The sequence below is a fragment of the Parahaemophilus parainfluenzae genome (assembly GCF_001053575.1).
GTDB classification, from domain to species: Bacteria; Pseudomonadota; Gammaproteobacteria; order Enterobacterales; family Pasteurellaceae; genus Haemophilus_D; species Haemophilus_D parainfluenzae_S.
Window position 1 is genome coordinate 1 of the sequence record NZ_JVSL01000037.1, and the last position, 57671, is coordinate 57671.

At 40.3% G+C, this 57671-nt stretch carries 58 protein-coding genes, 4 tRNA genes, 1 pseudogene and 1 riboswitch (1 of these 64 running past the window's edge); of the genes and pseudogenes, 29 read left to right on the forward strand and 34 right to left on the reverse strand.

What is annotated here, in order from left to right:
* Positions 1–28: 28 nt before the first annotated feature.
* The 4 genes from tuf to rpsL all read right to left on the reverse strand — a co-directional run bounded on the left by tuf (position 29) and on the right by rpsL (position 4457).
* Complete coding sequence (tuf, locus tag AC979_RS07495; RefSeq protein ID WP_049365036.1) at positions 29–1213, reverse strand: elongation factor Tu; 1185 nt, start codon at positions 1211–1213, stop codon at positions 29–31.
* A 65-nt stretch (positions 1214–1278) separates the two neighbouring features.
* Complete coding sequence (gene fusA / locus AC979_RS07500; RefSeq protein WP_049365197.1) at positions 1279–3381, reverse strand: elongation factor G; 2103 nt, start codon at positions 3379–3381, stop codon at positions 1279–1281.
* A gap of 84 nt (positions 3382–3465) precedes the next feature.
* Positions 3466–3936, reverse strand: a complete 471-nt coding sequence (rpsG, locus tag AC979_RS07505; RefSeq protein ID WP_005699184.1) for a 30S ribosomal protein S7 — start codon at positions 3934–3936, stop codon at positions 3466–3468.
* A 146-nt stretch (positions 3937–4082) separates the two neighbouring features.
* Entirely contained in the window at positions 4083–4457 is a 375-nt protein-coding gene (rpsL, locus tag AC979_RS07510) for a 30S ribosomal protein S12 (protein WP_005543325.1), read from the reverse strand.
* A 258-nt stretch (positions 4458–4715) separates the two neighbouring features.
* Between rpsL and AC979_RS07515 the strand changes: the two genes are divergently transcribed.
* Complete coding sequence (locus AC979_RS07515; protein WP_049365196.1) at positions 4716–6101, forward strand: chloride channel protein; 1386 nt, start codon at positions 4716–4718, stop codon at positions 6099–6101.
* Positions 6102–6104: 3 nt separating this feature from the next.
* Positions 6105–7091 (forward strand): tRNA dihydrouridine(20/20a) synthase DusA, encoded by a 987-nt coding sequence (gene dusA, locus AC979_RS07520; protein ID WP_049373662.1) that lies wholly within the window; start codon positions 6105–6107, stop codon positions 7089–7091.
* A 70-nt stretch (positions 7092–7161) separates the two neighbouring features.
* On the opposite strand, the gene ribB is transcribed toward dusA, so the two are convergent.
* Entirely contained in the window at positions 7162–7809 is a 648-nt protein-coding gene (ribB, locus tag AC979_RS07525) for a 3,4-dihydroxy-2-butanone-4-phosphate synthase (protein ID WP_049373664.1), read from the reverse strand.
* An 88-nt stretch (positions 7810–7897) separates the two neighbouring features.
* Positions 7898–8073: riboswitch (FMN riboswitch) on the reverse strand.
* 127 nt (positions 8074–8200) lie between these two features.
* On the opposite strand from ribB, the gene nadR reads away from it, so the two are divergent.
* Both nadR and AC979_RS07535 read left to right on the forward strand, forming a co-directional pair.
* Positions 8201–9310 carry a multifunctional transcriptional regulator/nicotinamide-nucleotide adenylyltransferase/ribosylnicotinamide kinase NadR gene (nadR, locus tag AC979_RS07530; RefSeq protein WP_080971328.1) on the forward strand — a complete coding sequence of 370 codons (1110 nt, stop codon included), beginning with the start codon at positions 8201–8203 and terminating at the stop codon, positions 9308–9310.
* Between the two features lies 1 nt (position 9311).
* The gene (locus AC979_RS07535) at positions 9312–9992 is read left to right on the forward strand and encodes a metallophosphoesterase family protein (protein WP_049373665.1); all 681 of its coding nucleotides are present in this window, start codon (positions 9312–9314) and stop codon (positions 9990–9992) included.
* A 53-nt stretch (positions 9993–10045) separates the two neighbouring features.
* Here AC979_RS07535 and AC979_RS07540 read toward each other — a convergent pair.
* From AC979_RS07540 to waaA, 8 genes are all read right to left on the reverse strand, one after another.
* Positions 10046–10122, reverse strand: a tRNA-Arg gene (locus tag AC979_RS07540).
* Positions 10123–10175: 53 nt separating this feature from the next.
* Positions 10176–10252 (reverse strand) — tRNA-Arg (locus tag AC979_RS07545).
* Between the two features lie 53 nt (positions 10253–10305).
* A tRNA-Arg gene (locus AC979_RS07550) sits at positions 10306–10382 on the reverse strand.
* Positions 10383–10406: 24 nt separating this feature from the next.
* Positions 10407–10500: transfer RNA gene (locus AC979_RS07555), tRNA-Ser, on the reverse strand.
* A 154-nt stretch (positions 10501–10654) separates the two neighbouring features.
* Positions 10655–12667, reverse strand: a complete 2013-nt coding sequence (gene rep / locus AC979_RS07560) for a DNA helicase Rep (protein ID WP_049373667.1) — start codon at positions 12665–12667, stop codon at positions 10655–10657.
* 13 nt (positions 12668–12680) lie between these two features.
* On the reverse strand, positions 12681–12893 hold the full coding sequence (locus AC979_RS07565; protein ID WP_005694824.1) for a lipoprotein: 213 nt from the start codon (positions 12891–12893) through the stop codon (positions 12681–12683).
* Positions 12890–13366 carry a pantetheine-phosphate adenylyltransferase gene (gene coaD / locus AC979_RS07570; protein ID WP_014064370.1) on the reverse strand — a complete coding sequence of 159 codons (477 nt, stop codon included), beginning with the start codon at positions 13364–13366 and terminating at the stop codon, positions 12890–12892. Before coaD ends, AC979_RS07565 begins: the two co-directional genes overlap by 4 nt.
* Positions 13363–14658, reverse strand: coding sequence for a lipid IV(A) 3-deoxy-D-manno-octulosonic acid transferase (gene waaA, locus AC979_RS07575; RefSeq protein ID WP_049373669.1), 1296 nt, complete (start codon positions 14656–14658; stop codon positions 13363–13365). Before waaA ends, coaD begins: the two co-directional genes overlap by 4 nt.
* A gap of 61 nt (positions 14659–14719) precedes the next feature.
* Between waaA and AC979_RS07580 the strand changes: the two genes are divergently transcribed.
* Positions 14720–15478: a glycosyltransferase family 2 protein gene (locus tag AC979_RS07580; protein WP_049373671.1), complete on the forward strand. Its 759-nt coding sequence runs from the start codon at positions 14720–14722 to the stop codon at positions 15476–15478.
* A gap of 63 nt (positions 15479–15541) precedes the next feature.
* On the opposite strand, the gene tpiA is transcribed toward AC979_RS07580, so the two are convergent.
* Positions 15542–16309 carry a triose-phosphate isomerase gene (tpiA, locus tag AC979_RS07585; protein ID WP_049365182.1) on the reverse strand — a complete coding sequence of 256 codons (768 nt, stop codon included), beginning with the start codon at positions 16307–16309 and terminating at the stop codon, positions 15542–15544.
* Positions 16310–16508: 199 nt separating this feature from the next.
* On the opposite strand from tpiA, the gene AC979_RS07590 reads away from it, so the two are divergent.
* The gene (locus AC979_RS07590; RefSeq protein WP_049373673.1) at positions 16509–16943 is read left to right on the forward strand and encodes a hypothetical protein; all 435 of its coding nucleotides are present in this window, start codon (positions 16509–16511) and stop codon (positions 16941–16943) included.
* Positions 16943–17830 carry a tyrosine recombinase XerC gene (gene xerC, locus AC979_RS07595; protein ID WP_014064388.1) on the forward strand — a complete coding sequence of 296 codons (888 nt, stop codon included), beginning with the start codon at positions 16943–16945 and terminating at the stop codon, positions 17828–17830. The genes AC979_RS07590 and xerC overlap by 1 nt, the downstream gene beginning before the upstream one ends.
* 38 nt (positions 17831–17868) lie before the next feature.
* Here the strand turns inward: xerC and lptD are convergent, their stop codons facing one another.
* Genes lptD through AC979_RS07625 form a run of 6 tightly spaced genes read right to left on the reverse strand, consistent with a single transcriptional unit; the run spans position 17869 to position 24642 of the window.
* Entirely contained in the window at positions 17869–20211 is a 2343-nt protein-coding gene (gene lptD, locus AC979_RS07600) for an LPS assembly protein LptD (protein WP_049373675.1), read from the reverse strand.
* Between the two features lie 46 nt (positions 20212–20257).
* A complete protein-coding gene (locus AC979_RS07605) occupies positions 20258–20809 on the reverse strand; it encodes a DNA-3-methyladenine glycosylase I (protein WP_049373676.1) in 552 nt (183 codons plus the stop codon).
* Positions 20806–21621, reverse strand: coding sequence for a shikimate dehydrogenase (gene aroE, locus AC979_RS07610; protein WP_049373678.1), 816 nt, complete (start codon positions 21619–21621; stop codon positions 20806–20808). The genes AC979_RS07605 and aroE overlap by 4 nt, the downstream gene beginning before the upstream one ends.
* 3 nt (positions 21622–21624) lie before the next feature.
* Entirely contained in the window at positions 21625–22176 is a 552-nt protein-coding gene (locus AC979_RS07615) for a Sua5/YciO/YrdC/YwlC family protein (RefSeq protein ID WP_049373680.1), read from the reverse strand.
* Complete coding sequence (locus AC979_RS07620) at positions 22173–22715, reverse strand: DNA topoisomerase family protein (protein WP_049373682.1); 543 nt, start codon at positions 22713–22715, stop codon at positions 22173–22175. Before AC979_RS07620 ends, AC979_RS07615 begins: the two co-directional genes overlap by 4 nt.
* A 10-nt stretch (positions 22716–22725) precedes the next feature.
* A complete protein-coding gene (locus AC979_RS07625) occupies positions 22726–24642 on the reverse strand; it encodes an ABC transporter ATP-binding protein (RefSeq protein WP_049373684.1) in 1917 nt (638 codons plus the stop codon).
* Positions 24643–24781: 139 nt separating this feature from the next.
* Between AC979_RS07625 and AC979_RS07630 the strand changes: the two genes are divergently transcribed.
* A complete protein-coding gene (locus AC979_RS07630) occupies positions 24782–25819 on the forward strand; it encodes an LLM class flavin-dependent oxidoreductase (protein WP_049373686.1) in 1038 nt (345 codons plus the stop codon).
* Positions 25820–25872: 53 nt separating this feature from the next.
* Here the strand turns inward: AC979_RS07630 and glpE are convergent, their stop codons facing one another.
* Genes glpE through ilvY form a run of 3 tightly spaced genes read right to left on the reverse strand, consistent with a single transcriptional unit; the run spans position 25873 to position 27978 of the window.
* Positions 25873–26190: a thiosulfate sulfurtransferase GlpE gene (gene glpE / locus AC979_RS07635; RefSeq protein WP_049373687.1), complete on the reverse strand. Its 318-nt coding sequence runs from the start codon at positions 26188–26190 to the stop codon at positions 25873–25875.
* Positions 26180–27067 carry an EamA family transporter RarD gene (rarD, locus tag AC979_RS07640; RefSeq protein ID WP_049373689.1) on the reverse strand — a complete coding sequence of 296 codons (888 nt, stop codon included), beginning with the start codon at positions 27065–27067 and terminating at the stop codon, positions 26180–26182. Before rarD ends, glpE begins: the two co-directional genes overlap by 11 nt.
* A gap of 32 nt (positions 27068–27099) precedes the next feature.
* Positions 27100–27978 (reverse strand): HTH-type transcriptional activator IlvY, encoded by an 879-nt coding sequence (gene ilvY, locus AC979_RS07645; RefSeq protein ID WP_049373795.1) that lies wholly within the window; start codon positions 27976–27978, stop codon positions 27100–27102.
* 161 nt (positions 27979–28139) lie between these two features.
* Here ilvY and ilvC point away from each other — a divergent pair, with 161 nt between their 5' ends.
* From ilvC to AC979_RS07660, 3 genes and pseudogenes are all read left to right on the forward strand, one after another.
* Positions 28140–29621 carry a ketol-acid reductoisomerase gene (ilvC, locus tag AC979_RS07650; protein ID WP_049373691.1) on the forward strand — a complete coding sequence of 494 codons (1482 nt, stop codon included), beginning with the start codon at positions 28140–28142 and terminating at the stop codon, positions 29619–29621.
* A gap of 71 nt (positions 29622–29692) precedes the next feature.
* On the forward strand, positions 29693–32212 hold the full coding sequence (locus AC979_RS10585) for an autotransporter outer membrane beta-barrel domain-containing protein (protein ID WP_049373693.1): 2520 nt from the start codon (positions 29693–29695) through the stop codon (positions 32210–32212).
* 159 nt (positions 32213–32371) lie between these two features.
* Positions 32372–32953: pseudogene (locus AC979_RS07660) on the forward strand (rRNA large subunit pseudouridine synthase E); the annotation flags it as partial.
* A gap of 2 nt (positions 32954–32955) precedes the next feature.
* Here AC979_RS07660 and AC979_RS07665 read toward each other — a convergent pair.
* Together AC979_RS07665 and AC979_RS07670 are read right to left on the reverse strand one after the other, a co-directional pair.
* A complete protein-coding gene (locus AC979_RS07665) occupies positions 32956–33765 on the reverse strand; it encodes a hypothetical protein (RefSeq protein WP_049373696.1) in 810 nt (269 codons plus the stop codon).
* A gap of 64 nt (positions 33766–33829) precedes the next feature.
* A complete protein-coding gene (locus AC979_RS07670; protein ID WP_005699335.1) occupies positions 33830–34513 on the reverse strand; it encodes a 2,3-diphosphoglycerate-dependent phosphoglycerate mutase in 684 nt (227 codons plus the stop codon).
* Between the two features lie 186 nt (positions 34514–34699).
* Between AC979_RS07670 and envC the strand changes: the two genes are divergently transcribed.
* Entirely contained in the window at positions 34700–35932 is a 1233-nt protein-coding gene (envC, locus tag AC979_RS07675; RefSeq protein WP_049373699.1) for a murein hydrolase activator EnvC, read from the forward strand.
* The gene (locus AC979_RS07680) at positions 35932–36774 is read left to right on the forward strand and encodes a divergent polysaccharide deacetylase family protein (protein WP_049373701.1); all 843 of its coding nucleotides are present in this window, start codon (positions 35932–35934) and stop codon (positions 36772–36774) included. Before envC ends, AC979_RS07680 begins: the two co-directional genes overlap by 1 nt.
* 49 nt (positions 36775–36823) lie before the next feature.
* On the opposite strand, the gene AC979_RS07685 is transcribed toward AC979_RS07680, so the two are convergent.
* Both AC979_RS07685 and AC979_RS07690 read right to left on the reverse strand, forming a co-directional pair.
* Positions 36824–37453 (reverse strand): response regulator, encoded by a 630-nt coding sequence (locus AC979_RS07685; RefSeq protein ID WP_005694852.1) that lies wholly within the window; start codon positions 37451–37453, stop codon positions 36824–36826.
* A gap of 181 nt (positions 37454–37634) precedes the next feature.
* On the reverse strand, positions 37635–40139 hold the full coding sequence (locus AC979_RS07690) for a class I adenylate cyclase (protein ID WP_049373703.1): 2505 nt from the start codon (positions 40137–40139) through the stop codon (positions 37635–37637).
* A 136-nt stretch (positions 40140–40275) separates the two neighbouring features.
* On the opposite strand from AC979_RS07690, the gene hemC reads away from it, so the two are divergent.
* From hemC to AC979_RS07735, 9 genes are all read left to right on the forward strand, one after another.
* A complete protein-coding gene (gene hemC, locus AC979_RS07695; protein WP_049373705.1) occupies positions 40276–41208 on the forward strand; it encodes a hydroxymethylbilane synthase in 933 nt (310 codons plus the stop codon).
* Positions 41209–41217: 9 nt separating this feature from the next.
* Positions 41218–41979, forward strand: coding sequence for a uroporphyrinogen-III synthase (locus tag AC979_RS07700; RefSeq protein WP_049373706.1), 762 nt, complete (start codon positions 41218–41220; stop codon positions 41977–41979).
* A gap of 9 nt (positions 41980–41988) precedes the next feature.
* Complete coding sequence (locus AC979_RS07705; RefSeq protein ID WP_049373708.1) at positions 41989–43287, forward strand: uroporphyrinogen-III C-methyltransferase; 1299 nt, start codon at positions 41989–41991, stop codon at positions 43285–43287.
* Between the two features lie 9 nt (positions 43288–43296).
* Entirely contained in the window at positions 43297–44583 is a 1287-nt protein-coding gene (locus AC979_RS07710) for a heme biosynthesis protein HemY (RefSeq protein ID WP_049373709.1), read from the forward strand.
* A 173-nt stretch (positions 44584–44756) separates the two neighbouring features.
* Entirely contained in the window at positions 44757–45416 is a 660-nt protein-coding gene (locus tag AC979_RS07715) for an amino acid ABC transporter permease (protein WP_049373711.1), read from the forward strand.
* On the forward strand, positions 45406–46074 hold the full coding sequence (locus AC979_RS07720) for an amino acid ABC transporter permease (RefSeq protein WP_005699119.1): 669 nt from the start codon (positions 45406–45408) through the stop codon (positions 46072–46074). Before AC979_RS07715 ends, AC979_RS07720 begins: the two co-directional genes overlap by 11 nt.
* An 18-nt stretch (positions 46075–46092) precedes the next feature.
* The gene (locus AC979_RS07725; protein WP_049356852.1) at positions 46093–46857 is read left to right on the forward strand and encodes an amino acid ABC transporter ATP-binding protein; all 765 of its coding nucleotides are present in this window, start codon (positions 46093–46095) and stop codon (positions 46855–46857) included.
* A complete protein-coding gene (locus tag AC979_RS07730) occupies positions 46841–47698 on the forward strand; it encodes a cysteine ABC transporter substrate-binding protein (protein ID WP_014064400.1) in 858 nt (285 codons plus the stop codon). The genes AC979_RS07725 and AC979_RS07730 overlap by 17 nt, the downstream gene beginning before the upstream one ends.
* A 223-nt stretch (positions 47699–47921) precedes the next feature.
* Entirely contained in the window at positions 47922–49034 is a 1113-nt protein-coding gene (locus tag AC979_RS07735; RefSeq protein ID WP_049356856.1) for an ABC transporter substrate-binding protein, read from the forward strand.
* Between the two features lie 68 nt (positions 49035–49102).
* Here the strand turns inward: AC979_RS07735 and AC979_RS07740 are convergent, their stop codons facing one another.
* Positions 49103–49501 (reverse strand): pyrimidine dimer DNA glycosylase/endonuclease V, encoded by a 399-nt coding sequence (locus AC979_RS07740; protein ID WP_049373713.1) that lies wholly within the window; start codon positions 49499–49501, stop codon positions 49103–49105.
* A gap of 157 nt (positions 49502–49658) precedes the next feature.
* Here AC979_RS07740 and AC979_RS07745 point away from each other — a divergent pair, with 157 nt between their 5' ends.
* Both AC979_RS07745 and AC979_RS07750 read left to right on the forward strand, forming a co-directional pair.
* Positions 49659–50147 (forward strand): YbaK/prolyl-tRNA synthetase associated domain-containing protein, encoded by a 489-nt coding sequence (locus AC979_RS07745; RefSeq protein WP_049373715.1) that lies wholly within the window; start codon positions 49659–49661, stop codon positions 50145–50147.
* A 67-nt stretch (positions 50148–50214) separates the two neighbouring features.
* Complete coding sequence (locus tag AC979_RS07750; RefSeq protein ID WP_005699125.1) at positions 50215–50616, forward strand: hypothetical protein; 402 nt, start codon at positions 50215–50217, stop codon at positions 50614–50616.
* Here the strand turns inward: AC979_RS07750 and AC979_RS07755 are convergent.
* Genes AC979_RS07755 through fkpA form a run of 5 tightly spaced genes read right to left on the reverse strand, consistent with a single transcriptional unit; the run spans position 50611 to position 53090 of the window.
* The gene (locus tag AC979_RS07755; protein WP_049373718.1) at positions 50611–50898 is read right to left on the reverse strand and encodes a DsrH/TusB family sulfur relay protein; all 288 of its coding nucleotides are present in this window, start codon (positions 50896–50898) and stop codon (positions 50611–50613) included. The two genes, AC979_RS07750 and AC979_RS07755, sit on opposite strands and share 6 nt — an antisense overlap.
* Before the next feature lie 8 nt (positions 50899–50906).
* On the reverse strand, positions 50907–51266 hold the full coding sequence (tusC, locus tag AC979_RS07760; RefSeq protein ID WP_049373720.1) for a sulfurtransferase complex subunit TusC: 360 nt from the start codon (positions 51264–51266) through the stop codon (positions 50907–50909).
* Complete coding sequence (gene tusD, locus AC979_RS07765; RefSeq protein ID WP_049373722.1) at positions 51263–51643, reverse strand: sulfurtransferase complex subunit TusD; 381 nt, start codon at positions 51641–51643, stop codon at positions 51263–51265. Before tusD ends, tusC begins: the two co-directional genes overlap by 4 nt.
* Positions 51643–52308 carry a helix-turn-helix transcriptional regulator gene (locus AC979_RS07770; protein ID WP_080971329.1) on the reverse strand — a complete coding sequence of 222 codons (666 nt, stop codon included), beginning with the start codon at positions 52306–52308 and terminating at the stop codon, positions 51643–51645. The genes tusD and AC979_RS07770 overlap by 1 nt, the downstream gene beginning before the upstream one ends.
* Before the next feature lie 59 nt (positions 52309–52367).
* Complete coding sequence (gene fkpA / locus AC979_RS07775) at positions 52368–53090, reverse strand: FKBP-type peptidyl-prolyl cis-trans isomerase (protein ID WP_049373724.1); 723 nt, start codon at positions 53088–53090, stop codon at positions 52368–52370.
* A 94-nt stretch (positions 53091–53184) separates the two neighbouring features.
* Between fkpA and AC979_RS07780 the strand changes: the two genes are divergently transcribed.
* The 5 genes from AC979_RS07780 to AC979_RS07800 all read left to right on the forward strand — a co-directional run bounded on the left by AC979_RS07780 (position 53185) and on the right by AC979_RS07800 (position 57441).
* The gene (locus AC979_RS07780) at positions 53185–53406 is read left to right on the forward strand and encodes a SlyX family protein (RefSeq protein ID WP_005699194.1); all 222 of its coding nucleotides are present in this window, start codon (positions 53185–53187) and stop codon (positions 53404–53406) included.
* A 139-nt stretch (positions 53407–53545) separates the two neighbouring features.
* Positions 53546–54616 (forward strand): ABC transporter ATP-binding protein, encoded by a 1071-nt coding sequence (locus tag AC979_RS07785; protein WP_049373726.1) that lies wholly within the window; start codon positions 53546–53548, stop codon positions 54614–54616.
* A complete protein-coding gene (locus tag AC979_RS07790; protein ID WP_049373727.1) occupies positions 54613–55482 on the forward strand; it encodes an ABC transporter permease in 870 nt (289 codons plus the stop codon). Before AC979_RS07785 ends, AC979_RS07790 begins: the two co-directional genes overlap by 4 nt.
* The gene (locus AC979_RS07795; protein ID WP_049369977.1) at positions 55479–56330 is read left to right on the forward strand and encodes an ABC transporter permease; all 852 of its coding nucleotides are present in this window, start codon (positions 55479–55481) and stop codon (positions 56328–56330) included. The genes AC979_RS07790 and AC979_RS07795 overlap by 4 nt, the downstream gene beginning before the upstream one ends.
* 19 nt (positions 56331–56349) lie before the next feature.
* Positions 56350–57441 carry an extracellular solute-binding protein gene (locus AC979_RS07800; protein ID WP_049373729.1) on the forward strand — a complete coding sequence of 364 codons (1092 nt, stop codon included), beginning with the start codon at positions 56350–56352 and terminating at the stop codon, positions 57439–57441.
* 70 nt (positions 57442–57511) lie between these two features.
* On the opposite strand, the gene AC979_RS07805 is transcribed toward AC979_RS07800, so the two are convergent.
* Positions 57512–57671 carry the 3' end of an SLC13 family permease gene (locus tag AC979_RS07805; protein WP_049373730.1) on the reverse strand. 1226 nt of this gene lie beyond the right edge of the window, so only the last 160 of its 1386 coding nucleotides appear in the window; the start codon falls outside the window, past its right edge; it ends in the stop codon at positions 57512–57514.

Genomic DNA, 57671 nt, shown 5'->3' on the forward strand with positions numbered 1-57671 from the left:
ATCTAACTTGTTACAGTTAATACATCAATTATTTGATGATTTTCGCAACAACGCCTGCACCTACTGTACGGCCACCTTCACGGATTGCGAAACGTAAACCTTGGTCCATCGCGATTGGGTGGATTAAGCTTACTGTCATTTTGATGTTATCACCAGGCATTACCATTTCCACGCCTTCTGGTAACTCGATTGTACCAGTTACGTCAGTTGTACGGAAATAGAATTGTGGACGGTAACCTTTGAAGAATGGAGTGTGACGACCACCTTCATCTTTTGATAATACGTAAACTTCTGATTCGAAGTCAGTGTGTGGAGTGATTGAACCTGGTTTCGCTAATACTTGACCACGTTCGATTTCTTCACGTTTGGTACCACGTAATAATGCACCGATGTTTTCACCTGCACGACCTTCGTCAAGTAATTTACGGAACATTTCAACACCAGTTACTGTTGTTTTCGATGTTGGTTTGATACCAACGATTTCAACTTCATCACCAGTACGGATGATACCACGCTCAACACGACCTGTTACTACTGTACCACGACCTGAAATTGAGAACACGTCTTCGATTGGAAGAAGGAACGGTTGGTCAATTGCACGCTCTGGTTCAGGAATGTAAGTATCTAAGTGGTTTGCTAACTCAAGGATTTTTTCTTCCCATTCTGCAACACCGTTTAATGCTTGTAATGCAGAACCACGTACGATTGGAGTATCGTCACCTGGGAAATCATATTGAGAAAGAAGTTCACGAACTTCCATTTCTACTAATTCTAATAACTCTTCGTCATCTACCATGTCGCATTTGTTTAAGAATACGATGATGTAAGGTACACCTACTTGGCGACCTAATAAGATGTGTTCACGAGTTTGTGGCATTGGACCATCTGTCGCTGCTACTACTAAGATTGCACCGTCCATTTGCGCCGCACCGGTAATCATGTTTTTAACATAGTCCGCGTGTCCTGGGCAGTCAACGTGTGCGTAGTGACGAGTTGGAGTATCGTATTCAACGTGTGAGGTGTTGATGGTGATACCACGCGCTTTTTCTTCTGGCGCGTTATCGATTTGGTCGAATGCACGAGCTGCACCACCGTAGTGTTTTGCTAATACAGTTGTGATTGCTGCTGTTAAAGTTGTTTTACCGTGGTCAACGTGGCCGATTGTACCCACGTTTACGTGCGGTTTTGTACGTTCAAATTTTTCTTTAGACATTTGTTTAGTTTCCTAGAAAATGCTCTATAAGCCATTCGACTTATAGAGCGGATTGTTACAAAAAATTATTTTTTACGCGCTTCAATTACTGCAGCAGCAACACTTGTTGGCGCTTCAGCATATTTTAACGGTTCCATTGAGTATGATGCACGACCTTGAGTTTGTGAACGTAAGTCTGTTGCATAACCGAACATTTCAGAAAGTGGAACTTCTGCATCGATTTTAACAACGAATTCGTTCGCTTCTTGACCGTTAACCATAGCACGACGACGGCTTAAGTCACCGATTACATCACCCACATACTCAGGTGGAGTTTCTACTTCAACTTTCATGATTGGCTCAAGTAGAACTGGGTTTGCTTTAGCGAACGCTGCTTTAAATGCTAAAGAAGCCGCTAATTTAAACGCTAATTCTGATGAGTCAACATCATGGTATGAACCGAAGTGTAAACGTACACCAATATCTACTACCGGATAACCCGCTAATGGACCAGATTTAAGCTGTTCTTGGATACCTTTATCAACTGCAGGAATGTATTCACCAGGGATTACACCACCTTTGATTTCGTTTACAAATTCGTAACCAGGACCTTCTGGATCTAATGGGTATAAGTCAATAACAACATGACCATATTGACCGCGACCACCAGATTGTTTTGCGTGTTTACCTTCCACATCGTTAACACGAGTACGGATAGTTTCACGGTAAGATACTTGTGGTTTACCGATATTAGCTTCCACTTTGAACTCACGTTTCATACGGTCAACGATGATGTCTAAGTGTAACTCACCCATACCAGAAATAATGGTTTCACCAGATTCTTCATCAGTGTGAACACGGAATGAAGGGTCTTCTTGAGCTAAACGACCTAACGCAAGACCCATTTTTTCTTGGTCAGCTTTAGTTTTAGGTTCTACTGCTACAGAGATTACTGGCTCTGGGAATTCCATACGCTCAAGGATGATTGGTGCTTCGATTGCACATAATGTATCACCCGTAGTTACATCTTTTAAGCCGATTGCTGCAGCGATATCGCCCGCACGAACTTCTTTGATTTCTTCACGTTTATTAGCGTGCATCTGTACGATACGACCAAAACGTTCACGTTTTTGACGTACAGAGTTTAATACTGTATCACCAGAGTTAATTACACCTGAGTACACACGGAAGAAGGTTAAGTTACCTACGAATGGGTCAGTTGCAATTTTGAATGCTAATGAAGAGAACGGCTCATCATCACTTGCGTGACGTTCACCTTCAGTTTCATCTGGGTTGATACCTTTGATTGCTGGAATATCAGTTGGTGCTGGTAAGTATTCAACAACTGCATCAAGCATCGCTTGAACACCTTTGTTTTTGAATGCAGAACCACAAGTTACCAAGATGATTTCGTTTGCTAATACGCGTTGACGAAGACCTGCTTTGATTTCTTCTTCGCTTAAGTCTTCACCACCAAGATATTTTTCCATTAATTCTTCAGTTGCTTCAGCTGCTGCATCAACAAGGTTTTGACGCCATTCTTCGCACGCTGCTTGCATATCTGCTGGAATATCTTCATAAGTGAAGGTCATACCTTGGTCAGCTTCGTTCCAGTTGATCGCTTTCATTTTGATCAAATCAACAACACCAGTGAAACTTTCTTCTGCTCCGATTGGAAGTTGAAGAGGAACAGCATTCGCACCTAAACGAGTTTTAAGTTGTTCAACAACACGTAAGAAGTTAGCACCAGTACGGTCCATTTTGTTTACGAACGCAATACGTGGAACTTGATATTTGTTAGCTTGACGCCATACAGTTTCAGACTGAGGTTGAACACCACCAACTGCACAGTAAACCATTACCGCACCATCAAGAACACGCATAGAACGTTCTACTTCAACAGTAAAGTCTACGTGTCCCGGGGTATCGATAACGTTGATGCGGTGTTGTGGGAACTGTTGTGACATACCAGACCAGAATGCGGTAGTTGCCGCAGAGGTAATGGTAATACCACGCTCTTGTTCTTGTTCCATCCAGTCCATTGTTGCTGCACCATCGTGTACTTCACCAATTTTGTGACTTACACCAGTGTAGAATAAGATACGTTCAGTGGTAGTAGTTTTACCAGCATCAATGTGCGCACTAATACCGATATTACGATATCTTTCAATAGGGGTTGTACGAGCCATTATTATAACCTTGTTAAGTTTAATATCTGTTTATATAAGGGTAAGGCTTCATCGAGGATGAAGCCCTTAAATTTTAAAAGCGTATTACCAACGGAAGTGAGCAAATGCTTTATTAGCTTCAGCCATACGGTGAACGTCTTCACGTTTTTTCACAGCTGCGCCTTTGTTATCTGATGCATCAGATAATTCATTTGCAAGACGTAAAGCCATTGATTTATCACCGCGTTTACGTGCAGCTTCAACGATCCAACGCATACCTAATGCGTTACGACGAACTGGACGTACTTCAACTGGCACTTGGTAAGTAGAACCACCAACACGACGAGATTTAACCTCAACGGTTGGGCGAACGTTTTCAAGTGCAATTTCAAATGCTTCTAAAGGTTCTTTACCTGTGCGTTCTGCAAGTTTGTCTAACGCACCGTAAACGATGGTTTCAGCAACGGATTTTTTACCGTCTACCATTAATACATTAATAAATTTTGCAAGTAACTCTGAACCGAACTTCGGATCTGGAAGAATCTTGCGTGGTTCAACACTACGACGACGTGGCATTGCGAATTTCTCCGTATATTTAATCTTCAGGATATCCAAAACTCTATAAAAATTAACCGCACTTTAAAGTGAGCTAATATGATACTGGAGTTTCTGATTTAAATTTTTACTAATTTAGACGTTTGGCCTTACTTAACGGAGTTCCATTAAGCTTTAGGACGTTTAACGCCGTATTTAGAACGACCTTGTTTACGATCTTTAACGCCTGCACAGTCTAATGCGCCGCGTACAGTGTGGTAACGAACACCTGGTAAGTCTTTAACACGACCACCACGGATAAGCACAACACTGTGCTCTTGAAGGTTGTGACCTTCGCCGCCGATGTAAGAAGTTACTTCAAAGCCATTAGTTAAACGAATACGACATACTTTACGTAATGCTGAGTTCGGTTTTTTAGGTGTAGTTGTGTATACACGAGTGCACACACCACGTTTCTGCGGGCAAGCCTCTAATGCAGGAACGTTACTTTTTACAACCTTTTTCACACGCGGTTTGCGTACTAGCTGGTTGATAGTTGCCATTAAAAAAGCTCCAGTTTAAATGTTATTCATAATAGAATGTTTGTTACAAAATCTATCTCTCTATCCAATAGACAGAAGAAATAGACGCTGAATTTTAATGGTTTCACCTCGCATTGTCAATATTTAAACAGAAATAGGATCGCAAAGGATCGCTTGACAAAAAATCTAGGTGAAATAGACCGCACTTTGTCAAATCAATTGCCTGCCTGAAGCCAGGGTTTTATAATTCCAAACAGAATTATTTTGTTGGCAATCATTATGTTACGTTCATTCATTTTTCATTTACGTTATTTCTATCACAAAAAACTTCGACAAACGCATCGTATCTCTCATAAAACACTCGAATTTGTATGTTTACTGATTGGTGCAACGTTTGTTGCCCTCTTTTCCTTTGGATTTGCCAAGCTAGCCGATATCGGACTTGAATTTAATGCCTATTGGTCTGCTAAATACCCTCTCGCCGTTTGGATCGTTTTACCGCTTGGTCTTGCTTCTCTCACTTGGTTTACCGCCAAATACACGCCTTATGTCGGCGGCAGCGGTATTCCACAAGTGATTGCCTCCATTAATCTTCCTTACAATGGCTATAAAACGAAACTGGTTGAATTTCGCCAAACTATTTGGAAAATTCCGCTTACTTTCTTTGCAATGGTTATCGGTGCGTCTGTTGGACGAGAAGGCCCTTCTGTTCAAGTCGGTGCTGCTGTTATGCTGAGTTGGGGAAATTTCTGTCGTAAATATAACTTTGCTTTCCGCGGCTTAAGTACGAATGAACTCATCGCAACGGGTGCAGCAGGCGGTCTTGCTGCCGCATTTAACGCCCCTTTGGCTGGGGTAATTTTTGCCATTGAAGAATTGGGTCGAGGCGTGATGTTACGCTGGGAACGCCGCGTATTACTTGGGGTATTAGCAGCGGGTTTTATTTTGGTAGCGATTCAAGGCAATAGCCCTTACTTTCCAGCCTATAAAGGCGCAACAGCTATTCCTTATTTATATCTTTGGCTTGCCGTTTGTGGCGTAGTTTGTGGCGTACTGGGTGGTATATTTGGGCGACTCCTTGCAAAAGGATTAGCGGGACTCTCTCCACTCAAATGGCGTGATTGGATCCGCAAACACCCTATTTACATTGCTTTATTGCTCGGTTTAGTACTTGCCGCGATGGGCACTTACAGCGAAGGGCAAACTTATGGAACGGGTTACAATGTGGTCGCCAGAGCATTAGAAGGACAACTCGTTTCACCTGAAGTGGGGATACTAAAGCTCTTCGCAACAGTTACGACTTACTGGAATGGCATCGCGGGCGGAATTTTTACGCCATCTCTCACTACTGGCGCGGGTATCGGCACCATGTTATGGGAAATTAGCAACGGCATGGTTGATCAACGCTTCCTCGTCATTTTATGTATGGCAGCCTTTTTAGCCGGCGGCACACAATCCCCTGTGACAGCGAGTGTGGTTGTGATGGAAATGACAGGGGCTCAACCTGTGCTGATTTGGCTCTTGATTTCCAGTATCATTGCCTCCATAATTTCGCGCCAATTTAGTCCGAAACCTTTTTACCACTTTGCGGCTGGACGTTTCCGTCAACGAATGCAGGAACAACAAGCAGAAGATCTTCGCCGTAACGAGATTCAAGAGAAATAAAAAATGTCAGAAAACCAACCGCACTTTTATCATGGCCGCTTTTCCGTTGCGCCAATGCTAGATTGGACGACACGCCATTGTCGCTATTTTCATCGTCAATTTAGTAAAAATGCGTTGCTTTATACTGAAATGGTCACAGCTCCCGCCATTATTCATGCGAAATACGATCATTTAGATTTTGATTTGCAAGAAAACCCGGTTGCCTTACAACTTGGCGGAAGCGACCCCGCACAGCTAAAACATTGTGCAAAATTAGCCGAAGAAAGAGGCTATCATGAAATTAATCTGAATGTGGGCTGTCCTTCCGATCGCGTGCAAAATGGCATGTTTGGTGCGTGTTTGATGGCAAAAGCAGATTTAGTAGCTGAATGTATTGCTGAAATGCGAAATGTCGTGAATATTCCTGTCACTGTGAAAACACGTATTGGCATTGATGATTTGGATAGCTATGAATTTCTCTGCGACTTTATCGAAAAAGTCCATCATGCAGGCTGCCAAGAATTTATTGTTCATGCCCGAAAAGCCTGGCTTTCAGGATTAAGTCCAAAAGAGAATCGAGAAATTCCCCCTTTGGATTATGATCGTGTTTATCAATTGAAGAAAGACTTCCCACAATTAACCATTGCTATTAATGGCGGCATTAAAACCATCGAAGAAATGAAACATCATTTGCAATTTGTGGATGGGGTGATGGTTGGGCGTGAGGCTTATCAAAATCCATCGTTGCTAGGCTATGTTGATCAAATGCTTTTTAATGCTAATGCAGATATCGTCACACCAAGACAAGCGGTGGAAGCCATGTTCCCTTACATTGAAAAACAGCTGAGCCAAGGTGTTTATTTAAATCATATCGTTCGACATATGCTCGGCGCATTCCAAAACTGCAAAGGGGCAAGACAATGGCGACGCTATTTAAGTGAAAATGCCTTTAAGCAAGGCGCGGGAATCGAAGTGGTTGAAACAGCATTAAGCTTTGTGGAAACCAATTAAGCCTAAAATACAAAGTGCGATCAGAATTTAAGAGATTTTCTAACCGCACTTTTGTTTTCTGAGTATTTAATTAGCAATGATGTTTTTGGCGATACGCTACTAAATCTTCAATTGTTAATACTACATAACCAAATTTTTTCGCAAATTCGATAATTTCTGGTGCGCGAGCCATAGTGCCATCATCATTTGTGATTTCACAAATCACACCCGCTGGTTTAAAACCACTTAAACGCGCTAAATCAACGGACGCTTCAGTATGACCGCGACGCGTTAAAACACCACCTTCTGCCGCACGTAATGGGAAAACATGTCCTGGACGGTGAAGATCTGCCGGTTTCGCCTGATCTGCAATCGCCGCTTTGATTGTGGTGACACGATCTTGTGCCGATACACCTGTTGACACACCTTCTGCCGCTTCAATCGTCACGGTAAACGCGGTTTTATTCACGCTATTGTTATGCTCAACCATCGGTGGCAAATCAAGTTGTTTGCATTGTTCATCGGTGATACATAAGCACACAATACCACTGCCATAACGAATAAGTTTTGCCATTTGTTCTGGCGTAATGGTTTCTGCAGGGAAAATTAAATCGCCTTCATTTTCGCGATCTTCATCATCCAATACTAATACGCCATTACCTTTTTTGAATGCGTTCAATGCGTTAATCACCCGTTCTTCGCCGGTCGCACCAAATGCAGATAAAATTGACTGATTCATCGTAATTTCCTTTGTTGTTACGTTAAAATTAACCAGAATCAGGGCTGAGAAATGCAAATAAATAAGACGGAATTGGGAACCCAATCCGTTTTATTCTCTTTCATCCAGACTATACTGTCGGCTTTGGAATTTCACCAAATCTGCTAACCTTAAAAGTACAACGCGAAACAATCTTGTAAAAACTTAATCAAAATTGACCGCACTTTTAAGTGCTCGTGGGCTGTCACCACCGGTAGGGAATTTCACCCTGCCCTGAGAATGCAGGTCGTAGTATAACGCAAAACGTCGCGGTAAAAAATCATTCAATGAAAAATGTTTTTATTTGCACAAAGATTGCATAAAATAGGGCTATACTGCCACTATGCAATGGCGATTTAGCGAAGGATACATTATGTCGAACAAACACAATAAAAAAGTGGGTGTGATTTTTGGGAAATTCTACCCAGTTCATACCGGCCATATTAATATGATTTATGAAGCATTCAGTAAAGTGGATGAACTTCACGTAATTGTCTGTAGCGATACCGAACGTGATTTAAAGCTGTTTTATGATAGTAAAATGAAGCGTATGCCAACGGTACAAGATCGCCTTCGCTGGATGCAACAAATCTTTAAATATCAGAACGATCACATTTTTATTCATCATTTAGTTGAAGATGGCATTCCAAGTTATCCGAATGGTTGGCAAGCTTGGAGTGAGGTGGTAAAAAATCTATTTGAAGAAAAACAATTTACCCCGACGATGGTATTTAGTAGTGAGCCACAAGATAAAGCGCCATATGAAAAATACTTGGGTCTCGAAGTTTCTTTAGTGGATCCTGACCGCTCTTTCTTTAATGTATCCGCAACGAAAATTCGTACTACACCTTTCCAATATTGGAAGTTCATTCCGAAAGAAGTCCGTCCGTTCTTTGCAAAAACTATCGCCATTTTGGGTGGTGAAAGCAGCGGTAAAAGTGTGTTAGTTAGCAAACTGGCTGCCGTATTTAATACTACTTCTGCATGGGAATATGGTCGGGAATATGTCTTTGAAAAATTAGGTGGCGATGAGCAAGCCATGCAATATTCTGACTATCCACAAATGGCGCTAGGCCACCAACGCTATATTGATTATGCCGTGCGTCATGCTCATAAAGTGGCGATTATTGATACTGATTTCATTACCACGCAAGCTTTTTGTATTCAATACGAAGGTAAAGCTCATCCGTTCCTCGATTCCATGATCAAAGAATACCCATTTGATGTAACAATCTTATTGAAAAACAACACAAAATGGGTGGATGATGGCTTACGTAGTCTAGGCAGCCAAAAACAACGTCAACAATTCCAACAATTATTGAAGAAATTGTTAGATAAATACAAAGTGCCTTACATTGAAATTGAATCGCCAAGTTATTTAGATCGTTATAACCAAGTGAAATCTGTTGTAGAAAAAGTGTTAAATGATGAAGAACTTGAAGGTTTACAACACACAAAACGCATATTGACCACCGAGAAATAAAATGCTTTTATTCGCAGGCGATCCGCACGGAAGTTATGAACATCTTTATCCTTTCGTGCAAGAAAATGACAACGTTGCCCTGATTATTTTGGGTGACTTGCAGCTTTCTTCGCCTGATGAATTAGATAAACTCGCAAAATATTGTGATATTTGGTTTATTCACGGTAATCATGACAGCAAAACCGTCGCCGCATTTGATTCGATTTGGGGCACACATTGGAAATCGCGTAATTTGCATAATCGTGTTGTTGAAATCCAAGGTCAACGCATTGCCGGCTTAGGTGGCGTATTCCGAGGACAAATCTGGATGCCACCCAATAAACCGATGTATTTTGATCCCATCCACTATTGCCAATATAGTCCACAAGAAAAAATTTGGCGTGGCGGTGTACCATTGCGCCATCGCACATCTATTTTCCCTTCTGATATCGAAGCCATTGAAAATGAACAAGCCGATATTTTAATTTGCCATGAAGCGCCTAAACCTCATCCAATGGGATTTCGTGTGATTAATCAACTCGCAGAAAAATTAGGGGTAAGACACGTTTTCCATGGTCATCACCACGATAACGTCGAATATAAGACAAATTTCCATTATAAAATCACGAATGTCGGTTTTAGAAGTGTTACTGATGCACACGGAAATTATTTATTAAAAACTATTGATGATAGAGAAAAATAACTGAGTTAGTAGTTAATTGTTTTTGATAAAAAGAAAAGTTTGAAGAGAGAAGATGGCGCACCCGAAAGGATTCGAACCTTTGACCGCTCGGTTCGTAGCCGAGTACTCTATCCAGCTGAGCTACGGGTGCGTAGTGATGTTTTATTCTTCGTAACCATTTTAACTGATAGAGTCGATTTTAAATGGCGCACCCGAGAGGATTCGAACCTCTGACCGCTCGGTTCGTAGCCGAGTACTCTATCCAGCTGAGCTACGGGTGCGTAGTGATGTTTTATTCTTCGTAACCATTTTAACTGATAGAGTCGATTTTAAATGGCGCACCCGAGAGGATTCGAACCTCTGACCGCTCGGTTCGTAGCCGAGTACTCTATCCAGCTGAGCTACGGGTGCAGAATAAATAAAACTAACAACAAATGGCGGTGAGAGAGGGATTCGAACCCTCGATGGAGTTTTTGACCCCATACTCCCTTAGCAGGGGAGCGCCTTCAGCCTACTCGGCCATCTCACCACATTCGGTGTGTGGGCGGTATAATACGTTTTTTTGAAAATATGTCAAATCATTTTTTGAAAAAGCAATGTTGGTTGATTGATTTATCTACATTTTGCATAAATAAAGTGCGGTTGAAAAAACAAATGAATTTCTTACCGCACTTTAATCATCTCTAGCCTTTTAAAATTGCTCGCAGACGATCAAGCTGACTCGATGTTTGTTGCTGCTTCTGCTCTGCCGTTAATTTTGGCTTATCTTTTTCCCATTGCACATCATCTTGTGGCAACTCAGCCAAGAAACGACTCGGCTCTGGGCGAATTGACTCGCCAAACTGACGCCGTTCACGACAAAGAGAAAAAGTCAGCGTTTGTTGGGCTCGCGTAATGCCCACATAAGCTAGACGGCGTTCTTCTTCCACGTTATCTTCATCAATACTGGTTTGATGAGGCAAAATTCCCTCTTCCATACCGATTAAATACACATGAGGAAACTCTAAACCTTTAGAGGCATGCAGCGTCATCAATTGCACTTGATCGCTCTCGTCATCGTCTTCACCGCGTTCCATCATGTCGCGCAAGGTTAAACGGGTAACCACTTGATTTAAAGTCATCGGCTCATTCACCTCATCGCCTTTGAGCATATCCTCTACCCAGCTAAATAAGGTTGCCACGTTTTTACTTTGCATTTCGGCGGCTTTAGGGCTGGTGGCATACTCATACAAATATTCTTCGTAATGCAATGAGGAAAGTAAAGAACGCACAGCGGTTTCTGGATCGGAACGTAAACTTTGATCGTTTAACTCCACAATCCAACGACCAAATTTTTGCAAGGCATCATAGGCTTTCGGTGTAACAAGTTGCATCAGTTCAAACTCAAAAATCGCCTCAAATAAACTGATATGTTTTTCCTGTGCCAACTCGCCTAGTTTTTGCAATGTTGCGGTACCAATTTCCCGTTTCGGTGTATTCACAATACGCAAAAAGGCCGCATCATCGTCTTGGTTTACCACCAAACGCAAGTAGGCCATCATATCCTTAATTTCAGCGCGGGAGAAAAAAGACGTCCCGCCAGAAATTTTGTATGGAATACGGTTGTGCATCAGCACTTTTTCCAATAGACGGGATTGATGGTTACCGCGATATAAAATCGCATAATCCTTAAATTTGGTTTTACGGCTAAAACGATGAGCAATTAATTCTGCCACAATCCGTTCTGCTTCATGCTCTTCATTTTTCGCCTCAATGACTTGCAGTTTTTCACCTTCGCCCAAGTTGGAAAACAGTTTTTTATCGAACACGTGCTCGTTGTTATCAATCAAAATGTTCGCACAATGCAAAATACGATGAGTGGAGCGGTAATTTTGTTCTAATTTAATGACTTGCAAACGCGGAAAATCATCACGCAAGCGCACCATATTTTGGGGGCGAGCACCTCGCCAAGAATAAATGGATTGATCGTCATCCCCCACCACCGTAAAGCAAGCTCGCTCGCCTACCAGTAATTTAATCAGTTCATATTGGCTAGTATTGGTATCTTGATATTCATCCACCAACAAATAGCGGATTTTCTCCTGCCATTTTGACCGCACTTCTTCGTTCTGTTTGAAGAGTAAGGTCGGCAACATAATCAAATCATCAAAATCTAACGCATTATAAGCACGGATTTGCGTTGCATAACGCTCATAACATTTTGCAAAGGTTTGATATTTGGCATCTTTCGCTAAGGCATAAGCCTGTTTTGGCGAAACCAAATCATTCTTCCAATTAGAAATAACGGAAATTAATTCACGCAGTAAGTCTTTATCTTCCTGCAGTACATCTGCCGTCAGTTCTTTTAGTAAGGCAAGTTGATCGTGCTCATCAAACAAGGTCATATTCGATTTAAAGCCTAAGGCTTTATATTCCCGTTTGATAATGTCGAAACCTAAGGTATGGAAAGTAGAAACAATCAATCCTTTGGATTTTTCTTTACCAATGGAATGGGCTACACGCTCTTTCATTTCACGAGCAGCTTTGTTGGTAAAGGTCACGGCGGCGATCTGTTTAGGTAAATAACCGCAATGTTCAATCAAATGAGCAATCTTATTGATGATCACGCGAGTCTTGCCCGAGCCTGCGCCTGCTAGTACCAAGCAAGGCCCGCTGACATATTCGACAGCCTGTTGTTGTTGAGGATTGAGTTTCATATCTTAATGCAAATTAATTTGACCACGCATAAGGCAACAATGCGGTATCTAATAAAAATGACAGTGGCAAATCTAAAATAGGTAAGCCCCATTTTTGTGCCATCTCTAAATCATAAGCCGCACCCGCGTAAGGTGTGTATTTTTCCGATGGATCGATTAATTTCACCACCGTACCACAACCAGTTAACGCTAAAAGTGCGGTTAAAATCAGAAGTGTTTTTTTCATTCACGACGTGCTTTTAAGGCTAAATAGACGGCTTCCGGCACCAGTTCTTTCACATCGCCATGATGCAAATAAATTTCTCGTACAATCGTGGAAGACACAAACGCCCATTTTTCTGTTGGAGGGAAGAACAAACTATCCACACCATCAGTTAATAAACGGTTTAATGCAGCCAGTTGTAATTCATATTCGAAATCTGTTGTTGTACGCACACCACGAATAATGGCAGTAATTTTTTTCGCTTTAATTTCATTCGCGAGTAAATCAGAGAAGCCAAATACTTCCACATTGGGTAAATGAGCAACCGATTGACGCACGAGCTCAACGCGTTCTTCTAATGAGAACAATGGCTTTTTGCTCGGACTATTCGCAACCGCGACAAAAACTTTCGGGAAAATGACCGCACTTCGCGCAATGATATCTAAATGCCCGTTGGTAATCGGGTCAAACGTGCCTGGGTAAATTACGCTTGTCATTTATGGTTCTCCGAAATATTGGTTAAATAAGGATGAAGCAAATCTAAAAGACGCTGTAATGCGCCACGATTTTCAATTAATACCTCGTAGCCTGCATTGCCTAAACGTTGACGCGCCCCTTTCGAATTCAATAACTTATCAATAATCTCTGCCAATGCTTTTTCTGTTGAGTTGATTTGCAATACACCTTGCACCTCTAACAGCGAGGTAAAAACTTCAGGGAAATTAAATGTATGCTTTCCACTCACAACGGGTAATTTAAACGCTAGAGGCTCAAGCGGATTATGTCCCCCATGTTTGACCAAACTTCCACCAACAAACGCAATATCTGAAATACCATACATCAACATCAACTCGCCCATGGTATCCCCCAGAATTACTTGGGTATTTTCTGAAGGAATCTCCCCCGTTGAACGACGAATAAAGTTAAAGTTGGCTTTTTCAATTAAATCTGCCACCGGATTAAAACGTTCAGGATGACGAGGTACAAGCAATAGCAGCAAGTTTGGATGTTTTTTCAGTAACAAATGATGTGCTTGTAAAATGAGTTCTTCTTCCCCTTCATGGGTACTCGCCGCAATCCAAATCTGACGATCTTTCGCCCAGCTCTCATGAAGTGTTGCAATGTCTTTGAGTAACTCATCACTAACCACAAGATCATATTTAATATTACCGGTTAATTGCAGACGATCTTTCTCATAACCTAACTCTAAATAACGTTTTCCACTGATACTATCTTGTGGCGCAATCAAGCTGATTTGAGAAAGCATATACTGCAAGTGTTGTTTGACTTTGCCATAGCGTCTGGCTGAACGTGCAGAAAGGCGTGCATTCGCTACAATGAAAGGAATATTTCGACGAGCCAAACAATCAATCAAATTTGGCCAAAGTTCCGTTTCAATGACAATGAATACTTTAGGTTGAATAAAATCAATAAAACGATTGATGACACAAGGTAAATCGTAAGGCAAATAACAATGCGTCACAGTTTCCCCGAACGCAGCTTTTACGCGTTCAGAGCCTGTTGGCGTGACCGTTGTAAACGTAATCGGTAAATTCGGGCATTCCTTCTGAATACGTTTTACTAGTGTCGTAGCAGCAATCACTTCACCGACTGATGCCGCATGAATGACGATCCCATCTTGTGCAGGCTTAACAAGATTCGCATAAATACCATATCGCTCGCCTAAACGCTTACGATAATTCGGAGCCTTGAGACTTCGTAGTAACATGAATAACAGTACAAAAGGCTGAATCAGATACATCAGGCAGGTATAAAAAAAACGCCACATAAAATAAATTCGGTTATACTTACAAAAACTTCGGCTAGTATAGCAAAAAAAGGATCAAAATATGCCAACAATTAGCGTTGCCATGATTGTCAAAAATGAAGCGGCAGATCTTGCTCAATGTCTTGACACTGTAAAAGATTGGGTAGATGAAATCATTATTGTCGATTCGGGCAGTACTGATAACACTCAAGAAATTGCGGAACAATATGGTGCAAAATTTTATTCGCATCCTGATTGGCCAGGTTTTGGCAAACAACGCCAACGTGTACAACAATATGTCACCAGTGATTATGTTTTGTGGCTAGATGCCGATGAACGTGTCACACCAAAACTGCGTGAATCTATTCAACAAGCGGTTCAACAAGATGCTCCAAATACGGTTTATGATATTCCTCGTGTGAGTGAAGTGTTTGGGCGCGAAATTCGCCATTCTGGTTGGTATCCTGATTATGTGGTGCGTTTATATCGCACAAATTATGCGGGATATAACGATTCTCTGGTACATGAAAAAGTAGTTTATCCTGAAGACACGAAAGTACAGAAATTAACTGGCGATCTGGAGCATTTCACTTATAAAAGCATTCATCACTATTTGGTGAAATCCGCGGGCTACGCCAAAGCTTGGGCAGATCAACGCCAAGCCAAAGGCAAAAAGGCAACATTATGGCAAGGTGTCAGTCATGCCATCGGGTGCTTTGTCAAAATGTACATTTTAAAAGCCGGTTTCTTAGATGGAAAACAAGGTTTTCTGCTTGCGGTACTTTCGGCCCACTCCACCTTTGTGAAATATGCTGATTTGTGGGAACGCAATCAACATTAATCAAAAACAAAAAGTGCGGTTAAAATTAACCGCACTTTTTTTATCTCTTTTAGAACAAGAAAACTAGTTTTTCGCTGCTGCCGCTGCTTTCACGATTACTGCAAACGCAGGCGCTTTAAGTGAAGCACCGCCCACTAACGCACCATCGATATCTGGTTGAGTGAATAATTCTGCTGCGTTAGCATCATTTACTGAACCACCGTATTGAATGATCACTTGATCTGCTACAGCTTGTGATTTTGCTGCGATGTGGCCACGGATAAATGCGTGAACAGCTTGTGCTTGTGCTGGAGTTGCTGATTTACCCGTGCCGATTGCCCAAATTGGTTCATAAGCAATCACAGCACCATTAAATGCTTCTACACCTAATGCATTGATGACTGCATCAATTTGACGCGCACATACTTCTTCAGTTTTACCTGCTTCGTTTTCAGCTTCAGTTTCACCGATACATAACACTGGCACTAAACCTGCTTCTTTTAATGCACCAAATTTTTTCGCTACGAATTCGTCGCTTTCTTTATGGTAAGTACGACGCTCAGAGTGACCGATAATGATGTATTTTGCACCAAAATCTTTTAACATTTCAGTTGAAATATCACCGGTGAAAGCACCTTTAACATTCACATCAACGTTTTGTGCACCTAAAGCAATTTGGCTGCCTGCAAGTGCCGCTTCAGCTGTACCCAAGTACATAACAGGTGGGGCAATAGCCACATCACAACCTGTTACACCTTGTAATTCTGCTTTTAATCCTTCGATTAATTCTTTGGTAAAGGCTTTGGAACCGTTTAATTTCCAGTTACCCATCACTAAAGGACGACGTGCCATTTTTGTTTCTCCATATTGAATAAATAAAAAGTGTGTTTACTATACCAAACTTTAGGCAGATTTCTTTGTGCAAAATCACATTTTGAAAATTTTTTTGGGGAAATGATGATTATTTTGTGCTAAAAAGCTACAATCTACTGTACGGAACCGATAAAAAATAACCAATTTTATAAATAAACGGAAAATAGGTCTGGTAACAATGAAAATTTTCAAAGCCGAACAATGGAATATAGAAGTGCTTGCTCCACTCTTTGAAGCCTATCGACTTGCCAACGGAATGAGTGAAAATCCTGACCGCACTTTAACCTTTCTAACAAATCGTATGCGTTTTAATGAAAGCATGTTTTTTATTGCTGTAAACGAAAATGTACAAGCGATTGGCTTTGTTCAACTTTATCCTCGCTTATCCTCTTTACAATTACAACGCTATTGGCAATTAACCGATATTTTTGTCAAAGAAGATAAACATCAAGCCGAGATTTATGCAGCCCTTATTTCTAAAGCGAAAGAGTTTGTCCGTTATACACAATCTAATCGTTTAGTAGCGGAATTAAGCCAAGCTCAACAGAGTATTTTAGAACGCGAAGGATTTAAGCTAAACACGAAAAAAAGTTTGTTTGAATTAACTCTCTAATGCATACACTCCTCAATCAATATTGGGATTACTTGCGAATTGAACGCCAAGTAAGCCCACATACACTCACCAATTATCAACATCAACTGGATGCGATTTTAGCGATTCTAGCAGAAAAAGGCATTCAACACTGGCAGCAAGTGAATCCAAGTGTGGTTCGTCTTATTTTGGCGGAAAGTCGAAAGCAAGGTTTAAAAGAAAAGAGCTTGGCATTACGCTTATCTGCTCTTCGTCAGTTTTTCAGCTATCTTGTACAACAAGGGCAAATGAAAGTGAATCCGGCAACAGGTATTTCAGCACCGAAACAAGGCAAGCATTTGCCGAAAAATATTGATGCTGAACAGGTCCAAAAATTGCTTTCAAATGACAGCAAAGATCCGATTGATTTGCGTGATCGTGCGATGATGGAATTGATGTATAGCTCAGGGCTTCGCTTATCTGAATTACAAGGCTTAAACCTTAATAGCATTAACACGCGTGTACGTGAGGTCAGAGTGATTGGTAAAGGAAACAAAGAACGTATTGTGCCTTTTGGACGCTATGCTTCTCATGCAATTCAGCAATGGTTAAAAGTACGCCCTTTATTTAATCCAAAGGATGACGCCCTTTTTGTTAGCCAACAGGGAAATCGCCTTACTCATCGCTCTATTCAAAAACGAATGGAAACCTGGGGCATTCGACAAGGATTAAACAGTCATCTCAATCCGCATAAACTGCGTCACTCTTTTGCCACTCACATGCTGGAAGCGAGCTCAGATTTGCGGGCTGTTCAAGAGCTTTTAGGGCACAGTAATTTATCCACCACACAAATTTATACGCATTTAAATTTCCAGCATCTTGCTGAAGTGTATGATCAAGCCCATCCTCGAGCAAAACGAAAAAAATAAACAAAAAGGCTACCTTTCGGTAGCCTTTATTCATCTCACTATAAGCTAAACGCCTGAATATAAGGAAGTTTTCCTTTCTTCAGCATGTCTTCAATACCGCTTTGATGGTCATTTTCACCTAATCCACGTAATTCAAAGGTGACACCAACACTGTTGTCATAAACCACTTGATCGTTACGTTGATTTTGGCGACTCGTCACATAACGTCTTGCACCAACGCCTAAAGACCAACAGCACGAGTTATATTGCACGCCCACATATTGCTCAACCGGTTTTTTCAACGCAATATCTTGATAATATTTTCCCACAAACGCCCAATTATCTGAGACTTCCCATGCAGCTACAACACCAATCTGTTTAATATCTTGTTGGTAACGGTTAGCAGAAGCCCCCAAGTTTTGGTTGATATACTCTTTACTTGCGTAACGATAATTTAACTGAATCAGATTATTCTTCATTGGGTTAAATTCTAAACTGCTATTCGCCAATGAGGCTTTATCTAGCAACGTATCGTATTGGTAGCTACCGCGCCAATTCCATTTATCGCTAATTTTCCAGTTAGACTCCAAGGCCCAAGAAGAAGAGGATTTTGGCGTACGATTATTTGGATTATCGTCAATTTTTGATGCCGTTAAATAATAAATTTGTCCTGCAGAGAAGTTAAAACGTTCATCAGAATTCTTATCATAAAAACGAGTTGTTCCACCAAGCGTTATTTGATTAGCTGATGAAATACGATCTAAACCACTATAACGACGATCACGGAATAATGAATAATAATCTTGTTGGACTAACGCAGAATCATAACCAAAGCCAAGATAATCATTCACTCGTTTTGAACCGATATTACTTTGATCTTTGTATGGTCGATACAAATATTGAACATGAGGTTCAAGCGTTTGTGTATAACCATCAAATAAAGTTTTATTGCTTGCTAAAACCGTTTGTAAATCTACTTTTAATTGTGGCAATACACGATTTACTGATTTTTGCACTTCTTCCGCTGCAGAAGAAGTTCCTTTTTTCTGGTTATAATGCGTTGCATAAAGTTTAGTCTCAATATTCAAGCTACCATATTTATTTGACATTGCTGTTGCCAAGCTTGGTTCAATATGAAAACGCCATGCTTTTGGCATCAAAGCACTATCATTATCAAAGCGTACTGCTTGCGAAAATAATTTAAAATCGATCCAACCATTCGCCAAATCATTTTTGTAATAATTGAAGTCGATTTGTGGCATCGCTCGGTAAGGCCCGATATCGACTTCATCAAAAATCTGGAACTGACGTGCGGAAATCGCGAAGTTGTAATTAGGTTTATAGTAAGCAATACGTGCGTATTGATTTGCATAACCATCAGTACTGTCACCATAATCTGAATCAAAATCGGTGAAATAACGTTTATCACTTACCTTAGTGTAATCAACATTTAAACGCCAGTTTTCAAGAAAAGAGGAATTATGGTTCCAATAGAACAAATGACGCTTACGATTATCACTGGTATATTCATCATAACGATCACGTCCTAAATATTCGCCAGCAAGTCTACCTTCACCAACGGGTGTTAAATAACGGAATTCACCATTTAATTGCCAACCACGACGAGACATATATTTTGGTGCAAATGTGGCATCATAATTTGGTGCAATGTTCCAATAAACCGGCTGTTTATACCAATAACCATCACGGCTAGAATGACCAACGGTTGGCATTAATAAACCTGAACGGCGACGATCACCAATCGGTAATTGTAGATAAGGAGTATAGAATACTGGCACACCTAATACTTTAAAACGTGCATGCCAAAATTCAGCATATTCTTCTTTTATGTGCTGACGGATCTCAGAGGCATCCACCGCCCAGGCATTATCATCTGGCAAACAAGAGGTAAATGTCGCGTTTTTCATTACGCGATAATTATCACCTAACTCAATTTCTTGTGCTTTACCGCGACCTTGACGTCCTACAAGTTGGTAGTCTGCATCGGTAACATTACCGTTTTTGCTATCTAAATTAAAACTCGCATCATTACCTAATAGATTAATTTGATTATCTTTGTAATCAAATCCGCCTCGCAAATAAGCCCAGCGTTGAGTTTGATTGCCCTCACCTGTTTGCTTGACTTCAACTGAATTCCCTACCAAATGGCGGTTTCCTTGTTTCAAATCCACATTGCCTTGATAAATCGCCTGAGTTGGCTGATTAATCTCTGCTTTATCTGCTTCAATATAAACTGGTAAGTTATTGACATCACCTTTCACGACTTCCCCAGTAAAGTGAGGTACACCGAGTAAGCATTGAGAATGCAGATCGGCCAAACTTTGTTGACTATAAAGTGCGGTCAGAATTGAGATTGAAATTAAGGTATATTTTCTATTCATAATTCAGTTCTTATTCAGATGAAATTAGGGAGATTATACTGGAATATCACTTACAACAACAGCCATTTATATGGTCGTTAACTAACCCCATAGATTGCATAAAGGCATAACATGTTGTTTCCCCAACAAAGACAAAACCACGTTTTTTCAATGCTTTTGACAGTGCTTTTGAGATTTCAGTTCTAGCGGGGACCACAGAAATATCGGGGACATCATTAATAATCGGTTGATGATTCACAAACGACCACACAAAATCACTGAAATTTTCACCGCACTTTTCCATGACTAAATAGGCTTTGGCATTTTTCACAATGGCTTCCAGCTTTGCCCGATGGTGAATAAGCCCGGTATTTTCCATGCAACGATCAATATCTTGTTCGGTCATTTTCGCAATTTTGGCTGGGTCAAATTGATGGAATGCTGCTCGATAGGCTGCACGTTTTTTCAATACGGTAATCCAGGAAAGCCCCGCTTGTTGCCCTTCTAAACAGATCTTTTCAAACAGCTTTTGACTATCAAATTGTGGCTTGCCCCATTCCTTATCGTGGTAGTCGATATAAATCGGAAGTTCGCCCGCCCAAGGGCATCTTGTACTCATGCCATATCCTTTTTGAGTTGTTCATAGATTGCGACAAAATCGGGCATCACCCCACGCCATAAATAAAATGAATGGGCGGCTTGCGCCACCAACATACCAAAACCATCGCTGACATTATTCAGACCTAAGGATTTACAGTAGGCAATAAAAGGCGTGTCACCACCTTTGGCATATTGCATGTCATAGCAAGCTCGGGCTAATGATAAGATTGAGGCATCAACGGCGGCGGTATGCCCGCTTAATCCGGCCGAAGTTGCATTGATCACTAAATCATAGGCTTGCGCGGGAATCGCATCCATCGCTACCGCTGCAATTGTGCCGTAAGGTTTGAACTTATCTGCTAATTGTTGCGCTTTTTCTAGGGTGCGGTTAGCCAAGACAATCTGCTGTTGTGCTTCCAATAAAGGCAGTAATACCCCTTTGGTTGCCCCGCCGGCACCTAAAATTAAAATGCGTTGTTGTGGCTGAATCCAACCTAAGCGTTGTAAATCTGTCACTAAACCAATGCCATCGGTATTGTCCGCATAGAGTTTGCCGTTATCCAATTTTTTTAATGTATTACAGGCTTCTGCCAGTTCCGCCCGTTCGCTATGTTCCTCAGCGAGCGCATAGGCACGTTCTTTAAATGGTGCAGTGATATTGCAACCTTGTGCTCCTGCAGCAAAAAAGGACTGTAATTGCTGCTCAAAATGATCAAGATCACCTAATTTGGCAACATATTCCATCGTTTGCTGGGTTTGCTTGGCAAATAAGCGATGAATCAACGGGGATTTACTTTGGGCAATCGGATTGCCCCAAACGGCATAGTGCATATCTTATCCTTGTCTGAAAAGTTGGTTTGTGAGCAAATCGCGGATTTCCGATGGATTTTGTGCTTGGCCGACTGCATCATCGAGTACGGGAAAATCTGCCCCAAATTGGGAACGCACGGCATCTGCGCTGCGACAAGGTGATTTACCAGTTAAGTTGGCGCTGGTCGAGGTGAGAGCAAAGCCTGTTTCTTCGCATAAGGCTTTGACGGCAGGATGAGTACATAAACGCACCGCAATACTATTAAATTGCCCCGTCAGGAAATGTGGAACCTCTGTCTTAGCCGGCACCACCCAGGTGATCGGATGCTCATATTGCGCCTGTAAGCGTGCAAGCTGTTCGTTGGACAAACAGGAAAAATCAACAAAAGGCTGCAAAAAATGCAAGCTCGGCGCGACTAAAATAAGGCCTTTTTCAATCGGACGTTGTTTTAAATCAAGCAATTTTCTGACCGCACTTTCACTTAGCGGATTACAGCCCAAACCGAATACCGCTTCAGTAGGATAGGCAACGACTTCGTCTTGCATTAAACGGGCGGCAATTTGTTGTACATTCATTTTTCGTTCTCAAAAATATGTCGACAGCCTTTATTCGCGCATTGCCAAACTTGCTGTTCGGCATTTTCACTTTTTAATAGCGCAAGTGGAAAATGGCATTGTGGACAAGGCATGGCATAGGGTTTTGCCGGTAAGGAAAATTTGCAATGGGGAAAGTTATCGCAACCATAAAAGATTTTCCCTTGTCGTCCGCGACGGGCAACTAAATGCCCTTTATGGCATTCCGGACAGTCAATGGATTGTTCTTCATCCTGTTGCTCATGCACCACAAAATCACAATCGGGATAATGGCTACAACCAATAAACATCCCAAAAGCACCTTGTTTGAGTTGGAGTGGGTTGCCACATTGCGGGCAGGTTTCATCAAGCTCTTTCAACACCTTATGTTCCACCTTATGCAAGGGGCGCAAATAATCACAGGCAGGATATGCCGAACAACCTAAAAACAGCCCCTTTTTCCCCTGTTTCATTTGCAGAGGCGCGCCGCATTGTGGGCAATATTCTTCGTGTTTTGTGTGTTGGAAAAGGCTTTGACTCATACGCTTGTCCCTATGCTTGTAGCATTGTTTCCAATTCTTCTTGGGCCGCTAACCAGTCCATTTCGACTTCTTCTAAGGCTTTCTTCACCTCTACTTGCTGTGCCAAAAATGCGGTCAATTTTTCTTTATTTTCTGCGCTGTATAGTTCGGAATCTGCCAATTGGTTTTCAATCTCCGCAAGTTTGGAGGCATGTTTATTCATTTTTTCCTCTAATTGAGAGATTTGTTTGCGAAGAGGCGCTGTTTGTTGGCGCAATTCAGCCTCGCGACGTTTTTGTTCCTTGCGGTTTTGCATGGAATTTTCATTGTCGTCATTTTTCTCCGAGGATTTATTTTCTGGTGCGCTATTTTGTTCATTCAGCCATTTTTGATAATCCTCTAAATCGCCTTTGAATTCTTCCACTTTTTCATCGTGTACCAAATAGAATTCTTCCACGGTATTACGTAGTAAGTGGCGATCGTGAGAAACTACCACCAAAGAGCCTTCGTAATCCACTAGCGCTTCGGTTAATGCCTGACGCATATCCAAATCCAAATGGTTGGTTGGTTCGTCGAGCAGTAATAGGTTTGGACGTTGCCAAACAATTAGCGCAAGTACCAAACGGGCTTTTTCCCCACCGGAAAAGGCTTTCACCGCTTGATTAACTTTGTCACCATGGAACGCAAAACTCCCGAGATAATCCCGAACCTGTTGCTCCGTTTGCTCTGGTGCGAGTTTTTGCATATGCCAGAGAGCGGATTCATCTGCGCGTAGGGTATCGAGCTGATGCTGAGCAAAATAACCGAGTTGTACGCCTTTAGCTAATTGCACAGTACCAGAAAGAGCGGTGAGCTCGCCGGCTAACAATTTAATTAAGGTGGATTTCCCTGCACCATTTTTCCCGAGCAAACCGATGCGTGAACCCGGTACTAAATTCAGCTTAATTTTACTTAAAATTTCTACCGCACTTTCACCGCTACCATAACCTGCGCTCGCCTGTTCAATCATCACCAAAGGATTCGGCAAAGATAGCGGTGGACGGAATTCAAAGGTAAAAGGATTATCCACATAAGCCGGTGCAATCAGCTCCATGCGCTCTAAGGCTTTCATGCGGCTTTGTGCTTGTTTGGCTTTGGTCGCTTTGGCTTTAAAGCGGTCGATATACTTCTGTAAATGGGAAATTTTTTGTTGTTGCTGACGATACATCGCCGTTTGTTGTGCCAGTTTGGTTGCCCGTTGCACTTCAAATGAAGAATAATCGCCCGTGTATTCGTTGAGTTTCTGATTTTCGATATGGAGGATTTTCGTCACAATCGGATCGAGAAAATCACGGTCGTGGGAAATTAGTACCAAGGTGCCTTGATATTGCACCAACCAACGTTCTAACCAAATAACCGCATCCAAATCCAAATGGTTGGTTGGCTCATCCAGTAATAATAAATCCGATGGACAAAGCAATGCTTGCGCCAAATTCAAGCGCATCCGCCAACCACCGGAGAAGGATTTCACCGGTTGAGCGATTTCGTCTTGGCTAAAGCCTAAACCATGTAATAAGGAAGCCGCGCGAGATTGAATTGTCCAAGCATCTAAGGTTTCTAATTGTCCGTGAATGCGCGCAATTGCATGACCATCATTACGTTCATTTGCTTCATTAAGTTCCTGCTGCAAACGGCAATATTCGCGATCCCCTTGAATCACATAATCAATGGCGGGAATATCCAATGCAGGCGTTTCTTGATTCACCCAAGAGACCCGCCAGTTGGATGGATAAGTGACCTCGCCACCCTCTGGCGTTAATTCTTTTTTTAATAGGGCAAAAAGAGAAGACTTACCACAACCATTCTTCCCCACCAAGCCGACTTTTTGTTTCGGATTGATGGTCGCCGTGGCATTCTCGAGCAATTCGGTTTGCCCGCGCTTTAGGGAAATATTATTAAATACAATCATTTTTTCGAATACATCTGAATTTGTGCCTATTTTGCAATATTTTTCCTTTTCTCGAAACAGCCTATTCCAATTTTATCGATATTTCTGCCAGAAAAAACACGTATAATGACGCTCAACAAATCTATCATGAGGAAATAAAATGAAGCTCTCTATTCTTAATCTTGCCCCCGTTCGGGAAGGGCAAACTTATTTGCAAGCCGTTGAGTCGATGGTCAGTCTTGCAAAACATGCTGAGAACATTGGCATTGAACGCTATTGGATTGCTGAGCATCATAATATGAAAAATTTAGTGAGTTCAGCGACCGCACTTTTAATTCAGCATACGCTAGCCAATACGAAGACCTTGCGTGTTGGTTCAGGTGGTGTGATGTTACCGAATCATTCACCTTATGTGGTAGCTGAGCAATATGGCACACTGGAGACGCTTTATCCAAACCGTGTTGAACTCGGTTTAGGCCGTGCACCAGGAACTGATATGCAAACGGCTGCAGCACTTCGTCGTGGACGAAACAGTCTGGATTTCCCTGCGGAAATTGCGGAACTTCGAGGTTACTTTAAAGATAGCAATCCTGTTTCAGCTTATCCTTCCGCAGGCTTGAATATACCGTTTTATATCTTAGGATCTAGCACCGAAAGTGCGTACCTTGCGGCAGAGCTTGGCTTGCCTTATGCCTTTGCTTCACACTTTGCGCCACGCATGATGGAAATGGCGGTGGAGATTTATCGCAAAAACTTCAAACCTTCTACCTATCTTGCTGAACCTTATGTCATCTTAGGTGTGAACGCGATTGTTGCTGAAACCGATAAAGAAGCGAAACAACTGGCGACAACACAAACACTATTTTTCTTAAGCGTGGTGACTAACGCACAACAAAATTTACAACCGCCTATGGCTTCAGAAGAAGATGTTTGGAAAACTCAAATGCACGCCCAAAAGAAACCACACTTTGGCCCAGTCGATTTCGAGGAAATCCCGATTTACAACCAAGAGCGTGCAGTAGTGGAACAAATGACTGCTTGTTCGCTTATCGGTAGTCCTGAAAGCGTGGATTTTCAACTCAAGCAATTACGTGAACGAGTACATTTTGATGAAATTATGGCAGTGAGCTATATTTTTGATGAGCAAAAGCAAGCCCAATCTTACACGATGTTGAAAGCGATTGTGGATAAACAATAGCGAGACAAAAAGAAAAGTGCGGTGAATTTCACCGCACTTTAAATCAAAAAATATTAATAAGCCGTTTCTATTGGTAAACCGGCTTTCTCCCAGCCATCAAACCCACCAATGACGCTAAACACATTTTCATAGCCTTGCTCAACAAGGAAAGTTGCCACACTTCGGCTGCTCACGCCATGATAACAACTCACGATAATCGGGGAGTCAAAGTCCACCTGTTCTTCAAATTGTAAAAAGCTTTGGTTGGTTAAATGAAACGCCCCTTTCGCATGAGAATAGGTGAAACGTTGTGGATCCCGAATGTCTGCAAGCATGGCACCATTTTGCACCATTTCCCACGCTTGTTCCGGGGTAATTTCTTTAAACGACATGGTTTGTTCCTTTTGCGCGCTGTTTATACACGCCATCAAAAATAATCAGGCTCATCGCCAATACTAAACAAATGAATAACGGGTAGCTGTCCGCATCCATTTCCTCTCCAATTAAAAATGAAATAATCACCATCAAAATGGTTTCAACATAACCTAAAAGGCCAAGCAAATTCATCGGCAGCATATTGCTAGCAATAACATAAGCAATCAATGCTGAACCACTAATGAGCCCCAGCAATACCAATAATCCCCAAATATTAGGATTCGATTCCTGCACGGTGGCAAAATCGGTTTGAAGGGCAAAGTAAATGCTAACTGGCAATAATGCGATCATTTCTAAGCAAAAAGCACCGAGATCGGTATTTTTCAGGGCTTTTCGTATCGAGAAGTAAGTGGTATACCCCACACAGATAACAATAGCTTCCCAAGATAATTCGCCTTTCAAAACGATGTTAGAAATCACCCCTACTGCCGCAATTAATACGGCAATGAATTTCAATGTTGAAATCCTTTCTTTAAAAATGAGTCGCCCCGCAGCCACCATCACAATTGGTAACAATAAATAACCGAAAGAGACACTTAAGGAGCTACCATTATTGGGTGCCCACAAAAAGAGCCACATTTGATAACCCATTAATGCACCACAAATAATATAGGAAAGAGCAAATAGCGGTTGTTTTTTGATGCGTTTTAAATGCTCTGCCAATACCTGTTTTTGTTTAAACATGATGACGGAAAGGGCAACGAAAGGGAATGTAAATAGCATTCGGTAGCCGAAAATATCCGTGCCACTGAGCGGTTTCAGTAGCGTGGAAAAATAATACATATAGCCAAATAAAAGCGAGGCTAAAAGTGAAATAAGTATGCCTCTTAACATAATAAATCCTTAGGTTAATTCTGCTTATTATTTTAGTCTAACATCTCCCAAAATGCACGAATTAGGGGATTCGCTAAATTTCTTTTTTGCACACAAACGCCTAAATCAAATGCCTCGACTGGATTGTCTAAATTTAAACGAGACACGTCTTTTGACATCGGGTTATTATCAATCACCACATCAGGCAACATCGCTAATCCAAAACCGAGCGCTACCATTGGTACGATACCTTCGTGCCCCGCTACTGTGGCATAAATTTTGGGATGTTTAATATGTTTGCTACGTAGCCATTGTTCAATACGCTGGCGTGCCATTCCATCTAACGGCAAAATAAAAGGCATCTGTTGCCAGTTGATGGGTTCTTCTTGTAATAATTGTGTGGCTAAACAAGCGACTCGTGGCGCAATTAATGAAAGGGAAATATCATCAATTTTATAAAACTCCAACCCAGCCGGCAGATTATTTGGTTTCCCCGCCAAAGCGAGATCCACTTGTTCTGATTGAATAAATTGCACTGCAGAGGCTGGGTCACCAGTCGTCAGTTGGATTTCAACTTTCGGATAACGAGAACGAAATTTGGCTAATACCTGTGGCAAATGACTATATGAAGCCGTTACCGAACAAAATAAGCGTAACTCTCCACTTAATTCCTCTGAATTATCTCGCAGTTGACGCTTAAACTGTTGCCAGTTTTGCCATTCTGTTTTCGCAAATTGCAGAAATTTCTCGCCTTGTTCGGTTAAGCGCACTTGTCGATTATCACGAATAAATAAAGGTTGTTCTAATTCTTCTTCCATGCGTTGAATTTGGCGTGAAAGCGTAGACGGCGACATATGATTTTGCGTAGCGGTTTTAGCAAAATTTTGTGTATCCGCAAGATGAAGAAATATTTGGAGGTCTTGAAAGTTCATATGTATCGTTAAAGCAAATGACATTGCAAAAATTGCAACACTAAGTGCAAATAATATCACTTTACGCAACAACTAAAAACCTTATAATCCACTTCACAACAAAAAACTATATTCAAACACAACCTCATACACATTAATCAACATCATATTAAGGATGAAAAATGGCTAACTATTTCAACACATTAAATTTACGCGAAAAATTAGACCAATTAGGTCGTTGTCGTTTTATGGATCGCAGCGAATTTGCTGACGGTTGCAACTACTTAAAAGGCAAAAAAATCGTTATCGTAGGCTGTGGTGCACAAGGTTTAAACCAAGGTTTAAATATGCGTGATTCTGGCTTAGACATCTCTTATGCATTACGCCCAGAAGCGATTGCAGAAAAACGTGCTTCATTCCAACGTGCGACTGAAAATGGTTTTAAAGTGGGCACTTACCAAGAATTAATTCCAACAGCAGACTTAGTGATTAACTTAACACCAGACAAACAACACTCTAAAGTGGTGGCTGATGTGATGCCATTAATGAAAAAAGATTCTGCATTCGGTTACTCACACGGTTTCAATATTGTTGAAGTAGGTGAGCAAATCCGTGAAGACATCACTGTGGTCATGACTGCACCAAAATGTCCAGGTACTGAAGTGCGTGAAGAATATAAACGTGGTTTCGGTGTACCAACATTAATCGCGGTTCACCCAGCAAATGATCCACGTGGTGAAGGTATGGCAATTGCGAAAGCATGGGCGGCAGCAACTGGTGGTGACCGTGCGGGCGTATTAGAATCTTCATTCGTTGCAGAAGTAAAATCTGACTTAATGGGTGAACAAACCATTCTTTGCGGTATGTTACAAGCAGGTTCTATCGTATGTTACGACAAATTAGTTGCCGACGGTAAAGATCCAGCATACGCAGGTAAATTGATCCAATACGGTTGGGAAACTATTACTGAAGCATTAAAACAAGGCGGTATCACATTAATGATGGATCGCTTATCAAACAGCGCAAAATTACGTGCATTTGAACTTGCTGAACAAATCAAAGAAAGCCTTGGTTTCTTATATTACAAACACATGGATGACATCATCAGCGGTCACTTCTCTGCGACCATGATGGCTGACTGGGCAAACGGTGATAAAGACTTATTAGCATGGCGTGAAGCAACCGGCAAAACTGCCTTTGAAAACGCACCAAAAGCAGACGGCATCAAAATTTCTGAACAAGAATACTTTGATAACGGCGTATTAATGGTAGCAATGGTGAAAGCGGGTGTTGAATTAGCCTTTGATGCAATGGTAGCAAGCGGTATCTATGAAGAATCAGCTTACTATGAATCACTTCATGAATTACCGTTAATCGCTAACACTATCGCGCGTAAACGTTTATACGAAATGAACGTGGTCATTTCTGATACTGCAGAATACGGTAACTACTTATTCTCTAACGTAGCAACCCCAATTCTTGCTAAAGAAATCATCCCAACCTTACAAAAAGGTGATTTAGGTGAACCAACACCAGCAGTTGCTATCGACAACATCACTTTACGCGATGTAAACGATGCAATCCGTAACCACCCAGTTGAATTAATTGGTCAAGAGTTACGTGGTTATATGACAGATATGAAACGTATCGCAGTTGCAGGTTAATTATTAAATCGGTAAAATTCAAGCCAACTTATTCAATAAGTTGGCTTTTTTTATAATCCAAAGGAATTAATATGAAAAACAATAAAATTTTTAACCGCACTTTTAAAGTGAGTTTGGTGGCTATGGCGTTAGGATTAGTTAATTCGGCATGGGCCATTGATTATAAACTATATGAAGGTACCGTATATAAGAATCCGGAAAGAACTGACTCTGAAGTAAAAAATATGAATTTTTATTCAGATTATGGCTATGATTTAACAAATAAAAATAATCTAGCCCATGTATCTTTTAGAATGAAAAATAGTTCAAATAAGGATTATCCAACAGAATCATTAATTTTCCTCGATCCTCAATTTTCTAATGGACCTAGTTCATTAGAAATCAAACCTAATAGTACTTTCACATTATCGAAGGCTTTTCCTGAAAGTTCTGTTTTTGAATTGAGAGATGCAAATCTTAAATTTCACTTCGGTAATATCAATTTATTTGAGGGGCTTTCTACAGTTGATGCAGATGGAGAGCCTGTTTTAGGAAATTCAGCATTTGAACTTCAGAGTAATAGCACCATTGATATTGATTCAGTTAGTATTGTTAGTGCAGCTAAAGAGAGCATAGGGTACCAACTATTTGATAAATCCACAGCAAATATTATCAACTCATCTATTTTTCTAGGGGGAGATAACAGCACTGCTGTAGATGCCGAAAACTCAACATTACATATCAAAAATTTAAATATTGCGCTACAGCCAGCTGGTACCGATAAATCAGCTACTATTGCATACGCATCAGAGAATTCTACATTAAATATTGAAGACAGCCTGCTCACAATTGAAACGAAAGGTCAAAGTAAAGGTTTAGGTTTTGTACTTGATGGTGGCGTGACCAACATTACAAATTCCAACATTGAAAATAATGCTGGAGATGTGGTTATTTTTACTAATAAACAAGATTCTCGAGATGAAACAAATAATTACAACTCAACAACAGTTAATCTAAAAAATACTAAAATCCCCGATGCAAAAGTATTGGTTGGATTAAACATGCCCGATCTAGCTGATACGGACTTATCTGAAGGAGAAAAAACTAGCTCACCTAGATTTGTGTTAAATGCAGATAACTCACAGTTAAATGGTGCAGTAAAGCAATATGACGGTACAAATAAAACGCCTGTTACATTAAATCTAACTAACAATACTACATGGGATTTAGTGGATAATTCAGAAGTAACAGACTTGCATTTAAATAACTCAGCGGTTTCTTTAACTAATACAAACGCTCCTTATGCGACATTAACTATCACGGGCAACCTCACTGGCTCAGGTACCTTCAACCTCAACACGAATATCGCTGAAAACAAAAGCGATAAAATCGTTGTTAAAGGTACTGCCGAAGGTAATCATAAAATTGGTGTAACTAACCAAGGTACAAATGTTGCTAACGGAAAAGTGACACTTGTAGAAACCAATGGTGGTAATGCGGCGTTTAGCTTAACGAACCCGAATAATCGTGTAGATTTAGGGGCTTACCAATATTTCCTAACAAAAGAAGGAAATAATTGGGTATTAGCGAATTCTAAAAATGCGGTCACCCCAACTCCACCTGTTGCACCCGTTACACCAAGCAAACCAGTAGTGACCTCAAGCAAACCTGCGATAACGCCTACCACCCCAGTAGTAACCCCAAGTAATCCAGTAGTACCACCTGCGGTTCTACCAAGCGCACCGTTACTTTCAGACTTAGCAAATGCACAAGTTTCTCTTCGCCAAGCACAATTGCTTTTAGCAGAAGATGATTTAAGTGGCATTCATCAACGTCTAGGTGAAGTGAAAAACGGTGAAAAAAGTAATGTGTGGGTTCGTAATGTGAATTCTCGCCAAAAATTAGCCGCACTTTCTACTGGTGAGAGTGAAACTTCTGGCTTTAAACAAAACGTACATCGCGTACAAGTGGGCGCTGATGCTGCTGTAACTAATAACCTCCGTGTTGGTGGATTTGTTGGCCGCAGCCAAGCTAACGTTGATTTTAATGGTCATTACGGTGATGGCAAAGTAAGAAGCAATAGCGTGGGCTTATATGCAGCTTACCTTGCAGATAACGGTATTTATGTAGATAACATCGTGAAATACAGCCGTTTACACGCTAACTCAAATCACACTGAAAAACGCCATTACAACGCTTATACTATTTCGAGTGAATTAGGCAAACGCTTTAGTCTTGCGAACGATTGGACAATTACCCCGCAAGCACAAATAGCGTGGACACATATTTCATCACAAGGGAATGAAGATAGCTTATCTTCTGTTTATTCTCGAATTGGTTTACGTGTAGCCAAAGGCTTTGCATTAAGTAATGGTTGGAATTTACAACCTTATGCAGAAGTAAATGCGATTACTAGCAAAAACCGTAGCAGCAAAATTCATTACGCCAACAGTGCGCTTGATGTCGCAAGCAGCCGTGGACGTTTTGAAAGTGCGCTCGGTTTAAATGCTGGATTTGCAAATCATCGTTTTGGTTTAGAAGTAAGCCGTGCAGACGGTAAAAACTTCGACAAACCTTATGCAATTCAAGCAGTTTATCGCTATCAATGGTAATATAAGAGGGCGGAATAAAATCCGCCCTTTTTCTCTTTTTACTGAATAAATAATATGTCTAAACCTTTCCCTTCCCGCGCATTTACAACCAAACGAACGGCAAAACCCACTCGTTCATTTAAGCCTAAAGCAAAGCCACTTACATTAGAACAGACGATTATCGTTTTATTTAACAAACCGTTTGATGTGCTGACACAATTCACCGATGAAAACGGCCGAGCGACATTAAAAGATTTTATTAATATTCCGAATGTGTATGCGGCAGGGCGATTGGATCGTGATAGCGAAGGGTTACTGATTTTAACGAATAATGGTGAAGTGCAACATCGTTTGGCGGATCCAAAGTTTAAAACAGAAAAAACGTATTTTGTACAAGTGGAAAGTATTCCTGAAGAGAAAGACTTAGACAAACTCCGCAAAGGCGTTGAATTGAAAGATGGAATGACAAAGCCGGCAAAAGTGCGGTTGATTTCAGAACCAGATTTTCTTTGGCCTCGCAATCCGCCGATTCGTGAACGTCAAAGTATTCCAACGAGCTGGTTGGAAATCAAAATTAGTGAAGGGCGAAATCGACAAGTGCGTCGAATGACGGCACATATCGGCTTTCCGACATTGCGTCTCATCCGTTATCAAATGAGTCATTTAACGATTGATGGATTAGGCAATGGTGAATATCGCCGATTGGGTGAAGAAGAAATACGTGCGTTATTCAAACAACTTCATTTAAATAACGCACGTTAAGATTAGAAACGTTGAGCGGGTTGTGCATTTTCAACTTGCACGAAAAAGCCTTTATCATTCAAGATTATGCTGTAATCGGTAACATATTTAACACCGTTGGTTTCCACTATCGCATTACAGCTGCGAATGCCTTGTTGTGGATAAGATTGCGTTTCACGGGCTTGCGCGATTTGTTTCACTGTCATTTGGGTGTTAGTGGCTGCACCTTGTTTTTTGAAGGCATCAGATAATACCGCAAAAACTTTTGAATCATTACATCTTGGTACGACGACGGATTTTGTCACCATACTCGCTGTTTTTTGTGCGACAGTATCTACTTTCTTTTCAGTCACTTTTTCAACAGCTTTGGGTTCCGCTTTCTTCACTTCAGTTTTAACTGCGGGTGTTTTTTTAGCAATTACCTTTTCAGGTTTAGCTGATTCTTTAACTACACTTTGTTTGCTTTTTGCTAAAGTCTTTTTGTCTTTTACTGCAGTTTGCTTCGTTTTTTCTACTGGCTGTTTGCCTTTCGTTTTTGTCGGCTCTGCTTTAGCGGCTTTATTTGTCGTTTTATTTTTTATTTTTTCTTTTTTCGTTACCGCTTTTTTCGCTTCCACAATTTTAGCTGGCTTTTTCGCTTCTGCTTTTTTAGCATCCGCTTTTTTATTAGCTGTTTTGGCTACGGCTTTAGGTGTGGTTGTTTTCTTGGCTTCCACTTTTTTAACTGCCGTTTTCACTGATTTAGTTTGAGTTGATTTTGCCGTATGATTTGGCGATGCTGCAAAGGCCAAAACAGGTAACAAGGCAAAAATCACCGCGAGTAATTTTTTCATCCTTTATTCTCCTTAAACAAAAAGTGCGGTCAAAATTAACCGCACTTTGAAATTCACTTATAAATTAAAGATAGTAGTGTTCTACGTAGTTTAATTTATCGTCAAGTTTCAACACTAACGGTTGACCGGTTGGGATTTCAAAATCCATGATTTCCGCATCAGAAATACCGATGATGTGTTTTGCTAATGCACGAAGTGAGTTACCGTGTGCCACCACTAAAACACGTTTACCAGAAAGCATTGCTGGAGCAATTTGGTCTTCCCAGAATGGTAATGCACGTTCTAAGGTTAATTTTAAGTTTTCTGCATTTGGTATAACATCAGACGGAATGTTTGCATAACGACGGTCATTATGTGCAGAATTTGGATCTTTCGGATCTAAATCTGGAGGAGAAATATCATAAGAACGACGCCAGATATGAACTTGTTCATCACCGTATTGTTCTGCGGTTGCTTTTTTATCTAAGCCTTGTAATGCACCATAGTGACGCTCATTTAAACGCCAGTTTTTCACTTGAGGAATCCATAATTGGTGAGATTCTTCTAACACGATGTTACAGGTTTTGATTGCACGAGTTAAAACAGAAGTGAAGGCAATATCAAATTCATAGCCTTTCTCGAACAATTTTTTACCCGCAGCTTTTGCTTCTTCTACGCCGCGCTCGGTTAAATTCACATCACGCCAACCGGTGAATAAATTTTTTGCGTTCCACTCACTGAAACCGTGACGAATGAATACTAATTCCATAAGGATCTCCTAAGTATTAATAAAAAAATGATGGCTCTGTTATAGCAAAAAATCGGTATGTTTAAAAGTAAAAAGGCGGCATTTACTGATCTTTCGCAAAAAATCACCTGTAAACTTTTAGCCACTCAAAAATAATGCTAGTATTTAAACTTTATTCGTCCTTTAATTTCTCTCAAGTTTAGATGTATGCAGCAAAGCAATCGTAGAAAAAAAATCTTAGCAAAACTGACCGCACTTTTAGCTTGCGGTCTGCTTGGCTTTTCATCTTTCGCGCAAGGCAACGATCTCAATCAAATTCAAAAACAAATTAAACAACAAGAATCGAAGATCGCCGAGCAAAAACGTGCACAAGCTAAACTCCAAGCCAGTCTTAAAGACCAAGAAAGCAAAATTAATAGCGTTGTCGGTGAATTACGTGAAACAGAATTAAGCTTAAAAGAAATCCGCAAGCAAATGGCAGAAACGGAAAAGCAAATCAAGCAATTAGAAAAGCAAGAGCGCGTGCAAAAAGCGAAGCTCGCGCAGCAAGTAGATGCTATTTATCGTTCAGGCATAAATCCTTCTACCTTGGAAAGAATGCTTTCGGAAGATGCCAAAAAAGCGGAACGCATGAAAGTGTATTATCAGCACTTAAACCAAGTTCGCATTGATATGATTAACAATCTGAAAGCGACACAAGAGAATTTAGCGAAACAACGCGAAGCGATTTCAGGGCAACAAAAAAACCATCGCGAGCAACTTTCTACGCAAAAGAAACAACAGCAAGAATTACAAAAAGCACAACAAGAACGTCAATCTACGTTAAATGAACTCAATAAAAACTTAACGAAAGATCAGAATAAATTGGAAACGTTGAAAGCGAACGAAAATGTCCTTCGCCAAGAAATTCAACGTGCTGAACAAGCCGCTCGCCAACAAGAACAACGTGAGCGTGAAGCCCTTGCTCAGAAAAAACAAGAGGAAGAAAAACGAACCTCAAAACCTTATCAACCAACCGATCAAGAACGTAAGTTGATTAACAGTACCAGTGGTTTAGGTACGGCTGCGCATCAATACAGTCGTCCCGTTTCCGGTCCAACATTGCATTCCTTTGGTTCAATCCAAGCAGGCGAAGTGCGCTGGAAAGGTATGGTTATCGGCGCACCAACGGGTACAGCGGTAAAAGCCATTGCAAGTGGTCGTGTCATTCTAGCGGGTCATCTTAATGGCTATGGTTATATGGTGATTGTGAAACACGGCGACAGCGACTTGAGCTTATATGGTTTCAACCAAGCGGTATTTGTGAAACAAGGTCAGCTGGTGTCTGCGGGACAAACCATTGCGCAAGTAGGTAATACGGGTGAGCTCTCTAAACCGGCACTTTACTTTGGAATTAGCCGTAAAGGGGTGCCTGTAAATCCAGCTGGGTGGATTAAATAATGGCGGCATTCTTTCAAAGTGCGGTCAGAAATACGATCATTTTTTCAACCGCACTTTTTTCTGCGTTTACTTTTGCACAAGGCAAACTGGCTATTGTAATTGATGACATTGGCTATCATCCGAAAGAAGATGCCGAAGTTTTAGCCATGCCAAAAGAAGTCTCTGTTGCGATCATTCCAGCAGCACCCTATGCCAAAATACGCAATCAAGAAGCAAAAGCGCAGAATCACGATATTCTCATTCATATGCCAATGCAGCCTGTCAGCAACATTAAAATTGAAGAAGGTGGTTTGACTTTAGGGTTATCTGAAGCGCAAGTGAATGAGCGGGTGAAAAAAGCGAAAGCTATTGTGCCCAATGCCATCGGAATGAATAATCATATGGGCAGTGCAGCCACAGCCGATACCACATTAATGACCTATTTGATGACCACACTTCGCGAGCAGAATTTATTCTTTTTAGATAGTCGCACCATTGGAAAATCAGTCGCGGGCAAAATAGCAAAAGAACAAGGCGTACGTGTATTAGATCGCCATGTGTTTTTAGATGACAGTGATAATTTGGCAGATGTTCAACGCCAATTTCAAAGTGCAATTCAATATGCACGTAAACATGGCACCGCCATTGCTATTGGACACCCGCGTCCAAATACCGTAGCCGTATTAAAATCAGGAATCAAAAATTTACCCGATGATATTCAATTAGTCGGCATGGGAAGCTTGTGGCGAAATGAAAAAATCTTGCCACCTAAACCATTTATCTTAATTTTTAATGATATTCCTGCGCCAACTTCAGTCGCGCCGTTTGAGCCAATCCCTTTATTACGGGGCGTGCCAAGATAACAAAAAGAGCGGTTAAAAAAACCGCTCTTTTTTATCATTTGAAATTTACCTATCGACCATTTCGCTCAAAGAACAAGACGGTTGCTGCAACGCGTGAGTGAACGTTAAGTTTACGAAGTAAGTTACGAATGTGCACTTTAACTGTTTCTTCAGAAATGAAAAGTTGGCCCGCAATTTGTTTATTAGATAAACCTGTTGCGATTAAACGTAATACATCCATTTCACGATCGGTGAGAGAATCCATTGGATCAACAGTATGTTTGCGTTCTAAAAGAAGATTTTTAATCGAATCACTTAAAATCACTTCACCTTGTGCAATACGTTTAATTTGCTCAAGTAGCACATCTGGCTCAGTATCTTTCAATAAATAGCCATCAGCACCCGCATCGATGAGAGTGAAAATATCATTTTTCGCATCAGACACAGTTAAGATCAAAATTCGTGCATCAACACCTTCTGCACGCAAGCCTTTAAGGGTATCTAAACCAGAAAGACCTTTCATATTCAGATCTAAAATGATTAAATCCGGGGATTCTTGAATCGCAATGGAAATGCCTTCTGTACCGCTTCCTACATCGGCAACGACTTCAAAATTCTCTTCTAATTCAACTAATTGTTTGATACCACGACGCATTAATGGATGGTCGTCGATAATTAATACTTTTAACTTTTCTTGCATAATATTCTCCAAGAGATAAGCGGACAAACATTCTATCGCCTGAAGGCGAAAACGTCCACAGCCTTAGATTATTTCTCAATAGATTTTCGAACGAAGGATTCTATCGGGATTTTGCCTATCTTCCAATGCATAATTTGCAGATAAATTTGATTTACCTCAAACAATGCTTGTTTTGATTGAGCTATTCGCAAGTCCTTTTGCTTTTAAATTTGAACGGCATAATACGCATGCCACTTTCTGTCGGATGCAATTGATAAAATTGAGGATAATTAAAATTCCGTTGCACCATTTTATACGGATTTTTACAATCTTTCGAGCCGAGTGATTGATAAATCTGATTCACTTCACGCACTTTATCATCTTTTGAACCTTCACATTGACGATAAATTTCGAGACGATTCTTTTCATCTAACAAATAAACGTTAAAGCTATTATCGGCATTATCCTCAAAGAAGAATTGTAAAAAACCTTCACTGGCAAACAAATCAATTTCAGGCGGATATCGACGGGCCTCTGGAATAATTTCTTTTTCTTCCAACTGAGTCGGTAAAACGTCCTCAAAATTGACCGCACTTTCTTTTCCACCATCAATAGGTTGCAAACTGATCCCTTTTTCTTCAAAGAAGAATTGCCAGTTTTTCCCTGCCACACGTAAACGGGAGTGCGTTGTTGGGCGACTGTCGCCTAATTGAATACTGATACAACGGTTTACAAGTACGCTCACTAAGTTTCGCAATGTGCGGTTGTAGTGTTTACTGTAACAGAAAACCTGTATAGAACGGGGCTGATTCACACCTTGATCAATTTTATTAGAAAGCACTTTTAAGGCAAGCAAAATCGCATTCTGCCCTTCAAAATGTAAAGTTCGAATTTCATTCCACACATTACGGTAAGTGAAATCAATGCTGCCGACCAAACTCTGTTCTAACTGACCAAAACTAAATAAATCACTTGGTGAAATATTGGATTTAAGTTCTTCGACTTGGGCAGTTGGGTCATTAACTAAGTTCACTGCAATAAATAGATCGCGGATTTCACATTGGGACGAAAGCGCCTCATTTGTTGGAGCTTGACCATTTGTATGCGGGAAAAACAACCGTAAATCGGCGACAAAATTACGTAAAGTGAGTTGGTCGATATTTTGACTGATTAAGTGCAAATGAGTTTCAGCGGTCAACAAGCGATTAAAATAAGCCCATGCGACGACTTTATTTAAACTTTCACCGTATTCAATCACACGTTCTTTCGAGAACATCATATGATGTGGTGGCTGATTCACCATATACCACCCATCCTTAAAATTCTTATTGCCGAGAACTTCGATAAATGTGAGGTGTTCTTCTGTTAAGTTATAGGAAATTTGTGAGTTTAGTAACGTAATTTTACCCGGCAATTCTTCAAAGGCAGTATAAAGTTTGCGAGAAAGCACCGTAATATCTTGCGGGATCACGCTAGAATTAATTTTATGTTTGCGTGCAAAATCCACTAGATTTCGATAACTCATCATCAAGAAATTCACCAAATTATTGTGACTTTCTTTCACCCGTTTAATTTTCCAATTTGGACGCAGATCTAATTCTTCAATACGTTCTTTTGACCAACCCCATTCTTGGGCCATCATTTTCATATAAGAAATACGCCAGTTTGAGGCGTGATATAACGCAAAGTCTTCTGTGGCTTTCACGTAAAAACAAGAACGTACAAAATCAAGACGCTTAAATTCTGAATGTGCGGTCAAATATTGGCTAATTCTCTCTAAAATCGCAATATAAGGATCGAAATGATGTATAGCCGTGCTGTGACCAGAAAGCAAATCCTCTTTAAATTGGCGAGCAATTAACTGGGCATTTGGGTATTCTTGGGCATAGGTTTCCAACAACAAGATTTTCATCACCGACTTATAAGGTGAATCAATACCTTTATAAAGTTGCCATAAGCTCGCACCAAAATATTCACTGGCTGAGAATTGTCCTAATCCACCAAAATCTACCCAATCATTTGGATTAAGCTCACCAGCCGCGACTAAACGCGCAACTTCGGCCTCATATTGCTTTTCATCTTCCACCCACAAGTGAGGCCACAACAATGGTTTACCCGCAAGACGTACAGCGGAACGATAAAATTCTTCCAATAACAACATATATTGGGCAGAACCACTGTTTTCTTTAGTTAATGGATCGGAATAACGTTCGTTACGGAAACGTTGTTGTGTCATCAAATAGAAATGCATTTCCACATGATATGTGGATGCCCATTGGCTAATTTTCTTCGTTTTTTCCGCTAAGCGCTGCTGTTCTTGTTCAGATAAATCATCTTGATGGCAGATCCAAATATCCAAATCCGAAGCTGAAGTTTGGCTAATGGAGCCAAAACTCCCCATCACATAAATACCGAAGATCGGTGCAAAAACAGCATCAGAATTGACCGCACTTTGCACGTCTTCGACAAGTTCGGGATGTTCTTTTGAGAGAAAATTTTGCTGATAATTGGAAAGAGTAAAATCGGCAATGCCTGCTGGGGCATCTTCCACATAACCCGGCAGAGCAGGATGATTAAGATGCAACAACAGCGGCACTAAAGAGACGATGTGTCGGAATGCATCACCTGAGCCCAATAATGCTCGATCAAAACGACGCTTGTCTAATGTTTCAATACATTTTCGGGCTTGAGTGAAATCGTATTTCAAGGCTTCCTACCTATGACCAAATAATTGGCGTTAATGTACCACTTACCTAGTCGGAAATCAAAAATTTAAATGATCTGACTTTTTGCCCTAAAAATGGTAGCATAGGCCATATTTCTATTTAAAATCAGCGGTATTTATGGCAGCACTTAAAACCTTAAAAATTGCGACCCGTCAAAGCCCTTTAGCGCTTTGGCAGGCGAATTTTGTAAAAGATCAATTAGAAAAATTTCACCCAACACTTTCTGTTGAATTAGTTCCAATGGTGACAAAAGGTGATGTAATCTTAGATTCTCCTTTAGCTAAAATTGGTGGAAAAGGCTTATTTGTTAAAGAGTTAGAAAACGCTTTACTTGAAAAACGTGCTGATATTGCCGTCCATTCAATGAAAGATGTGCCTATGGAATTTCCTGAAGGTCTAGGCTTAAGTGTGATCTGTAAACGTGAGGATCCACGTGATGCTTTCGTGTCTAATACATACCGTTCATTAGATGAATTGCCACAAGATGCTATTGTTGGAACATCAAGCTTGCGTCGTCAATGCCAATTAAAACAATTACGCCCTGATCTTGATATCCGCTCCTTACGTGGCAATGTAGGAACCCGATTAAGTAAATTAGACAATGGCGAATACGATGCCATTATTTTAGCCTCAGCTGGCTTAATTCGTTTAGGGCTAGCGGAACGTATTGCCTCATTTATTGAAGTAGAACAGTCGTTACCGGCTGCCGGACAAGGCGCGGTAGGCATTGAGTGCCGTGTTGATGATGAAGAAGTAAAAGCATTACTTGCTCCACTTTCAGATGCCACCACGACGACTTGTGTTTTAGCTGAGCGTGCAATGAATACCCGCTTACAAGGCGGCTGCCAAGTACCAATCGGTGGTTATGCTATTGAGCAAGATGGTGAAGTTTTCTTACGAGCACTCGTCGGAGAAACTGATGGCTCTGCGATTATTCGTGCGGAAGGTAAAAGTGCGGTTGAAAATGCCGAAGCATTAGGCGTGACCATTGCTGAACAACTTCTAGCACAGGGCGCAGATAAGATTCTGGCGAAGATTTACTCAGCATAGGAAATCACCATGGCCGTACTAGTTACTCGCCCGGATGAACGAGGAAAAGCCCTAGTTGACCAGCTGAATCAAGCCGGTGTGGTTGCCTTGCATTTGCCTTTACTTTCTATTGAAGCGGGTGCTGAGTTGGCTCAATTACCGACGAAACTTAATCAGCTAAAAAGTGGTGATTATGTGTTTTTGGTTTCAAAAAGTACTGTCGATTTTGCGGATAAAACCCTGAAAGATATTGGCTTTAGCTGGCGTCAAGATTTACAATACTTTACAGTTGGACATAGAACGGCGCAGCATTTTTCCTGTCAAACTGAATGTACTGTTCGCTATCCAATCACGTCGGAAAATACTGAAGGTGTATTAAATTTACCGCAAATGGCAAAATTAACAGATAAAAACTTGTTAATTTTACGTGGCAACGGTGGACGAGAATTACTACGTGAACAGACCACACTACGCGGTGCAACTGTTGAGACAGTCGAATGTTACCAACGCACGCCGATTAGTTATAATAACGAAGAGCAAACCAGTATTTGTATTCGTTCTGGTGTGCAAACCCTTGTGGTCACAAGCCTTGAAATTTTGCAGGCGTTAATCAAATTTGTGCCTGAAAATGAACAAAATTGGCTAAAAAATTGCTGTTTAGTCACGGTAAGTCAACGCATTGCGGATGTCGCAATACAACAAGGTTGGCATAATGTGGTGGTTTCCGCTGGTGCGGACAATCAAAGTTTACTTAATACCTTACTTAATGAAGTAACTCCCCTTTCTCACTAAGGAAAAGATATGGCGAAAGAGAAATTAACCCCTGAAACGACAGATGAAATCCAAGAAACAGATGCAGTGGAAATTCAAACTGAAGATCGCGAGCCTGTTGCGCCACGTACACAAACCGTTGTGAAGAAAAGTGGTACTGGATTAAGTTTATTGGCTATTCTCATTGCACTTGGCGTGGGTGGTGCAGGTTATTATTTTGGCCAACAACAGGTGGATGAATTCCAACAAAAATTGACCGCACTTGAAGCTCAAATCAATAATAAAACCGTGGTTTCAGCACCTGCTCAAGAAGTAAAATTTGATACTACACAGCTTGCTCAGTTAGAGTCTGCGAATAAAGCAACGCAAAACAAAATTGCGCAAGTAGAAGAGCTAATCAATGCCAAATCACATGAGTTAGTTGGCTTACAATCACAAATCAATAAAGTGAGCGCACAAGCTAATGCTCAACAGCCTACTGATTGGTTATTCTCAGAAGCAGATTTCTTGCTCAACAATGCATTGCGTAAATTAGTGTTAGATAATGATGTGGATACAGCGGTTTCACTCTTAAAACTCGCTGATGAAACTCTTGCTAAAGTGAATAACTCACAATCAGCAGCTATTCGTAGTGCAATCAATCAAGATCTGAAACAACTTCTCTCCGTAGCTGGCGTGGATCAAAATGCGGTCATGCAAAAATTATCGCAATTAGCCAATACGGTTGATGAATTACCGGTATTAGATGTGAATTTCGGTGATGATCAAAATGCAACAAAATTATCTGATTCCCTGTCTGACTGGGCGGAAAATGCAGAAAAAAGTGCAACCTCATTCCTAAATCACTTTATTCGTATTTCACCGAAACATGGTGCGGATCGCAAAGAATTATTAGCGCCAAACCAAGATATCTATTTGCGTGAAAACATTCGTTTACGCTTACAATTAGCGATTATGGCAGTGCCTCGTCAGCAAAACGAACTTTATAAACAATCTTTAGAAGCTGTTGCATCTTGGATTCGTAGTTATTTTGATACCAATGCTGAAGTAACTCAAAGTTTCTTAAAATCAGTGGATGAATTATCTGAAGTATCCATCTATGTGGATGTGCCAAGCCAATTACAAAGCTTAAGTATGCTTGATAAGTACTTAAATCGTACACCTTTAGATGTGCAGAAAGTGGAAATTGAAGCAGAAAAAGCGGTTGATAATTCACCAAGAAAAGAAGAAGTAAAACCAGCACCTGAAGCGAAAGCGGAAGAGCCAAAAGCTGAAGAAAAACCCGCTGAAGCACCAGCTGCACAACCGGCAACTGAACCCCAACAATAAGGATAGATAATGTTTAGAGTTCTCTTTTTAATGATCGCCTTACTTGCCGGATTGATTGCAGGGCCTTACCTCTCCGGTCAGCAAGGTTATGTCAGAGTTGAAACGGCAAACACCGTATATGAAATGTCACTCACCACATTAGTGATTCTCTTTGTGGTCACGCTTGCAGTGATTTATTCGTTAGAGTGGTTGGTGACCCGTTTCTTCCGCTTAAGTAGCAATACCTATAACTGGTTCTCTCGCCGTAAACGTGTGAAAGCACAGCGTCAAACCCTTGAAGGCTTGATGAAGATGAATGAAGGCGATTATGCCAAAGCAGAAAAACTGATTGGTAAAAATGCGAAACATTCTGCAGAGCCAGTATTAAATCTGATTAAAGCGGCTGAAGCTGCACAGCAACGCGGTGATGAATTCAGCGCAAACCGTTATTTAATTGAGGCGACTGAACTTGCAGGTTCAGATAACCTAGTTGTCGAAATTGCTCGCACCCGTATTTTATTACAACAAAATAAATTACCGGCTGCGCGCAGTTCCGTTGACAGTTTGCTTGAAATGTCAGATCGCAACAAAGAAGTATTAAAACTTGCTGCTGAAATTTATAGCCGCTCCAAAGCTTATCAAGCTTTAGATGAAATCTTAGATTTAATCGAAGGTTCAGGCTTATTCTCAGCAGAAGAATTTAAAGCGCTTCAACAAGAAACAGAAAATGGCTTGTTAGATGAAAAAATGAATGAAGAAGGCGTTGAAGGTCTGCTTGCATGGTGGGAAGCTCAACCACGCCGTCGTCGCAATGACTTAGAGTTAAAAACAGCTTTAATTCAGCGTTTAATTGATTGTAACGATCATGAGTCAGCTTATGAATTCACGCTTGAAATCATGAAAAAATTGGGTGATAACACCCCAATTAGTCCTGAACTTTGCACGCAAATCACTCGTTTACAAGCAGAAGATAACAGCAAACTGCTCAAACTAGTGGAAAAACGTGCAAAACGTGCGGATGAAAGCCAACGTTGTTGTCTCAATCGTGCATTAGGCTATCTTTATGTGCGTAATAATGACTTCGCTAAAGCAGCAGAAGCATTTAAAGAAGTGACTGCTTGCCCAACCCAGCTCCAACCAAATGATGTCATGATGGCGTCTTATGTATTCGAACAAGCTGGTGACAAAGAAGCTGCAGAAAAAATTCGTCAGGACAGTTTAAAATCAGCCATGTCTATTCAAGACAAACCAGCTGAACAGCAGACTGAACCAAAAACAGATGAAGAACCAACCGCACTTATCGCAAAACGTGATTAAAATAAACAACGACGGGGCTGAATAAAGCCCCGTTTTTTCATTCCCCACCGCCACTTATTTTATTTAAAACCCACTTCTTATTACATTTCTTTATAAGTAATAAATTTCCATTCTTTTCTCACCGATTAAAAATTTTTTACTATATCGCCACGCAAACGATTAAATCATGAAAAATGAATTGGGATTATATTTTAAGTGTCACACCACGTTTTATTCATGCCACGCTGATGACGCTTCATCTCGCCTTTTGGGGCATTTTATTGTCGCTGGTGATTGGTGTGATTTGTGCGGTGATTACCACCTACAAAGTCAAATCATTAACTTGGCTAGTAAAAGGCTATATTGAGCTTTCTCGTAATACGCCTTTATTAATTCAAGTATTTTTTCTCTATTTTGGGCTGTCTAAAATTGGCCTGAAATTAGATGGTTTTACTTGCGGCATTATCGGCCTGGCATTTTTAGGTGGAAGCTATATGGCAGAAGCCTTTCGTGGTGGTTTGGAAGCGGTATCAAAAGGACAAATTGAATCAGCCTTAAGTATCGGCCTAACTCCTTATCAAGCTTTTCGCTATGTCATTTTCCCACAAGCCTTTGCGATTGCGACACCTGCAATTGGCGCAAATTGCTTATTCTTAATGAAAGAAACCTCAGTGATCAGTGCCGTTGCTGTTGCTGAACTCATGTTTGTCGCAAAAGAAGTCATCGGGCTCGATTACAAAACCAATGAAGCCTTATTTTTATTAGTGGTGTTTTATTTGATCATTCTATTACCGATGTCTCTTTTCATCAGTTACTTAGAACGCCGTACTCGGAGAGCAAAATATGGGGCTTGAGTTATTATTCCAAGGCAGCAACATTGAACGCTTGCTCAACGGTTTATGGGTAACGGCTGAAATTGCATTCGTTTCTGTCTTCTTCGCCTGTATTTTAGGTGTGATTTTTGGCGTAATCATGACAAGCAGAAATCCCATTATCAAAGCCATTTGTCGCTTTTATTTAGAATTTGTACGCATCATTCCATTATTAGCGTTACTTTTTCTCGCTTATTTCGGTTTAGCAAAATGGTTTGATATTCACTTAGATGGCATTTCTGTATGTATTTTGGTGTTTATTTTCTGGGGAACAGCAGAAATGGGCGATTTAGTGCGTGGTGCATTAACTTCCATTGAAAAACATCAAGTGGAATCCGCCTACGCTTTAGGTTTAACGCCGTTTCAAACCTTTGTGTATATTTTACTTCCGCAAAGTTTAAAACGTGTGACACCAAGTGCTATTAACCTCTTTACTCGCATGGTAAAAACCAGCTCTTTGGCGATGTTAATTGGTGTAGTCGAAGTGATTAAAGTCGGTCAACAAATTATCGAGCATTCATTATTTAGTAATCAATCGGCGGCGCTTTGGATTTACGGTGTCATTTTCGGTTTATATTTTGTGATTTGTTACCCGCTATCCTTATTTTCCCGTTATTTAGAAACCCGTTGGGAAAGTTAATTTTTATTAGGAAAACACATGGCGTTATTAGAAATTAAAAACCTCGTCAAAAATTACGGTGATGTAGAAGCACTCAAAGGCATCAATCTTTCTATAGAGAAAGGCGAAGTTGTCGTTATTTTAGGTCCATCGGGTTGTGGTAAAAGTACTTTTTTACGCTGCCTAAATGGGCTAGAGGAAATAAAGCGCGGTCAGATTTTGCTGCAAAATGCAGGCGAATTAGGCAAAGACATTCCTTGGGTCAAAGCGCGCCAACGCATTGGGATGGTATTCCAAAGTTATGAACTATTCGCTCATTTATCAGTGATTGACAATATTTTACTTGGCCCTTTAAAAGTACAAAAACGCGATCGCGCAGAAGCTGAAAAACAAGCCGATGAGTTACTTAAACGTGTAGGTCTATATGACCGAAAAAATGCTTATCCGCGAGAATTATCAGGTGGGCAAAAACAGCGAATTGCTATTGTGCGTTCACTATGCATGAACCCTGAAATTATTCTGTTCGATGAAGTAACCGCTGCCCTTGACCCTGAAATGGTACGTGAAGTACTTGATGTAATTTTAGGCCTCGCTAAAGACGGCATGACGATGCTCATCGTTACCCACGAAATGAACTTCGCCCGCCAAGTAGCCAATCGCATTGTGTTTATGGATAAAGGGCAAATTATTGAACAAGCAAAACCGGAAGATTTCTTCACGAATCCAACCACGGATCGTGCGAAAACATTCTTAAATATCTTAAATTATGAACCGAGAGGGACAAACTATGAAGAAAACATTTAAAACATTGACCGCACTTTTCGCCACAGCTACATTAGCATTTGGCTTAACCGCGTGTAATGATAAAGAACCGGCTAAAGACGGAGCAAAAACGGTTTCAAGCCTTGAGCAAATACAAAAAGATGGCAAAGTGCGCATTGGTGTATTTAGCGATAAACCACCATTTGGTTATGTTGATGCACAAGGCAAAAGCCAAGGCTTTGATGTTGAAATTGGTAAAGCGATCGGTAAAGACTTATTAGGCGACGAAAACAAAGTGGAATTTGTTTTAGTGGATGCCGCAAACCGTGCTGAATACTTACTTTCTAAGAAAGTTGATATCATTCTCGCCAACTTCACTGTAACACCAGCTCGTAAAGAAGTGGTAGATTTTGCGAATCCATATATGAAAGTGGCACTCGGTGTCGTATCAAAAGATGGCTCAGTCATTACTGATCTTGAACAATTAAAAGGCAAAACCTTGATCGTGGATAAAGGCACTACTGCTGATATTTTCTTCACCAAAAACTATCCAGATGTGAAGTTATTGAAATTCGAACAAAATACCGAAACCTTTGAAGCCTTACGTGATGGCCGTGGTGATGCATTATCTAATGACAATACCTTCTTATTCGCTTGGGCAAAACAAAATCCAGGTTATACCGTGGGCGTAAAAAACTTTGGCGATCAAGATGTTATTGCACCAGCTGTTCGCAAAGATGCACCTGAATTGTTAAATTGGTTAAATAACGAAATCCAAACCTTAGGCAAAGATGGGCGTTTAAAACAAGCTTATGAAAAAACCTTATTGCCAGTTTATGGTGATACCGTCAGCGAAAGCGATATCGTGGTTGAATATAAATAATTTAACCCCATTCACTTCTCCTTTAGTCCAACTCAAGGAGAAGTGAAAACTTACTAAGTTTTGACCGCACTTCCAATTTTAAATGCGAAATATGTTTTTTCTAGATATATGCCTATTTTACCCTTCAACAGCATTTCTTGTATTATCACTTTATAACATCTAAATTTGATAATGATTCTTATTTATGGCAATATTCTGATGTTTTATTCAGACAGGAGTTTATATGCAAAAAAAATCAACAATTCGTTTAATTTTGGCCGTTCTATTACTGACTTTTGGTATCACTACTCAAGCAGAAATAAAAACAATCAAAGATGTATTAGGACGAGAAGTTAACGTTGATGTGCCCGTAAAAAATGCCGTGTTAGGCTTTTACTATCCTGATTACATTGCTGTTACGGGTGTTGAAAATTTTAAATATGTTAAAGGTATCTCACGTGAATTTTGGGAAAAATTTAATCCAGGAAGTTGGGCATTGTTTTCTGAAAAAATGCCTGAACTCAAAAATATTGCTGATATTGGTAATGTAAATACAGGAACTTTCTCAACCGAAAAAACCTTGGCATTAAAACCTGATGTATTGATTCTTGCAGAATGGCAATATCAAACTATTGGTTCCGAACTACCAAAGTTAGAACAAGCTGGCGTTCCAATTATTGTTGTCGATTTTAATGCTCAAAGTGTAGAACGACACACCCAAAGCGCAAAGATTTTTGGGCAACTTGCAGGTACCGAAGAACGAGCAAATAAAATTGCAGATGAATATGCTCAAGGCATTACTGATATTCAAAAACGTGTAAAAGAGGCTAACCTACCTAAACCTAAAATCTATGTAGAATTTGGCAATAAAGGTCCTAGTGAATATAGCTTTACCTTTGGTAAAAATATGTGGGGTGCTATTGCTGAAACTGTTGGCGGGGATAACGTAAGCGCGCCTTTTGTCGAAAATTGGGGACCAATTAATCCAGAACAACTTCTTGCCGCACAACCTGAAGTTATTATGATTTCTGGCACAGAAATGGGGCATGAAACTAACGATGAAATGATGGCGATGGGAATAAACATCAATGAACAGGATGCACAAAAACGCCTAAAAGGTTTCTTAACCCGTGCAGGGTGGCAAGATTTACCTGCAGTTAAAAACCACCGTGTTTACGGTATTTATCATACGGCTTCTCGCTCACTAAGTGATCTAGCAGCCGCTCAATTTATGGCAAAAGCACTTTACCCAAAACTTTTTGAAGACATAGACCCACAAAAAACCTTTATGGATTTCCATAAAAACTATTTGCCTATCATACCTAGTGGTACATTTTTTATTAAATTGAAAGATTAAACAATTCATAAGGTGAGCGATGCTCACCTTTTTTATATTCTCACTGCCTTTCATAAGTGAAAACTCCTTTATTTTTGACCGCTCTTTGGAAGATGCGGTGTAAATCTCGCCTTTAATGGCATTCTTTCCTGAATACGTTCCCGATTAATCTGTAACGCCGCCTCTGTGGCTTCATAGTCCAACCATAAACTTGGATCATCGGGTAACGTTTCATTCCAAATATACTGCACGTTAAAGCCTCGCGCCTTACATTCCGCATGCAATGCATCATACCGTTTCTTTAAAAACGCCAATTTATTAAAGAAAAAGCGCACATGCCCTTCACCTAATTTATATTCCGTAGGCTGTCCTTTCAAATGAAATTTACCTTTCGCCACGGCGTTAGGAATGCGGGTTAATTCGCGATGCTCCGCTAAAAGATGCTGATCACAAAGCTCCGCTGGCGGAACAAGATTAATTCGAGTCATAATCGATACCAAATAAAAAGGAACATAGTACGGGGCGTAAAGGTATTTGTCTATCTCATAATAAATACGCCCCAAAAGATTAATTATTTTTCTTTGATTTTCACATAAATCAACCTTTGTTAAACTCATTAAAAATATCGTTATTGAAGGAACCCGCATGTCTGTCAAAACATTTGAAAAATTGACCGCACTTTTAGATAAACATCAAGCACGCTATCGTGTCGTTGAACACCCCACAGCAGGAAAATCAGAAGAAGTGGCTAAAATTCGTGGTACAGAATTAGGGCAAGGGGCAAAAGCTCTAGTATGCAAAGTGAAAGGAAATGGCGTAAAACAAGCAGTGTTAGTTATATTGCCGGCTGATCAACAATCTGATTTAAGCAAAGTTGCAGCCTATTTAGGCGGCACGAAAGCCTCGCTTGCTAGTCCTGCAGAAGTAGATACCCTAACTGACTGTGTATTTGGTGCAATTCCGCCTTTTAGCTTTCATCCTAATTTGTTATTAATTGCCGATCCTAGCTTACTGTCTCGTTATGATGAATTAGCGTTTAATGCAGGTACGTTAGAACGCTCTATTATTCTCAATACACAAGATTATGCCTCAATCGTTCAGCCCACATTAGTGGATGTAATAAAAACCGAATAGAGAAAAGATTGGTTGTCTTTCATTTGATTGATACAATGCTTCCGTTTTTCTATTAATTGGACATCTCATGAAAAAATATCTTAAAGCATTTATTCTTTTACCGTTGATTATTCAAATTATTGGCACTATTGGCCTAATGTTCGCAAACAATGATGCCGATGGATTTCAATCTTCAGCGATTACCGTCTTTATCGTGGCTGCGGTACCGACTTTTCTCATTACACTTTGGGCAGCATTTCACCGTTATGCGAGTTATCACGTAAAAGCTATCGCATTAATTTCGGTACTAATTGGATTTTGTTATACCGTCGTAGCGGGGATCTTTTATGCAACGCTAGTAAATGATATGGGATTTGGCGAATGGTTACGTGCAGGAGGATTAGAAATTACCTGCTTAATGGCCGCAGGTTTGGCGCTTTATTCTGTTATGGTATTACCGCTCTTGTTACCTAAAGAACGCCCGCTATAAGGCGATTTGAGGCGAATATTGAGCAGTTAAACCCACCAAATCTGCTAATGAAATTGACCGCACTTGATTGTTTTCTGGCAAAAGTGCGGTTAAATTTCGGGCTAAAACATCCTGCTCCAACACAAAACATTGTCCTTTGCATTGAGTAAACATTTCCCCATACTTTACCGCTAGCAACACGCCATCTTGCCATAAAACCACCGCATCATTTTCCGTGATTTCTGTCAAATAACGTTGAAGTTCTGTCTCAGAATAATGAGCTTGAGAAAAGGTATAAAGCATAATATTCCTTAAAACGTAAACACTTTTTCTGCTTGGCTGAGTTTATTGATCAGCGAAGTGCGGTCAATTTTTTCAGCAGAAATAATGAGTTGTTCTGTTTGCAAATGGTATTGGTCGAGCGAATCGGCGCAGACAAAGCGCTGTTCAATATCGTATAAATCCAATAATTTAAAGGTACGAATAAAGTCTTTTTGTAACAATAACTCAGGATTTTGTCCATCGAGTAGATTTAATACACCATCATCGATAAAAAAGACACCGATTTCCTCTTCATCACAAAATGCTGTTGCAGCAAGCAAAGCATCTAAACCTTCACGAGAAATCGCGTTTCCATGCGGTGCGGTACGAAATAAGAATGCTAGCTTCATAATGTCACTACCCGATCTGCTTTTAATGCCATCGCCATAAACTCGCCTAAGCCTGTAATCTCAAAACCTTCTGCCAGATTCGTTTGATCCGTATCTTTTGCCGTAAGTGCATCCACTACGCCACGACGTTGTGAAGCGGCTACACATAAATGCAAAGGAATATGATGCTGCGCTGAAAAGGCTTGCCAAGCTTGCGTGAGATTACATTCATCATTGGCAGGATAAACAAAACCATTGCCATTACTCACACCGTCTTGGAAAAAGAAAATTTGGTTAATGACATGCCCTTTTTCAAGTAAAGCTTGGGCTAATTGATAGGCAAGAAAAGCCCCTTCTTTTCCATAAACAGGACTTTTCACGGCGAGAACATAGTTCATTACTCTTGCTCTTGTTTGATTTGACGAATATACAAATACACGGTGTGGCGAGAAATCGCGAGGCGATCAGCCACTAAATTGATGGCATCTTTAATATCAAAAATGCCTTTTTCGTAAAGTGAAATCACAATCTGACGGTTCTTATTATTATTCGAAACCGAGCGATCTGCATTCACTTCTTCAATGGTTTTTTCTACCGTTTGTGCCACCAATTCTTCCACTGAACTTGCAAAATTGACGGAAGAGGTTTCATTTTGTTCCTGCGTTGGCATAAAGGTCTGCATAAATTGAGAGACCGGCACATCCAAATTAATATTGATACAAAGTAAACCAATAATGCGTTGTTTGCCATTTCGAATAGCGATGGTCACGGACTTCATCAACACATTGCCTTTCGCACGCGTGAAATAAGGCTTAGACACACTCTCACTTTGCATATTACGCAAGGATTTCAGGGCTAAATCCGTAATCGGGGAACCTACCTGGCGATTGGTATTATGCCCATTGGCGATACAAATGGCGGAATGCTCAATATCTTCCAAAGAGTGCAATACGATTTCACAATGCTTGCCAATCAACGCGCTCACGCCATCAACTACCGCTTTATAGGAAATCAGAATAGCACGATCTTCATCAGTGAAAGGTTGTCTATCGGTTAGTATCATTTTTCAAATCTGGTAGGGAAAATGACCGCACTTTGGACAAAGTGCGGTTGAATTAAGGATTATTTTTTAGGATTAACGTCTAATACTTCAACGTCGAAGTAAAGCGTTGCATCAGGTGGAATTGAATCGCCTGCACCTTGTTTGCCATAAGCTAATTCAGGTGGAATCACTAATTCGATTTTACCGCCTTTCTTCACTAACTGAAGACCTTCAGTCCAACCTTTGATCACTTGGTTTAATTTAAACTCAACCGGTTGACCACGTTCAACAGAGCTATCAAATACTTTACCATCTGGTAATTTACCGGTGTAATGTACTTTCACAGTATCCGTTGCTTTAATCGCATCACCTTTACCTGCTTCAGTAATTTTGTAAAGTAAGCCATCTTTAGTGCTTTTCACACCGTCTTTTTTCGCAAATTCAGCGCGGTATTTATCGCCTTCTTCTTTTGCAGCTTTCGCTTGTTGTTCTACTTTTGCTTTCGCTGCAGACACTAATTGCTCTTGAATACCATCTAAGGTTTGTTGAATTTTTTCGTCTTTACGAACATCAACTTTACCTTCTAATGCATCTTTTAAGCCATCTAAAATACGCGCATTATCGTATTGAATCACTTCTTTTTGAGCATCCACTAAATCTTTTACTTGGTTACCCATTAATGCACCTACAGCATAAGACGCATCACTTGCGCTTGGCGCTTCTTTATCTTCTGCAAAAACAGAACCTGAAACAACCGCACTTACCATAAGTGCAGCAAGAGAAAGCTTTTGAATTTTCAACATTTTGCTTGATCCTTTATAATAGAAACGGAATAGCGAATAGGTTAAATCGGATTGACCAAATTCACAACATTTTTTTAAAAATTAGAGAAATTTTATGCAAAATCAACAAATTTTAGAAGATCGCATCGCCGAACTTGAAATGAAAATTGCTTTTCAAGAACAACTTTTAGACGAACTCAACCAAGCATTAGTTCAACAACAGTTTGATATGGATAAAATTCAACTTCAACTCCGCTATCTCGCTGGCAAATTAAAAGATATGCAACCTTCTAATATTGCCAGCCAAGCAGAAGAAACGCCGCCTCCGCATTATTAAAATGTAATAAAACCATATTTTATCTAAATGCGTGATCTTCATCACAAATTCATAAAAAATATTTTTATTTTATTGAAAAAATAACTAAGTGTTTTTATGGTTACCCCTATAGTTGTATAGCCAAATAGAGGATGTAAAAATGGCAAAGTTAGAAATAAAAAATATTACAAAAAAATTTGGTGACTTTTACGCAGCAAATAATATTACTTTTACCGCTGAAGAAGGCGAGTTTGTCACCTTATTAGGACCAAGCGGCTGTGGTAAAACCTCCTTATTAAAATTAATCGCTGGATTTCACGTGGCAGATGAAGGTGAAATCCTTATCGGAGGAAAAAATGTTAACAATGTTCCTCCAGAAAAACGCAATACAGCCATGTGTTTCCAATCCTATGCCCTTTTCCCTCACCTCAACGTTTCTCACAATATTTGCTATGGTTTAAAGCAACGTAAAATTGATATTGAAGAACAAAAACAGCGTTTAAATCTTGCATTGAAACAAATGGATTTAGAATTTCATAAATTGAAATTACCCAATGAGCTTTCTGGTGGTCAACAGCAACGTGTCGCATTAGCCAGAGCCATGGTCACTCGTCCAGATGTAATTTTATTTGATGAACCGCTTTCCAACTTAGATGCCAAATTACGCGAAAGTGTACGTTTTGAAATTAAGCAACTCTCAAAACAATACAATTTGACTAGTATTTATGTGACTCACGATCAGGCTGAAGCCCTGACCATGTCAGATAAAATTATTGTGTTAAATAAAGGTGCTATTGAGCAAATTGGCTTTCCTCAAGATATTTACCATCATCCTAAAAACCGCTTTGTGGCAGATTTTATTGGCATTGCCAATATCACGGAAGCCAATGTAAAAAACATCGGCGATAACCTTTATGCTGTTAGTTCTATTTTTGGCGATTTCACCGTATTTTCTGAGAAAAAACCGGAATCAGAACGAATTTATATTTGCTTTCGACCGGAAGACATTGAATTGTTACCAAACGCACAAACGGAAGCGGAAAACCAAATTACAGTAGATATCATCAACACCGCTTTTATGGGCAATATCACGGAAGTGCAAGGAGTCATTAAACGTAATGATGAAGAGAAAAAATTACGCCTGCAACTAACAAAATGTCCGAATTTGAGCGATAAACTCACCTTTACGGTTCCCCGCTATGCGATTAAATTCTTGGAGTCCGTAAAATGAAAAGTCTCAAAAATGATGTAAAAGCATGGTTATTGCTATGTAGCGGTTTAGGTACGATCCTATTTTTAATGGGGTCCACGTTCTACATTGTCGTCTCTCAAAGCCTTGGTTTATACAGTATGGGCGGGGAAGAAAGTCAATTTAGTTTAGAGTATTGGCAAGCCGTATTAAATAGCCCAGTATTCCAAAATTCGTTTATTTATTCCGTAAAAGTGTCTTTATTAGGGGCGATTTTATCCATCATCGTGGCTTATCCCATTGCCATGTGGTTACGTAAAAAATTACCAGCCAAGGTAACAATTATAACTATCTTGCGGGCGCCTATGTTGGTACCAGGATTAGTTGCAGCCTTCTTGTTCGTCAATATGATCTCTTACCACGGCATTCTTAATGAGGTATTTGTTTATTTAGGCATTTGGGACGAACCGAAAACCTTACAAAATGATGAATTTGGTTGGGGGGTAGTGATTTTACAAATGTGGAAAAACATTCCCTTTGCTTTAATTCTTATTGGTGGCGCGGTCAATTCACTGAAAACTGATTTATTAGATGCGGCAGCTAATTTAGGTTCGAGTCCTTGGCAACGTTTTTGTTATGTGATATTCCCTCTAACCTTAGGTGCGGTACAAGTTTCCTTTATTTTAATATTTATCGGTGCACTCGGTGATTTCGCCTTTTATAGTATTGCAGGTCCTCGTAGTACCTATTCTTTAGCACGTTTAATGCAAATGTCCGCCTATGAATTTGAAGAGTGGAATCAAAGTGCGGTCATGGCATTAACTATTATGTTGACCTCTGCCTTCTTCTCCATCCTAGTGTCATTATTGATTAAACCATTAGCCGTCAAACGTGGAGAAGTCAAATGAGTAGTTCCGTACAAATCACAACGAAAAATGGTCGATTAATCGCACGAATTTCCTTAACTTTCTTTATTCTTGCTAATTTTATTTGGTTGTTCTTGCCATTTTTGATGGCTGGTTTATGGTCATTGGTAGATCCCGCTAAACCGTGGAGTTATCCAGATATTTTCCCTCAATCATTATCTTTTGAGCGTTGGAAAATCGTCTGGGAAACCACCTCTTTACCTGAAGCAATGTTTAATAGCTATACCATTGCGCCTACGGTTTCTCTGATCACTATTTTACTCTCTCTCCCAACAGCTTATGCATTTGGACGTATGGAGTTTAGAGGTAAAAAATTAGCAGAATTATTAACACTGATTCCATTGGTTATTCCAGGCATGATTATTGCCCTATTCTTTAGCCGTATGTTATTGGATTTAAATATTAATAATCCATTCATCGGCATTGTTATTGGGCATGTTGTACTCACGTTACCTTATGCTATTCGGATTTTATCCGCAGGCTTTTCTTCTGTACCGCAAGACCTTATTGATGCTAGCCGTGACTTGGGTGCATCTAAATTTACCGTTTTCAAAGACGTATATATGCCGATGTTAAAACCCAGTTTTTTAGCATCAATTATTTTCTGTTTAGTGAAAAGTATTGAAGAGTTTGCTATCGCTTTCGTTATCGGCTCACCTGACTTTATTACCGTGCCAACCATTTTATATTCTTTCCTCGGTTATTCTTTTATTCGTCCGAATGCGGCCGTTGTATCGATTATTTTGTTGGTACCAAACATTATTTTGATGATGATTATCGAAAAATTGTTGAAAGGGAATTATCTCTCTCAATCCACAGGAAAAGCATAATTTTCACAAGGAGCATCTTATGCAAAAAAATATCCGTAAACTTCTATCCATTGGTCTTACCGCTGCCGCCTTGGCTGTCAGCACTTTCGCCTCGGCTTCCACAGACTTAAGTGATAAATCTTGGAGTGAAATCGAAGAACTCGCTAAAAAAGAAGGGAAATTGACAGTTAGCGTTTGGTATTTGCAGCCGCAATTCCGTAATTTTGTCAAAGAATTTGAAAATCAATACGGTATTAAAGTCAAAGTACCTGAAGGCACCTTGGACGGTAATATCAATAAACTGATCGCTGAAAAAAATCTAGAAACCGGCAAAATGGATGTGGTTGTGTTAAATGCTGACCGTTTAGGCAACGTAGCGAAAAATGACATTCTTGTAAAACTCAATAACTTACCAAATTTCGATAAATTAAATCACTACTTACAAGGTGTTGAATTGGGCGATATGGCAGTAGGTTATTGGGGAAACCAAACCGGTCTAGCTTATGATCCTATGCGAATCAAAGAAGAGGAATTGCCACAATCTTGGGCAGACATGGAAAGCTATATTGATAAAAATCCAAAAAAATTCGGCTATTCAGATCCAAATGGTGGTAGCTCCGGTAATGCCTTCATTCAACGAGCTTTAGTGTACATCAATGGTGATTATGATTATCGTACCGATAAAATCGATGAAGCACAGATTGCTAATTGGAAGAAAACCTGGGATTGGTTCAGCAGTAAAAAAGATGCGCTAATCCGTACCGCTTCAAATGCTGATAGTCTAACCCGTTTAAACGATGGTGAGTTAGTAATTGTCTCCGCATGGCAAGATCACTTGTTCAGCTTGCAAAAACAAGGTGCAATTACTGACCGTTTAAAATTCTATGTACCAAAATTTGGGATGCCTGGTGGTGGTAATGTTGTAACCGTAGCAAAAAATGCGCCGAACCCAGCCGCATCACTTGTTTTCGTGCATTGGATTACCTCACCTGAAGTACAACAGAAATTAAACCAAGAATTCGGTGTTCGTCCACTAAATAGTGAATCTGGTTTGAAAGATACCATTTTCTTCTCAACACCATGGCGTAAAGCCGAAATGGAAGCCTTCACAAAAGAGGTTATTTCGAGATAAACAATAAACCGCACTTTAACGTGCGGTTTACTTTTATAGGCTAATAAAGTGCGGTCAGTTTTAACCACATTTACAACCAAACAAAATAAGTCATACTGCCTATGATGGCGATACAGAATAGATTGAGAATCAAGCCGACTTTGGCCATATCAAGTTGTTTCACATTGCCTGTTGCAAACACAATAGCATTTGGCGGTGTAGCGATTGGCAACATAAATGCACAACTTGCC

Bases quoted from the DNA above. Each gene is read 5' to 3' on its own strand.
- tuf (WP_049365036.1), bottom strand. From the start codon at position 1,213: ATGTCTAAAGAAAAATTTGAACGTACAAAACCGCACGTAAACGTGGGT.
- fusA (WP_049365197.1), bottom strand. From the start codon at position 3,381: ATGGCTCGTACAACCCCTATTGAAAGATATCGTAATATCGGTATTAGT.
- rpsG (WP_005699184.1), bottom strand. From the start codon at position 3,936: ATGCCACGTCGTCGTAGTGTTGAACCACGCAAGATTCTTCCAGATCCG.
- rpsL (WP_005543325.1), bottom strand. From the start codon at position 4,457: ATGGCAACTATCAACCAGCTAGTACGCAAACCGCGTGTGAAAAAGGTT.
- AC979_RS07515 (WP_049365196.1), top strand. From the start codon at position 4,716: ATGTTACGTTCATTCATTTTTCATTTACGTTATTTCTATCACAAAAAA.
- dusA (WP_049373662.1), top strand. From the start codon at position 6,105: ATGTCAGAAAACCAACCGCACTTTTATCATGGCCGCTTTTCCGTTGCG.
- ribB (WP_049373664.1), bottom strand. From the start codon at position 7,809: ATGAATCAGTCAATTTTATCTGCATTTGGTGCGACCGGCGAAGAACGG.
- nadR (WP_080971328.1), top strand. From the start codon at position 8,201: ATGTCGAACAAACACAATAAAAAAGTGGGTGTGATTTTTGGGAAATTC.
- AC979_RS07535 (WP_049373665.1), top strand. From the start codon at position 9,312: ATGCTTTTATTCGCAGGCGATCCGCACGGAAGTTATGAACATCTTTAT.
- rep (WP_049373667.1), bottom strand. From the start codon at position 12,667: ATGAAACTCAATCCTCAACAACAACAGGCTGTCGAATATGTCAGCGGG.
- AC979_RS07565 (WP_005694824.1), bottom strand. From the start codon at position 12,893: ATGAAAAAAACACTTCTGATTTTAACCGCACTTTTAGCGTTAACTGGT.
- coaD (WP_014064370.1), bottom strand. From the start codon at position 13,366: ATGACAAGCGTAATTTACCCAGGCACGTTTGACCCGATTACCAACGGG.
- waaA (WP_049373669.1), bottom strand. From the start codon at position 14,658: ATGTGGCGTTTTTTTTATACCTGCCTGATGTATCTGATTCAGCCTTTT.
- AC979_RS07580 (WP_049373671.1), top strand. From the start codon at position 14,720: ATGCCAACAATTAGCGTTGCCATGATTGTCAAAAATGAAGCGGCAGAT.
- tpiA (WP_049365182.1), bottom strand. From the start codon at position 16,309: ATGGCACGTCGTCCTTTAGTGATGGGTAACTGGAAATTAAACGGTTCC.
- AC979_RS07590 (WP_049373673.1), top strand. From the start codon at position 16,509: ATGAAAATTTTCAAAGCCGAACAATGGAATATAGAAGTGCTTGCTCCA.
- xerC (WP_014064388.1), top strand. From the start codon at position 16,943: ATGCATACACTCCTCAATCAATATTGGGATTACTTGCGAATTGAACGC.
- lptD (WP_049373675.1), bottom strand. From the start codon at position 20,211: ATGAATAGAAAATATACCTTAATTTCAATCTCAATTCTGACCGCACTT.
- AC979_RS07605 (WP_049373676.1), bottom strand. From the start codon at position 20,809: ATGAGTACAAGATGCCCTTGGGCGGGCGAACTTCCGATTTATATCGAC.
- aroE (WP_049373678.1), bottom strand. From the start codon at position 21,621: ATGCACTATGCCGTTTGGGGCAATCCGATTGCCCAAAGTAAATCCCCG.
- AC979_RS07615 (WP_049373680.1), bottom strand. From the start codon at position 22,176: ATGAATGTACAACAAATTGCCGCCCGTTTAATGCAAGACGAAGTCGTT.
- AC979_RS07620 (WP_049373682.1), bottom strand. From the start codon at position 22,715: ATGAGTCAAAGCCTTTTCCAACACACAAAACACGAAGAATATTGCCCA.
- AC979_RS07625 (WP_049373684.1), bottom strand. From the start codon at position 24,642: ATGATTGTATTTAATAATATTTCCCTAAAGCGCGGGCAAACCGAATTG.
- AC979_RS07630 (WP_049373686.1), top strand. From the start codon at position 24,782: ATGAAGCTCTCTATTCTTAATCTTGCCCCCGTTCGGGAAGGGCAAACT.
- glpE (WP_049373687.1), bottom strand. From the start codon at position 26,190: ATGTCGTTTAAAGAAATTACCCCGGAACAAGCGTGGGAAATGGTGCAA.
- rarD (WP_049373689.1), bottom strand. From the start codon at position 27,067: ATGTTAAGAGGCATACTTATTTCACTTTTAGCCTCGCTTTTATTTGGC.
- ilvY (WP_049373795.1), bottom strand. From the start codon at position 27,978: ATGAACTTTCAAGACCTCCAAATATTTCTTCATCTTGCGGATACACAA.
- ilvC (WP_049373691.1), top strand. From the start codon at position 28,140: ATGGCTAACTATTTCAACACATTAAATTTACGCGAAAAATTAGACCAA.
- AC979_RS10585 (WP_049373693.1), top strand. From the start codon at position 29,693: ATGAAAAACAATAAAATTTTTAACCGCACTTTTAAAGTGAGTTTGGTG.
- AC979_RS07665 (WP_049373696.1), bottom strand. From the start codon at position 33,765: ATGAAAAAATTACTCGCGGTGATTTTTGCCTTGTTACCTGTTTTGGCC.
- AC979_RS07670 (WP_005699335.1), bottom strand. From the start codon at position 34,513: ATGGAATTAGTATTCATTCGTCACGGTTTCAGTGAGTGGAACGCAAAA.
- envC (WP_049373699.1), top strand. From the start codon at position 34,700: ATGCAGCAAAGCAATCGTAGAAAAAAAATCTTAGCAAAACTGACCGCA.
- AC979_RS07680 (WP_049373701.1), top strand. From the start codon at position 35,932: ATGGCGGCATTCTTTCAAAGTGCGGTCAGAAATACGATCATTTTTTCA.
- AC979_RS07685 (WP_005694852.1), bottom strand. From the start codon at position 37,453: ATGCAAGAAAAGTTAAAAGTATTAATTATCGACGACCATCCATTAATG.
- hemC (WP_049373705.1), top strand. From the start codon at position 40,276: ATGGCAGCACTTAAAACCTTAAAAATTGCGACCCGTCAAAGCCCTTTA.
- AC979_RS07700 (WP_049373706.1), top strand. From the start codon at position 41,218: ATGGCCGTACTAGTTACTCGCCCGGATGAACGAGGAAAAGCCCTAGTT.
- AC979_RS07705 (WP_049373708.1), top strand. From the start codon at position 41,989: ATGGCGAAAGAGAAATTAACCCCTGAAACGACAGATGAAATCCAAGAA.
- AC979_RS07710 (WP_049373709.1), top strand. From the start codon at position 43,297: ATGTTTAGAGTTCTCTTTTTAATGATCGCCTTACTTGCCGGATTGATT.
- AC979_RS07715 (WP_049373711.1), top strand. From the start codon at position 44,757: ATGAATTGGGATTATATTTTAAGTGTCACACCACGTTTTATTCATGCC.
- AC979_RS07720 (WP_005699119.1), top strand. From the start codon at position 45,406: ATGGGGCTTGAGTTATTATTCCAAGGCAGCAACATTGAACGCTTGCTC.
- AC979_RS07725 (WP_049356852.1), top strand. From the start codon at position 46,093: ATGGCGTTATTAGAAATTAAAAACCTCGTCAAAAATTACGGTGATGTA.
- AC979_RS07730 (WP_014064400.1), top strand. From the start codon at position 46,841: ATGAAGAAAACATTTAAAACATTGACCGCACTTTTCGCCACAGCTACA.
- AC979_RS07735 (WP_049356856.1), top strand. From the start codon at position 47,922: ATGCAAAAAAAATCAACAATTCGTTTAATTTTGGCCGTTCTATTACTG.
- AC979_RS07740 (WP_049373713.1), bottom strand. From the start codon at position 49,501: ATGACTCGAATTAATCTTGTTCCGCCAGCGGAGCTTTGTGATCAGCAT.
- AC979_RS07745 (WP_049373715.1), top strand. From the start codon at position 49,659: ATGTCTGTCAAAACATTTGAAAAATTGACCGCACTTTTAGATAAACAT.
- AC979_RS07750 (WP_005699125.1), top strand. From the start codon at position 50,215: ATGAAAAAATATCTTAAAGCATTTATTCTTTTACCGTTGATTATTCAA.
- AC979_RS07755 (WP_049373718.1), bottom strand. From the start codon at position 50,898: ATGCTTTATACCTTTTCTCAAGCTCATTATTCTGAGACAGAACTTCAA.
- tusC (WP_049373720.1), bottom strand. From the start codon at position 51,266: ATGAAGCTAGCATTCTTATTTCGTACCGCACCGCATGGAAACGCGATT.
- tusD (WP_049373722.1), bottom strand. From the start codon at position 51,643: ATGAACTATGTTCTCGCCGTGAAAAGTCCTGTTTATGGAAAAGAAGGG.
- AC979_RS07770 (WP_080971329.1), bottom strand. From the start codon at position 52,308: ATGATACTAACCGATAGACAACCTTTCACTGATGAAGATCGTGCTATT.
- fkpA (WP_049373724.1), bottom strand. From the start codon at position 53,090: ATGTTGAAAATTCAAAAGCTTTCTCTTGCTGCACTTATGGTAAGTGCG.
- AC979_RS07780 (WP_005699194.1), top strand. From the start codon at position 53,185: ATGCAAAATCAACAAATTTTAGAAGATCGCATCGCCGAACTTGAAATG.
- AC979_RS07785 (WP_049373726.1), top strand. From the start codon at position 53,546: ATGGCAAAGTTAGAAATAAAAAATATTACAAAAAAATTTGGTGACTTT.
- AC979_RS07790 (WP_049373727.1), top strand. From the start codon at position 54,613: ATGAAAAGTCTCAAAAATGATGTAAAAGCATGGTTATTGCTATGTAGC.
- AC979_RS07795 (WP_049369977.1), top strand. From the start codon at position 55,479: ATGAGTAGTTCCGTACAAATCACAACGAAAAATGGTCGATTAATCGCA.
- AC979_RS07800 (WP_049373729.1), top strand. From the start codon at position 56,350: ATGCAAAAAAATATCCGTAAACTTCTATCCATTGGTCTTACCGCTGCC.